Consider the following 57,671-nt stretch of genomic DNA (forward strand, 5'->3'; position numbering starts at 1 on the left):
TTATTTAATAAATAAAGGAGAGAAAATGTCATACACAGTAACATTATTTTTTGACAACATGGTAGACGAAACTCACTTTTTTAAGAAAGAGGGAGACGCTGCCAAATGTAAGGCTCAGCTCGAGAGCAAGTATCGAGGAAATCGAATGTATAAGGTGAAACTTAAGGAGCAGGAAGAATGAAGAAACAAGAATTAATTAAACATATCGAGGATTTGCCTTACAAAGAGGGTCCTATCGTCGATAAAATTGACATCAGCAGAAAAGGGATTTTGGAACTAGTGAAACAACTAGACGAACCGCAGAAAGTCACAATCCCGCAGTATGTGGCGGATTGGATTGAGACAGCTAAAACTGTCTACTCTTTATCTGGTGGTATGACGTTTGGAGGTCCGGGAGTTAATAAGTGGCTAGCTATCGATGATAACCAAGGAACCTTCGCTCGAGCTTGGCTTGACGGCTACACAGTTGAAGAGGAGAAAAAATACAAAATTACACTTCTAAACCGAAACGACGGGGACTTATATCTCGTCAACCAAAATGCTGACTTAGCAGATAAATACGGACATTTTTCTCCCGTAGTGCTTCTTTTTACAAAAGGCACTAATTTTTCAAAAAAGTGCTACGAACTTACGAAGAAAGATGTAGTTTCGTATGATTTCGGCTGGGTGTTCGATTGCCCAGGGGTACAGATTGAGGAGGTGGAGTGATGAGAGTGTTCATGGAGTTCGTTGACGACGAAGAAAAGCTGGCGGTGGAGAAACTCAATGAATATATTGAAAAAGCCAAAATAGCAACAAGTGGCAAGGCGAAAATAAAAGTTATAGGTTATCAAGTCGCACGTTACGAACAATTAAACAAAGAAAGAACTTACATTCTTGCTGAGGAGGTCATAGATTGAAAAGATTCATTTCGGTTTGGATTGTATTGTCAGCTACTTTGAACATCTGGCAGATGGGCAGGATTCGGAATTTGGAAGAGAAGAAGCCAATGGTTATCTACAAGGCTGATAACGCAGGCGCTGAGATATTTGGTAAAGTCGTCGAGAAAGGACACCATGGCAAGCTATACACACTTACGATTCGTGATTACGGTGCGTTCGTGGTTACGAAGGACGTTTATGACAAGGTGAAAATTGGAGATGAGGTGAGGTTATGAGACCAAAAAAATATCCGTACACAGGGAGCAAAATAAATAAAGTAACTACAATAGGAATAGGAGCTCGAGAGCTTGTAGTTTTTCCTAACGTAGCTTTTAGAAAAGACTTACTCAAACACGTTTTCTCAGTTGTCAAACAACATGACAACGCTACAATCATTTACTTCAGAATTCCAAAAGTATTCGGATACGAGGAGGAAAGAGCAAAAGTACATCTAAGCTATGAAAAGACGATGAGGATACTCAATAGCTACTAAAACAAAAAAGCCAAGACACTCTCTGCCTCAGCTATAATTAACGCAACATTATTATATCACAAAGGAGATAGAGAGTGAAGGCTAAAGAGCTCTTGAAAGAGTTGCAGGATCTGGACATGGACATCCAAAGCCGTATAGACGAAATTAACGAGCTTGAGGCAGGCTTGCTCTCAAGCCCCAAGTGGACTGACGTCAAAGTCCAAGGCGGACAGACTAGAAAAGTTGATGATGTCTATACCCAGTTAGTAGTGATGAAAGAGGCTATAGAACAGGATACCAAAGAAGTTATCAACAGGAAACTTGAATTAGGTAGGATGATCAATAGGCTTAAAAATCCAAAACATAGAACTATTTTGAGAAAGACCTACATCAATAAGATGTACGTTGATGACATCTGTGACAGCATGGGGGGCATGAGTTCCCCTACTTACTATCGTTTGAAGAAACAAGCAGTAAAGGAACTTGATAGTATTCTTTCAGAATTGATAGTAAATGATAGTAACTGTACAGGCATGAAGTCTAAAATCTGTTAAAATGGTAGTATCAAGAATTAAAGCAAAGGCACCTTAGGAAACGACCTAGAAAAGCTTCTGAAAAACTGCTGGCTTGGGTTACCAGTGGCGATAGAGTAGGATGTTTTAATATCGCAAAAAAGACTACAAAAAATAAAAAAGAAAAAAGTAATTTCTAATTAACACCGCAAGTCTGTAGTCTGCTTGCACCAAGTCACTCTTTGAGTGGCTTTTTATTTTGTCGGAAAGGAGGTAGTCCGGTGAGTGGATAAATTAACCCCAAAACAAGAGCTATTTGTCCAAGGGATAATCTCCGGGCTATCTCAAAGACAAGCGTATAGACAGGCTTACAAAGCCGAAAAAATGAGCGATGCAGTAGTTGACAATAAAGCATCTGCTATTTTCAATAAGGGTGAGGTAAGGGTTAGGTACCGTGAGTTACTCAAACAGTTCTCGAACATGTCCTTATGGTCCAGAGAACAGGCTTTTAACGAGTATGAATGGCTAAAAAATAAAGCTAGGGCAAGCATCGAGAATGAAGGTATTAGACAAGCTAATTCTAACGCTTTTCTTTCGGCTTTGGATGGCATGAATAACATGGCTTGGAAAGACTTTGAATTGACAGACGATAAAATCAGACAAGAGATTGAATTGCTTAAGATCAAGATTGAAAGCAACCAAGGCTCCAAGTCTGATACTACTCTCATGGAAGCTCTGTTGAATGCCGTGAAGGGTGGTGATGAGGTTGAAGATTGATTTTTCAAACAAACAACTCAACATCATTCGTAGACCGTTCAACTATGAGCTTGAGGTCAACGAGGGCACGCCCCGAAGTGGTAAGACAACCGCTGGTCATTTTAGGTATGCAAGATACTTGATTGAGTCACCAGACGAGAACCATCTTATAGCTGCATACAATCAAGAGCAAGCCTACCGTCTATTTATTGACGGCGACGGCACAGGTCTAATGCACATCTTCGATGGCAATTGTAAAATCAAGCATGACGAGCACGGAGACCACCTCTTAATCGATACCCCCAGCGGAACTAAACGAGTTTACTACAAAGGCGGAGGTAAAGCTAATAGCGTAGGTGCTATCACTGGTATGTCGCTAGGCTCGGTAGTTTTTTGTGAAATTAACCTACTGAACATGGACTTTATCCAGGAGGCATTCAGACGGACGTGGGCCGCTAAACTACGCTATCATCTAGCTGACCTTAACCCTCCAGCTCCACAACATCCAGTTATTAAGGATGTATTTGATGTCCAGAACACACGCTGGACCCATTGGACGATGGACGACAATCCGATTCTGTCTGAAGAGCGTAAGCAGTCTATTATTCAATCGCTGAAGAAAAACCCTTATCTCTACAAGAGAGACGTACTTGGTCAGAGGGTGATGCCTCAGGGCGTCATATATGGCCTATTTGACCTCGATAAGAACATCAAGGATAACTTGGTAGGCGAACCTATAGAAATGTATTTCAATGGCGATGGTGGACAATCTGACGCCACCTCAATGTCTTGTAACATCGTTACTAAGCATAGAGAGGACAACAAGACTTTCTTTAGGCTCAATCGTGTAGCTCATTACTATCATAGTGGTGCTGAGACTGGCCAAGTAAAGGCTATGTCTACTTATGCGGTCGAGCTTCGAGCGTTCATTCAATGGTGCGTTAGCAAGTATCAAATGCGCTATACCGATGTCTGGATTGACCCAGCATGTAGATCCTTACGAGAGGAATTGCACAAGCTAGGGATTCAGACAAGAGGGGCTTTGAACAACGCCCATGACGTTAGCAGCAAGGCGAAGGGTATCGAGGTAGGGATTGAACGTGGCCAGAATATCATCTCTTCAGGTCAGTTCTTGCTTATCAATCACCAAGAAGAAGAGTACGACCATTACTATTTCTTGAAAGAGATTGGCCTTTACAGCCGGGATGATAACGGACGGCCAATTGACAAAGATAACCACGCAATGGACGAATTTAGATATAGTGTGAACGTATTCTATAAGCGTTACGCCAATTTTTAGCAACAAGGAGCCGATAAATGGGCATTATTCAATTTGTCAAAAATCTATTTAAGAGAGGACAGTATGCAATGACGACAGAAAGTCTAGCAAGTATCACAGACCATCCTAAAATTGCAGTGACAAGCGCAGAGTATCGTCGAATCAACGAGAATTTAAGATACTATCAGAGCAACGCTGACAAAATCACTTACATAAATACGGACGGCATCAAGAAACAAAGAGAAGCGACCCATTTGCCAATCGCTCGGACCGCTTCTAAGAAGATTGCCAGTCTGGTCTTTAACGAGCAGGCTTCGATTAAATTGGACGATAAAGAAGCAAACACATTCATTCAAGAAACCTTGAAGAATGACCGCTTTAACAAGAACTTTGAGCGCTATCTTGAGAGCTGTTTGGCCCTTGGAGGTCTTGCCATGAGGCCTTATGTGGATAATGGACGAGTGAGAGTGTCATTCATTCAAGCGCCAGTCTTTTTACCACTTCAATCTAACACGCAGGATATTTCAAGCGCTGCTATCGTGACTAAAACGATTAAAGCTTCAGGTCAGAAGAACATCTACTACACCTTGATTGAGTTTCACGAATGGGCGAAAGATGGGAAATACATCATTTCAAACGAGCTATACAGGTCTGAAAGCTCTGAGCAGGTCGGTGGACGTGTGCCTTTGGCCGAAGTCTATGAGGATTTAGAAGAACAAGTTGAACTAAACGGTCTAACAAGACCGCTTTTTTCTTATCTCAAACCTCCAGGGATGAATAACAAAGACATCAATTCACCTCTAGGCTTGTCTATCTTCGACAATGCCAAGAGCACGATTGATTTCATTAATACGACCTATGACGAGTTCAAGTGGGAAGTTAAGATGGGCCAACGCAGAGTGGCAGTTCCTGAGAACCTTACAGAAACTCGAATGGTCAACATTGACGGAGACGCCCAGCTTGTCAAGCGGTTTGATACAGAGCAGAATGTCTACTTGCGCTTATCTACTAGCGACATGGATGGTGGAAGCATCACAGACTTGACTACTGCAATCAGAGCAGATGATTACATCAAGACCATTAACGAAGGCTTGAGTCTATTTGAGATGCTTCTAGGTGTATCCGCTGGGATGTTTACATTTGACGGTCAGAGCTTGAAGACTGCGACCGAGGTCGTTTCTGAAAACTCTGATACTTACCAAATGAGAAACAGTATTGTCAGCTTGGTCGAGCAATCCTTGAAAGAGTTGATTATTTCAATCTGCGAGCTTGGTAGCCTTTATGGATTGTATAGCGGTCCAATTCCTCAAATGGAGAAGATTGCAATCAATCTCGACGATGGAGTCTTTACTGACAAGAACAATGAGCTTGATTATTGGACTAAGGCTTTGGCCAGTGGCATTGTCAGCAAGGCTCACGCTATTCAAAAGGCTTTCAATATGTCAGAGCTTGACGCTAAGAAGATGATTCAGGCAATCAATCAGGAAACGATGGACACGGCTAACAGTCAGCGAACACAAGAGGATATTGATATCTATGGAGAATGATTAAATGAACCTAATTCAACATCTAAGGTCGTTTATAGGACTTGAAAGCCCCTCACTAGGACGGAGAATACTAGCAAAAAAAATGGTAGAAGGAATAGAAGAGGCTATCCATGGTAAAAAAGAAGAGTCCACCAATCCAGTTCAATGACGAGCAACTGCTGCTTCAAGCAAGCAATGTCGCAGACATCTATCATCAGCTAGCCTTGGATTTATTTGACAACGTGGTTGAACGTGTGACGGAACGTGGCACTGTCTATCTTGATAAGCAACCGTATATCTGGCAACTTGAGAAGATGCAACAGATGCACATGCTGAACGAGGAGAACCTGAAGCTAATCTCTAAATACTCTGGAGTCGCTGAAGAGCAATTACGTCACATTGTCGAGAATGAAGGTCTGAAGCTATACACAGACACGAAGCAGCAGCTCATGGAAGACTTAGGCCGTGGATCTGCAGGAAATAGCAATCATATTCAAGAAATCCTTGCAGACTATGCAAGTCAAGCCGTCGGAGATATCCATAACCTAATCAATACGACGCTTCCTAAAGCCGTTATTGGGGCTTATCAAGGCATCATTGAACAATCTGTCGCTAGAGTGGTCACAGGCTTGTCAACGGCTGATAAGGCTATCTCTGACACGGTCATGAAGTGGCAAGAGAAAGGTTTTCAAGGTTTCAAAGATAGCGCTGGTCGTAACTGGAAGGTAGACAACTACGCACGGACGGTCATCAAGACGACAACCTATCGAACTTATCGAGAAATGCGAACGAGACCGGCTGAAGAGCTGGGCATTGATACCTTTTATTTTTCAAAAAAGGCGTCAGCTCGCAAGTCGTGTGCCCCTTTGCAACATGAGATAGTAACGACTGGCCGGGCTAGGATCGAACATGGCGAGAAGATTTTAGCTTTGTCAGATTATGGTTACGGTCGGCCTGAAGGGTGCCTTGGTATTAACTGCGGACATATGATCACACCATTCATTCCAGGAACCAATTACAAGCCTGATTTAGGCGAGGATGTGGCAGAGGTTAGTCCAGAGCAAGCAGAAGAAAATGCTAATGCAGAAGCAAAGCAGAGAGCTCTAGAACGGTCTATCAGGGCGAATAAGGAAAAGCTCCACGTCGCTGAGAAATTGGGCGATAAAGAACTGATAGACAAGTATAAGAGTAAGATAGGCACCCAAAACGCTGCTTTGAAAGATTACATCGATAAGCGCCCATTCTTGAAACGAGACGAGGCAAGAGAAAAATACTATGATAATCCTTATGAGCAGGCTAAAAAAGAGATAAAATCGAGAAAAGAAAGTAAATCAGTAGAGAAATTAAAATCTAGTAAATCTGAAGTTGTTAAGGAAACTAAGCCAGAAGTGGCTGACAAGGTTTTTGTAGCTGATAAACCAAATGAAATAGACGACTTCTTCAAGAAACAAAAGTCTTATCAAAAATGGTATAATGAGCTTACAGATGACGAAAGAAGCGTTATTTATTCTTATACAACAGAAAACTATCATAATTTCAACAATATAAAACGTTATGGACTCAATGAAGCGCTAAAAATCCGGGAAAAATTCTGGTTTGAAAACGACGGAGATGTAGCCGATTTACCTTTTGCTTTAGATATTGTAAAAGACACAGAATCGAATATTCCAATCTTAGAAAAAGCTATTTCAAAATTTGCTCCTGAAAAAAGCTTCAAAGCTTATCGTGGAAGTGGGTCTATATCTGCTTTAGGCAAAGATTTAGGCTATATGGATCTCGAAGTTGGCCAATCTCTCAGGTTGGATAAAGCTTTCACTTCGTTCAGTTTGGATAGAAATTATGCTAAAGAGTTTGCTTTCGATGGCGACGGCGCAAACGTACTATTTGAGGTTACTGTCAAGAAAGGTCAGAAGACGGGAGCTTATATTGCTGACTTAGCAGATTATAACCCTGAAAAAGAATATCTGATGAAGCCTAACTTGAAATATAACGTTGTTTCTAAAACAGAAAGTGAAGATGGTTTGCTAATTTATGGTTTGGAGGTGTTAGAAGATGGGACTTGATAAATCATTCATAGAAAAAGCCTTTTATCGACCTGAAGATAGAGTAAATAGAGCGATTTTTGTAAAACCTGAAGAGCTTATTGAAATGTCTGATGAAGATTTGAGTTATTTTGGCGAGGGTATCTTTTATTGTTTGCCTCGTAGTAAATTTGTAGAAAGTCATAAAGATGAAATTCGAGAGAAATACAATCTTTCTAACGAAATGCCAAAGATAAACGGCATCTATTTGGGTACTTTTGTAAAAATGAGAGCATGGGATAGAATTAGAAAAACTAAACCAACCTTAAAAGAAATTATCAACATGACAAAAAAAGAAAGCATTTAGAAATTCTAAGTGCTTTTTTCATGCAATAAATTGCTATAAACCACTATAAACCGTGTCGGATTCGATGCGGTTTTTTGCTTGACTTTATCCGCAGTCGGTAAAGAACGGAAGATAATACCTAATTTTAGGAGGACAAAAGAATGGCAGAAGACATTCAAACACAAGCTGACCAGTCAGCAAATACTGGAGAAAACACCGAGTCACAAACTCAAGAGCAACCTATCAAGACATTCACTCAGGAAGAAGTGACTGGCCTTGTCGCTAAGGAGTCCAAGAAAGCGCAAGAAAAAATCTTCAAAAGCCTAGGATTTGAGGACATCAAGAGCGCTAAAGAAGGGCTTCAACAACTCAAAGAGTGGAAAGACTCACAGAAGAGTGAGGCTGAGAAGCAGTCAGAAGCGCTTGCTGCTAAAGAGAAAGAGCTAGAACTTGCTTTGTCAGACAAGAAGAATCTGGAAGCGAAACTATCAGCTCTGACTTTGGGAGTAAATGCTGAGTCTGTTGACGATGTCATCACTCTATCTGCTCGCTTAGTGACCGATGAGGTGTCTATCGAAGACGCTATTGGCCAAGTATTGCAGAAATATCCTCAGTTCGGTCGCACAGAGCAATCTGAGGAGAAAAAACCACGTTTTTCTGCTGGAGGCAACCCTGACGCAAGTGGTCAAGGGGAAATTACAAAAGCAGAATTTGCAAGAATGGGCGTTCGTAGCCGTAATGAGCTATTTGAGCGAGATCCAGAACTTTATAATAAATTGAGAGGATAAATTTTATGACACAAGGAACAACAACAACAGCACAAGTAATCAATCCACAAGTAATGGCTGATATGGTTTCAGCTAAACTTCCTAAATTGATTAAATTCACTCCACTGGCTTATATCGAGCGTACACTAGTAGGTATTCCAGGAGACACATTAACGGTAGCTAAATGGACCTACTCTGGTGACGCTACTGAAATTACAGAAGGGCAAGCAATCCCTGTTGATCAGCTAGGAACAAGCAAGACCACAATGACCATCAAACAAGCTGGTAAAGCAGTAGAAATCACTGATAAGGCTGCATTAGTTGCGCACGGCGACATCTATAGCGAAGCTGCACGTCAAATTGCGTTAGCAATCGCAAACAAGGTCGACAACGACTTGGTGGCAGTGGCTAAAACTGCTACTCAGAACATCGCTGAAGCTCCAATCACGGTAGATAGCATTGACAAAGCTCTGCAGATTTTCGAAGACGAAGAAGATGCTAAATATGTAGCTTTAGTAAATCCAAAAGATGCGATCAAACTTCGTGCAGATGCTGGCAAGAATTGGCTTCGTGGGTCTGAACTTGGCGCAGATGTTATCGTAAGCGGTACTTTTGGAGAAATTTCAGGCGTTCAAGTAGTACGCTCTAAGAAAGTTGAAGAAGGAAAAGGATTCTTAGTTAAAATCTCTCCTGACACAACTGATGAAGAAGATGATGCGAAATATGGCGCATTCGTTATTAACTTGAAGCGTGATGTGATGGTTGAAAACGACCGTGACATTTTGAAAAAGACTACTGTGTATTCTGGTGACGAATACTACGGCGTATACCTTTATGATGATACTAAGGTTGTAAAATTTGGAGGTGCATAATGGGCATGCTAATGCGTCGCCACTATGATGAAACTACCGAAGTTGAAGAGGTAGCAAAGGAAGAAGTGGCTGAAACTACCGAAGTTGAAGAGGTAGCAGAAAAAACACTCAGTGAATTAACATTGGCAGAGTTGAAAGCTCTGGCGAAAGAAAAAGGGGTTGAAGGTTATTCGACCAAATCGAAAGACGAGCTATTGGAGGTGCTAAATGGCCAAATTTAAAGCAAAATTGAACGCTTATCTAGCTAAGTCTGACCGTCATTTTGACAAAGGGCAAGAATATGAGCTAGATCAAGACGAAGCTAATCGAATCAATGGCCTGTTTAATGAGGTGATTGGTGAAGATTGCTTTGAACTCGTTGAAGAGCCTAAGCAAGATCTAGTTGAGGTGGGGACATCCACCTTTTAAGGAGGTGATTAGATGGCTTACTTAACTAAAGAGGAGTTCGATAAGCTCGGATTTGAGGTCGAGGGAGACTTTGACAAGTTTTTGAAGCGAGCGGAACTCGCTATCGATGCTTATACTAGAGATTTCTATTCTCTAAATAGCTTTGATAGCGACAATACAGCTCGCAAGAAGGCAGTTAAACGAGCTACAGCCTTTCAGATTGCTTATTTGGACAGTTCGGGGGTCCTGACAGCGGAGGACAAGCAAACTATTGCTAGCATGTCAGTCGGACGGACATCTATAAGCTATCGCTCAGGCTCTCAGAATGGTTCGAGTTCGCTTTCTTTGGCGGAAATGCATAATTTATCGAGAGACGCTGAAAACTGGCTGAGGATGGCAGGATTTGGCTCAGCGAGGGTTGATTATGATAGATAAACGAATGCTAACTGATTCAGTGACTATCAAGAAGCCCGTTGGTGAGGACGATTGGGGGAAAGAGGCTTACTCTGAACCCCTTTTATTATCTCCTTGCAAGTTCGATAGATCCTTTTCTCATTCTGGCTCAGGCAATCATCGTAGCGAGTCCAATTCTTCGACTGTGATTGTCTATCACAAATACTGCCCTGTAAAACTCGACAAGAGTTTCGTTGGCGGCGTTGTAGAAGAGGACGGCGTCAGCTACGTTGTTAAGAACATCATCCCTCAATATCATCCATTGACGAGTAGGCTTTTAGCTTATGAAATTGAGGTGATTTGATGAGCGGTGTTAATGTAAAGATTGACCTATCAGGGATCGAGAAAAAAGTATCTCCAGAGAATTTCGCTAAAGGAAAGTTAGCTATTGCTAACCAGATGCTGATGGATATGGAGCGCTTCGTCCCAAAACGAAAGGGGGAATTGAGGTCTAGCGGACATGTTCGACAAGATTCGATTGTCTATGCGACGCCTTACGCTCGATTGATTTACTATGGCAAGAAGCGGAAAGGTTTCTTTTCAGAAAAACAAAGAAGGTTTTTCTTCGCGAATAAAGATAAGCTCCTGAGCCAAAAACCAACACCTGGAACAGGACCAAGGTGGGATAAAAAGGCCGCTGCCCTACACTCTAAGAAATGGGGCGATGTCGGATTGAAAGCGATGGGATTAAAATGAACCAAAACAATGACTTTGCAGAGATCTTGCTTGAATATATCAAGGGCATTCAAGACAAAATCCCGTCTAAACACGGCTATTTAGCTGAGAAAGAGGGGTTAGTGGTATTCCCTCTAGCTGGTGGAGAGGTTGTAGACGAGGACATGGCCGGCACTCAAACAGTCAGCTTGCCTTTTGAAATTGCTATCAAGTCACGAGATCAGGAATTAAACAATAATACATTGTGGCAGATTAACGCTGCCTTATCAAAAATGGACCTAGAATTGCCAAGTAAGAATGGCTCTTACGAGTTCTTAGGTCTGAAAGTCGACAAGCCTTACTTGAATGATTTAGACGAGCAAGGCTTTTACATTTACTTGCTGGACGTAACTGCCAGTCTTGAAATCGAAAGGAATGAATAATGGTTAAAAATAAAAACGTAAAACGTAAACACTACATCGGCCCTTACAAAGAAGCGACTCCGGACACTCCGCCAACTGCGACAGAGTACCTTTGGATTGCTAAAGGGATTAAGAAATCATCGCCAGAAAATAACGAGAAGACAGATGATTTCACTGACTTCTCTGGTGACGGGACACCTGAAGAACAAGTGATCACTAAAACACGAGGGCGCTCATTCGAGGGCGTTCGTGATACAGATGACAAAGCGCAGAATTTTGTGGCAGACAAAGAAGACGCAGTCGGTGACGAGCTTTTGGTTTGGTACAAGGAGATTGATGTGACTGAAAAAACTCAATATGAGGGACCAGCTCGTCTTTCTGGTATCGAAATCGGAGACGGTGAAGCGTCAGAGAATGAAAGTATTAAGTTTAAGGTCGTATGGACTCGTAAACCTAAGAAATCAACAGTAGTACCAGGATAATCTAAGGCGTGATAATTCACGCCTTTTTATTTTTGAAAAGAGGAGAAAAACAATGGTCGTAATTAAGAAACTAAGCAATATCATTCCTATTGATTTCGGAGACTTTCAGCTGGAATACATTGCAAATGACAAGGGCGTGAAGGAACTTGATAAGTTCCGTGAAGGCTTAGCAAAGAACTGGAAGAAAATTGAAAAACTTTCCGACGAGAAAATCGCAGAAAAAGCTAAAGAACTTATCGAAGATGGTTGGACTCAACTATTCGGAGCGGATGCATTTGAAAAAGTCTATAAATTCGCAGACGAAGATACAACTATCGCATTTAACTATCTGACGCAGACTATTCTTGGGATTCAGAAAGAATACCGAGAGCGCAACTCAGAAGACGCATTCAAGAAATATCTAGCGTGATGCCATGTTAGATATTTCTAGAAAGCTAGTTGATGAGCTTGTTCTAGAAATTGAAGGCAAAGAACAGATTTTCCCTCTGCTTTTATCGTTCGATAGAGTTTTGAAAGTCTTTGAATTATGGAAAGACGATGATATTCCTAAGTCCATGCGCCCATTTTTTGCGTTGCGGATCCTGACGGGTGTTTCTTTTGATTTTTTGAGTTTTGAGGAGGCTTTGGAAGTTGTTCAGGCAATTTTTGAAGAGCACATCCAGACAGGCGAGAAAGAAGACGATGTTGAGTATGACTTGGCAGGCAATGTCATAAAGTCCTCGACAACGTCAGAAACACCACAAAAAAGACTCTACAACATGAAGCATGACGGAGCTTATATCTTTGCTTCTTTCATGCAAGCTTACAGAATCGACTTAATCGAAGAAATTGGGAAGCTACACTGGAAGAAATTCAATGCTCTAATTGTTGGCTTGCCTGAGGGAACCAAATTTGTAGAAGTCGTGAAGATTCGCTCTTATGAACCGCAAAAAGGCGACAGTCAGGAGTACATTGATAAGATGCGAGAACTACAAAAAGAGTATCGTCTTCCAGATGATGATTGCGACGAAGAAGATGATGAATATGACTATTACGAGTAGAAAGGAGGCATAAATGGCAGATGGTAAAGTGGTCATCCAAGTTGATATGGATGGCAATAAGGCTCAATCAGGAGTGGCACGTCTAAAAGGGATGGTTGGCGGACTGACAGAAAGCGGGATGCAACTAGGTTCGGTCTTTAAGTCAGTTTTAGGAGCTAACATTGTCAGCGGTGCGCTTATTTCTGGGATTCAATCCCTTGGCAGTGCTATCAAGGGTGTATTTGCTACAGCTCTTGACGAAGGGGCGAAGCTCCAACAATCGTTTGGTGGTGTTGATACGCTCTATACGACTGCCGCTGAGTCTGTGAAGCAATATGCGAACGCTGCAGCTTCAGCTGGTATCTCTGCTAATACATACGCAGAGCAAGCTGTTTCTTTCGGTGCCAGCTTGAAGCAAGCGCTCGGTGGTGATGCTGTGAAGGCTGCACAAATGGCAGACAAGGCTATCATGGCCATGGCTGATAACTCAGCCAAGATGGGTACAGATATTGGTTCAATCCAGCAAACGTTTCAAGGCTTCGCTAAACAGAACTATACCATGCTAGATAACTTGAAACTTGGATATGGCGGTACCAAAGAAGAAATGCAACGACTTCTTAAAGACGCCAGCAAATTAGAAAAAGCAATGGGCAAGAAGTTTGATATCAACAACTTTGCGGATATCGTAGAAGCCATCGACCTAGTTCAACAAGAGTTGGGAGTCGCAGGAGTTGCAGCACAAGAAGCGCAGACTACATTCAGTGGTTCGTTTGCGGCAATGAAGGCTTCGGCATCCAACTTCTTGGCGAATTTGACGCTCGGAGAAGATATTGGACCGTCTTTAAAAGCGCTTATTTCTAGCACCTCAACGTTCCTTTTAGGCAATTTCTTGCCTATGGTTGGAAATATTATGAGACAACTTCCTCAAGCTATCGATACAGCCTTGGCAGAAGCTGGGCCAAGGATTGAACAAGGGTTCAAATCGTTGTTTGCTTCGCTCGGAGTTGACGAGGGTGTTTTTGACGTAATCAAGGACACTTTTCGAGATGTTGTTGTGACAATCCAGTCGCTCTTTGAAGAACTGACAAGCGAATCCAATGGGTTTGGTAATGTTATTCAAGGGGTTGGAAATGTCATTCAAACAGTTAACGTCATCATCCAGAATATGGCTATGGCCTTTCAGTTTGCACTAGAAGCCTTCTCTGAAACAGGAGCAATCAAGAACGCCTATCAAGCATTTAAAGATTTGACGGATGCAGCTTTAGATCTTGCTATTAAGTTAGGCGATGCTATTCCTTGGGATATCGTAGGCGCAGCCGCTGGGCACGTCGTGAACGCTATTTCAATGATTGTGAGCTGGATTTCAAAATTAACTCAATCAATTAGTGCAGATGTCTGGAGAGGATTGATTGCAGGGATTGGAGGAGCTCTAGTCGCTTTCAAGGCATTTAATTTCTTGAAGAGCTTTAATCCGTTTGGCTTATTTGCTAAAGGCGCCAAGGAAGGGGCAGACGAAGTTGTAAAAGGTGCAACGAGCTCGAAAAGCGCAATCGCTCAAATCTTCAAATCAATCTCAACTCTAATCAAAACAACAGGAACAGCAATCAAAACGGCTGCGACAGGAATTGGTGAAGGTATCAAAATTGCTCTTTCTGGATTGGCTCCGGTCATCCGAGCATTTGGATTGGCTTTGAGAACGGCTGGGATTGGGAATATCCTTGCTCTTGGCGGAGCGATTGGTATTGCAGCAGTCGGAATCGGTGCTGGAGTGGCTATTATTGCGGCAGGTTTAAGTCTCATTGCTAGTCAAGGCGAAGGAGTGGCTACAATCATTAACGCAGTTGGGCAGGCATTTGCTACTGTTGCTACTGCAATCATCAGCACATTTGCCCAGGCTATTGTTACAGTTTCAGGAGTTCTTCCAAATGTAACAAGCGCCTTAGCTCAACTCTCTCCTCTTGTCGTTGCATTTGGTGAAGCTATGGGAGCGGCAGCTCCGTTTATCACAGCTCTTGGTGAAGCTATTTCAGGAATTGCAACAGCAGTGACTCCAATCGTCGAGATTATAAGTGATGCGTTCGTTTCAGTAGCTCAAATAATTGCTGACGCTATCGTTCAAATTGTTGAAGCAATAGCTCCATTTGCTCCAGCCATAACTGAAATGGTGGTTGCGATTGCTCCGTCAATTGCAGATATTGTTTCGTCATTTAGCAGCATGTTTTCTCAGATTAGCCCTATCATTGATAGCTTGTCTAATCTTTTGAAAACATTTGGAGAACAAGTGAGCTCCATCTTGAAAAGTGCTGGTAGTGTAGTTGAGTCCTTTGGCTCTGCTATTCGTAATGTGCTTGACGGTGTAGCTGGGATCTTTGATAGTATCGGTAACGCCGCCTTAAACGCGGGCCTTGGAGTCAAATACATGGCTGAAGGGATTGCGATGCTCACCGAGCTAGGATTGCTAGACTTAGCTGGAACATTAGCGACAGTAGCAACAGGCTTGACTGCTATTGCCAATTCTGGAATTGCTTCAGCTGGACCAGGATTGCAACAAGCAGGGACAGGGTTGAGCTTGATAGCTATATCAGCTCAACTAGCAAGTGTAGCCTTGCAGTCACTACCCACAGCCTTATCATCACTAAGCACTAACCTCAGCACATTGCCAGAAACACTGACAAGCGCTGGAACTTCAATGAGCACGTTCGCTACATCGGTCATGGCTTCTTTTGCAAGTCTTTCTGGATCTGTGGCTGGTGTCATGATGCTACAAACAGGCTTGGTGGCTTTAGCTAACGCTATGATGATGGCTCAAAGTGGGGCTTCAGCGATGACATCTACTTTAACGATGATTAACGCTTCAGCTTCATCAGCTACATCTGCCATTTCTCAGCTCGCTTCAGGCATAGCTTCAGCGATGGCTCAGGCTGTGTCATCAGTTCAGTCAAACATGGCATTGATTGTGACTGTAATTTTGCAGTCGTCAGCTCAAATGACACAGGCTGGACAACAGGCAGGGCGTGGAGTTTCTGAAGGGATAACAAATGGTATCCAATCAGGAATCGGTTCAGCAACAGCAGCAATGTCATCCATGGTCAACTCTATCCAGTCTACAGGAATGAGAGGCGTCTCTACCATGCGCTATGTAGGTGACATGATTGGTCAAGGTTTAGCACAAGGTATGTACTCAGCGCTTGGAGCTGTCACGGCTGCAGCTAATGCTCTAGTCGCTCAAGCCGAGAGAGCTGCACAAGCTAAGGCTAAAATCCACAGTCCGTCACGTTTGTTTAGAGACAACGTTGGACGCTATATCTCTCAAGGGGTGGCAGTCGGTATCTTGGCAGATGCTCACAAGGTAGATGATGCCATGGGCGATGTATTCGACCAAATCAAAGCCTTTAACTTTGCCCCTGAAGACATTCTTGGAGTAGGTCAGGCTAGCCTTACGAAGACACTTCAGGTCAAGTCAGACCTAGATCGTCAAATTAAAGCGAGCGTTAAGGTCGTACAAGAAAAATCTAACCGACTTGTCGAGCAAGCCCTAGAAGTCGCTGAGAAGGCAGTCAAACGGCCAGTCAGTCTGATGATGGAAAGTGGAGCGCTTGTCGGTCAAATCGGCCAAAAGATGACCGATTACCAAAACGACCAACTCATGATCGATAACATGATGAGAGGGATTATTTAATGGACACAGTTATCTATAACAATCATGACCTCTCTGAGGTTATAAAAATCAACGAAGTAATTCGTCCGGTAGGAAACGAAAGGGACGTCACAACAAATGACGCCCCTTTTTTGGGCGTAAACGTCCAAGAAGTAAGAACCGGACCTAAAAAAATCAAAGTTAAATTTACCGTTCAGAAAAAAACGGCTAGGGATACCGAATTGGCCAAGCACACCTTAGCTACAATCCTAAACACCGACAAGCCAGTTCGTATTGATATTTCAGACGAGCCTGACAAGTACTATATGGGACTTGTCATTGGCTCTGTGGATGTCGATAACGTAGCTAGATGGCTTCAAAAGGGCGAGTTTGAGATTCTTGTTCCTGACGGTGTCGCACATGGCACGACTTATAGGCGCTTTGATAACGGACAAGAGCAACCTGACAAGGTTGTTTTTAATTTGGTCAATAATGGCAACGTTCCAGCTTTTCCTGTTATCACAGTCAAAAACAACGCTGAAAACGGCTATATTGGGATAGTTAATGCTAGCGGAGCTCTTGAGGTTGGTGACCGTGAAGAGGCTGATATAGGCGTAGTTAAGCGGTCAGAGGTATTGATTGATTTTAGAGAAGATAGAATTTTAAACGGTTTTGCAAGAGCTACTAAAAATAAGGCTGTGACTAACGATAATGGCGAGAATGTGGTAGGGATGTCTGAGCTAACTACATTGTGGAATAAGAAACACATTAGACTCAAAGATCAAACCACACCTGGCAAATATGGGAACTATGCTACATCTCTATCATGGGACGTCCCAATAGACAGCGCTGGAGCTGTTGGCTCGCTTGATGACTACATCACAGGTAAACAGATATTCGTATCTAATGCAGCTAATCAATATGGTTTTATCAAGATTACAGTATCAGACACAAATGGTCAGTTTTTGTATGGTTTTGAAACATTCAAGCGAACACAAGGACAGGATTGTGAGTTTAATGTGTTTGGTTCTGATGGAAATGGGAGCTATTACTTTCTTAAGTGCTGGAATTTCATAGGCACCTCTGGCAGTGATTTAAACCCCTTTTCATCAACCAAAGGTCAGTTTGAACTCAAGCGCAATGATGACAGGCTCCAGGTTTACTACAAAGGATCTCATTACAGCTTTATCATTCCTGAAATTAAAGGCCGAAAGTCAGCTAAAATCCACGTCATGCTTGGAGCGTATCATGACAAGCCTATCCTGGCTCACATGTATCTTGATGAACTCTTATACCGTAAGGATTTTGTCCCAACAATAGGAGATGTGCCTAACCGTTATCCAATCGGTTCAAATGTCGTGCTAAACAGCGAGAATGACACTGTCACTGTGGACGGTATTGAGAAGATTGTGGATGTAGTGGATGGCTCAAGTTTCTTGACTATTCCACCTGGAAACAGTCAGCTTGAGGTCTATTGCTCAAGTTGGGTCAAGACTAAACCCACTGTCAAAGTAGAATTTAAAGAAAGGTATCTATAACAATGTTATTGACAATACATGACTCAAATTTGAGAAAAGTGGCTTTTATCGACAATAACAAACAGGATACATTGAACTATTTCAATGACACCTGGACAAGATACCTGGAAACTGGTTCTAGTACCTTTGATTTTACAGTCTTTAAAAAGGCCATTATCTCAGATGTAGGTAAAAAGAGGGCTTATAACTCTCTCAATGAGAAAGCCTTTGTTTCATTCAGATACAAGGGCAGAACTTACCTGCATACAATCCGAAAAATTGAGGAAAATGAGAAAGTTATCAAGTGTTATAGTATCAACCTAAACCTTGAGCTGATCAATGAGTACTCTATCCCTTACAAATCGCCTAAGGCTATGAGCTTTAAGGAATTTTGTGAGGAGATGGACTTGCTCAACTATACTTTCTTAAAAATCGGTATCAATGAGGTCGCTAATAAGAAAATCTCTGCTGAGTGGGAGGGCACAGACACCAAACTCAACAGACTACTTAGTCTGGCTAAGAAATTTGGCGCAGAAATTGAGTTTGACACACGTCTCAACGCTGACAGCTCTATCAAGTCATTTACAGTCAATGTCTATCATGAGCATGATGACACCCATCAAGGAGTAGGTCAAATTAGCCCAAAAATCTTGAAGTATGGGAAAAATCTCAAGACAATCACTAGGACGATTGACAAAACTGGGATCTATAACACGGTTGTCCCAACAGGTAAGGATGACAAAGGTAACGTAGTTGACATTAGAGGCCTTGGAGCTTGGTCTGTCAATAATGCTAAGGGAGAACGTGAGTTTTACCAGTCAGGGGCTGCTTTGTATGCCCCTCTCTCTATGCAGATGTATCCGTCTACTTTTACTCACTCAACAGGTGACCGTGACCAGTGGACTCGTAAGGACATGACTGTAGAGAGTTCAAATCCTGAGGTCATCCGCTCAACAGCCTACCGTGAGCTCAAAAAGAACTGTTACCCAGCAGTAACTTACGAGGCTGAGGGTTTTGCGGATTTGGAGATAGGAGACACAGTAAAAGTCTATGATGACGGCTTTAACCCTACTCTCTTGCTTGAGATGAGGGTATCTGAGCAAGTCATCAGCTTTACCAATCCGAAGAATAACAAGACCACTTTCTCAAATGTCAAAGCGCTTGAAAATCGTCTATCTCATGGCATTCAGCAACAGCTAGACAGGATGATAGAGGACGCTAAGCCTTATACTATCAAGCTAGCCACTGACAACGGTGTAGCCTTTAAGAACGGCCAAGGTCAGACGATTGTGACTCCTACTTTGATGAAAGGTAACAAGGTCATCAATAGCGGATGGCGCTGGGTGGTGGATGGCGAAATCAAAGCCACAAGCTCTAGTTACATTGTCAAGGCTGCCGACATCAATCAGAAAATGGTATTGACGGTTTCGGCTTGGATTGATAACAAAGAGGTAGCGTCTGAGCAACTGACTCTTATCAATACGTCTGACGGAACGGCAGGAAAAACTCAGTACTTGCATAGAGCTTGGGCCAATTCAGAGAACGGACGTGATGGGTTCAGTACGTCATCAAGCGCCAACAAGCGCTATTTTGGGACGTACACAGATTTTACAGAGGCGGACAGTCAGGATCCTACAAGCTACAACTGGACAGCTCTCTTTGATAATGTGAGGGTTGGGGCTCGTAACTTTGCACTAGGAACTGCTAGAGCAACTATAGGAAATCAAGGGAAAATCTATACACTAGCACAATCAGCTCAGAATTGGGCAACGGTTCAACCACTTTATTTAACGTTTGATTATGTGGCCTCTGAAACCATCAAAGGTTTTAGGCTTAATCGTGTAATTAAATATAGAAACGGTTCGCCAGAACAGTGGGATTTTACTACTGATGATAAAGCCTTAGGAATACAACACATAGATACTACATCTGTTAAATCTGGCACGTATTCTCAACCTTGGCTGTGGAAACCATACTCAGACGGTAGGACAAGCGATCTAATTGAAGAGATTGCCTTGTATCTAAATTTTGAGAAAGGTTCAGATGGAACGGTCATCATCTCAAATCTAAGAGTGAATACAGGGACAGTCCCTATTGATTGGATACCAGCTCCTGAGGATATTGAGGATAGCCTTAATTCTAAAGCCGATCAAGGGCTAACTCAGGAGCAACTGAACGCTCTAAATGAGAAAGCTGGAATTATCCAGGCTGAGCTTGAGGCTAAAGCTAGCGCTGACACGCTTGATAATTGGATAAAGGCTTACAAAGACTTTGTCCAATCTAACGAGATAGCGAGGGTACAAGCTGAGAAAGATTTGATTTCAGCTAGTCAGCGTGTTTCAAATATTGCCAAAGATTTGGGAGAACTCTCTGACCGTTGGAATTTCATTGATACTTACATGAGTTCCTCAAATGAGGGCCTTGTAATTGGTAAGAATGACGGTAGCTCTAGCATGATGTTCAACCCTAACGGACGAATTTCAATGTTTAGCGCTGGTGTAGAGGTTATGTATATCAGTCAAGGGGTCATCCACATTGAAAATGGTATTTTTTCTAAGACTATCCAAATAGGACGATTTAGAGAAGAGCAGTATCATATCAATCCTGACATGAACGTCATCCGCTACGTTGGATAGAAAGGAGTAAAATGGCTAAATTTAGTAATTCAAGTGGGAGCTTGTATCTCAATGTCTATGTAGAGCAGGGATCTCAGAGTATCACGGCTAACACCTCAACCGTCAACTGGCGGATGACAGTTAGCCGTACAGGCGCCTACTATACTCATAACCATCAAGGAGATAGTACGCTGTCTCTTAATCTGGATGGCAGTAACGTGCATTACAGCTATCCGACGTGGGAGACATCAGGCGAGGAGTACACGCTTGCTAGTGGGTCAAGTACAATCAGCCACAATGCAGATGGGACTAAGACCTTACCTATATCATGCACGTTCAATCCGAATAATGGCCTGCATGGTACTATCACAGTATCAGCAAGCCTTAGCCTGACGACTATCCCACGCTCTAGCTCTGTAAGCGTGAGCGCTGGTGTTATTGGTAGTTCGGTTACGATCAACATCAACCGTCAAAGCTCCAGTTTTAAGCATACGGTACGGTATGCATGGGCTGGCAAGTCAGGAACGATTGCAACGAATGTAGACACATCTACAACTTGGACGATCCCTCTTGACTTTGCAAACGACATTCCAAACTCAGCGAGTGGGACAGGGACTGTCTACGTAGATACCTATTCAGGCTCTACTAAGACAGGAACACAGTCCACTACATTCACTGCAAGCGTACCAGCAAATGTCAAGCCCACTTTTACAGGGGTCTCATTGTCAGACTTGAATGGTGCTGCTCAAAATCTCATCCCAAGCGGAAACACGTTCATTCAAGTAATCTCTAATATTAAGGTCGGATTTAATGGCGCAGTCGGCTCTTACGGCTCCTCCATCACTGGATACTATGCCGAAATCGTCGGCAAAAACCAGTCTACAAGCTCAAACGGTGGGAGCCTAGGCATTATGAACTATCACGGTACCATCAAAATCAGAGCGAGTGTCTCAGATAGTCGTGGCCGTTGGTCAGACACTAGAGAGGTTTCCGTAACCGTTCTTGAATATTTTGCTCCAGCATTGAGTTTTAGCATAGCCAGAACGGGCTCAACCTCTAGCACATTAACAGTTACACGGAATGCCAAGATAGCGCCTTTGACCGTCTCAGGAAGTCAAAAAAACTCAATGAGATTGACATTCAAGGTTGCAAGGCTTGGGACTACTAACTTTCAAGTGGATACAGGGCCAGCCACTGGATCATGGACAAGTATCTCAAATCTAGTCAATTCTCAAGCTAATCTTGCAGGCAATTATCTAGCTAATCAGTCGTGGGTTGTAATCGGCACGCTCGAGGACAAATTCACACGGTCTGATTTCATGGTCAACGTGGCCACAGAGAGCGTAGTTTTGTCTTACGACCGCTCAGGAGTTGGGGTCAACAAAATCAGAGAGCGTGGCGCTTTTGATGTCAAAGGAGACATCTTTGCTAACGACCAGCCTATTCAGCAGTATCAACTGACGAATAACAATGGAGGCCCTCTGTGGTTTGATGGCAGGCCTAACGTGACCAATGTCAATCTACTAGATCGGCCTGGTCAGTATTACATTGATAGAACAGCCAGAGGAAATCCAAATGGGCAGTGGGGCCATCTTTTTCATTACAGTAACTACGGAAAAAATGATGGCGACTATAAAGAGGCCATTCAGTTATTCTATGGGAATAATGGACAGGTCTATTTTAGACATCATAGATGGTCTAAGACGGTTGATGACTGGGAGAATTGGATAGAATACGTATCTAAAAATGATATGCAAAAATACACTCAAGGAACACCTTGGCAAAATGCCAATTTACAAAATGGGTGGAGCCATCATAGAGATTATGGAAATGTTCAATTTTCAAAAACATTTGACGGTATTGTTTATTTAAAAGGTACTTGTAAAGGCGGAAAGACTACCCGTGAGTCAATTATCTTTACTTTACCTGAAAATTTCAGACCATCCACAACGCTATTTAAGACCGCTTTAAACAATGACTATGGCCCTGCCGTTGTCGGGATTTATCCAGGAGGTAACGTAGTTGTCAAGGGGAACGTTGACGCCACTTGGCTCAACTTTGATAATGTTTCATTCAAAATTTAAGGAGGAACTATGAAATTAGAGTACGGGACAAAGTCCCAAGAATTTGATGCAAGTGGAAAAGCATCTGCTACAAAGGTCACACTTGTTAATTCAGATGGTGCTATCGTACCTATCTTGTTACCAGCTGATAAAATCAGCTTGTCTAATACAGAGCTGTTTGAAATTGCTCTGGAGGCTCTCTACCAAGAGAATTTCCCAAACCGAGCAGAAACCGAAAAGTTCAACAAAGTAGATGAGCAAATTCAGAAAAACAAAGAGATGACAGCTAAGATGGAGCAGGCTACTACTGAAAACAAGGAAAACCTTGACACGGTATCAGCTATCACAGAGGTCTTGATTGCCTTGGCAGTATCTCAAAATGGAGGGATGCCTACCCATGCTTATGGCAAGGTGGCTGCATTTGTTAAGCCACTAGTCAAGAGTACACGCTACTCAAACGGAGACATCATTGCCATGCCTTATCCATTCGATACGAATCCGAAATGGCCAAAAGGTACGCTAACTATCTTTAAGTTCCAGATGCAAGCAACAGAGGGCTATACTTACAAAGACCAGTCACTCTCTGATATGCTGCAGCAAGGTGTACTTACTGTGGTCATGCCACGGATTGATTAAAAGGAGGTTGTATGCCGATTGAAGAAGCTGAAAAAATCGCTCAAAGTCAGGTAGCTTGGGCGATTTTGTTTATCTTACTTTTCTTTATTATAATTCGATATCTCATCAAGACTTCGGACAAGCGAGAGAAGAAGATTATGGATTTGCACGAGCAATCAAAGGCCGACTCTAACAGACGAGAAGAGCGTTTGATGACTCACCTAGAAAAGACCACTACAGAATTAACCACAATCACTCACACGGTCGGAGACATTCAAAAAGAAATGGTCCGCATGAACGACCGCATGGAAGAAATCGAAAAAGGAGAATAACACATGCAACAAATCACTGAAATCATCACAAACGGAGCAATCAGTATCCTTGTTATTTTAGCAGGGGTAGCAGTCAAGGCAGTCAAGGACTACCTTATCAAAAAAGGTGGTGAACAGACTGTCAAAATCGTTGAAATCCTTGCCAAAAATGCAGTCAATGCAGTGGAGCAGGTGTCTGCTGAAACTGGTTATAAAGGTGAAGAAAAGCTGGAGCAGGCACGAACTAAAATCCGTGCCGAGCTTACCAAATACAATATCAGCATGACCGACCGTGACCTCGATACATTCGTTGAGTCAGCGGTCAAGAGGATGAACGACTCTTGGAAAGGGGAATGATTATGGCAGTAAACATTGAAACAGCTATCGCTTGGATGCGTGCGCGACAAGGTCAAGTATCCTACAGCATGGACGATCGTAACGGCCCCGACTCTTACGATTGCTCAAGTTCGATCTACTACGCTTTGATGAGCGCTGGAGCCGCGTCCGCTGGTTGGGCGGTCAATACTGAGTATGAACATGACTGGCTCAAAAAGAACGGATATGAACTCATCACAGAAAACCAGTCGTGGGACGCTCAACGTGGAGATATCTTTATCTGGGGTCGCCGTGGCTATTCTAGCGGAGCAGGTGGCCATACTGGTATTTTTGTGGATAGTGATAACATTATCCACTGTAACTATCGTTTTGACGGCATCACAGTGAATGATCATGACGATATTTGGCTTTATGCTGGACGACCTTACTATTATGTGTATCGTTTGACTAATCCATCTGCAGCTGCTGAAGAAGTAAAAACTGGTTGGCAGAAAGACGACACAGGTTACTGGTTCGTTCGTGCTAATGGTACATATCCAAAAGATCAGTTCGAGTATGTCGAAGAGAACAAATCATGGTTCTACTTCGACAGTCGTGGATACATGTATTCTGAACGCTGGCTGAAGCACACTGATGGTAAATGGTACTGGTTTGACAAGGATGGCTATATGGCCACATCTTGGAAGAAAATCGGTGGGAAATGGTATTACTTCAATCGTGATGGCTCTATGCAGACAGGCTGGGTTAAATACTATGAAAAATGGTATTACTTGGATGCCATCAACGGCGATATGAAATCGAACACATTTGTGCCTTACAATGGCGGATACTACATGCTGCTTCCTGATGGTCGCATGGCCGATAAAGAAGCCTTTAACATCGAGCCAGATGGGCTCATCACTACAAAATAAAAATAGAAAGAATTTCAAATTAGATTACACTAACCGCAGGCATTTGCTTGCGGTTTTTTTGTTTGTCTGAAAGTACTTTCTGAATTAAAAAAGTAATGATTTTTTCTCTGTTTTTATTCTTTTTACGAATAGATAAGTAAGGAGGAAGAACAAATGAAAATCTTAAATATTGAATTAGCAAGCGTAGAGCAGACGGACTTAGGTTTTGAGCATTGGGTAGATGTAACTTATCAAGCACCAGTTTTAAAAAATGAGTACACGGTTAAATTGTTGCTCTTGATGGAATGCAAGATAGAGGACCAAGAGGTTATTGAGTATCTGGTCAGCACTTGGAAGTATCGCGACCTGGTTTTGCATTCGGTAAGAATGTACGAGATGGAACGAAGTGATCGCACATAATGCCTTGCCCCAAACTCGCCCCAAAAGTTTTTCGAAGTTATCCGTATTTATCTGAAGAAAAATAAAAAAAGCCCGATTTTACGGGCTTTTCATTCGGTTAATTCCTGTTAATTCAGGTACTGAAAGGCGGTAGACGGATTTGAACCGACGATCAAGCTTTTGCAGAGCCGTGCCTTACCACTTGGCTATACCGCCTCAACGTTTATTATTATACCTTGAAAATCATTTCCCGTCAATAGTTTCTTATTCTAAAATCCAATTTAGAAGATTGCCCTTTCTGACTGGGTAGAAAATGGAGAAAGGAAACCTGAAAATCAGGCTTTATGAACATTAAGTTTGCTTTATGACTCGATAGATAGCAAACAAAGAATAAAGAAATTTGACAAATGAAAGTTTTTTATGGATGCACGCCTAAATATTCTGAAAATTCGTTTACTTTTTAGAAGATATATGTTATAATCTTCAATAAGCCTAAATTTTTCAAGAGGAGTTAAAAACATGAAAAAAAGTAGAGTATTGGTTGCAGCAGGAGTTGCTTTATTAGCAACTGGAGTACTAGCTGCTTGCGGTTCTAAATCATCTGATTCAACGGCGCCAAAAAATTATGGTTATATCTATTCAGCTGACCCAGAAACGTTGGATTACCTCATTTCAGGTAAACAAAGTACTAAGATTGCCACTTCAAATGGTATTGATGGTCTCTTCACAAATGACAAATATGGGAATTTGACTCCCGCAGTGGCAGAAGATTGGTCAGTCTCAAAAGATGGTTTGACTTATACCTACAAAATCCGTAAAGGTGTTAAATGGATGACATCTGATGGAGAAGAGTACGCTGAAGTAACAGCTAAAGATTTCGTAAATGGTTTGAAACACGCAGCAGATAAGAAATCCGAAGCCCTATATTTAGCAGAAACTTCTGTTAAAGGATTGTCTGATTATTTGTCTGGAAATTCAAAAGACTTTTCTACGGTAGGTGTGAAGGCAGTTGATGATTATACTCTTGAGTATACCTTGAACCAACCAGAACCATACTGGAACTCTAAGATGGCTTATTCAATCTTCTGGCCATTGAACGAAGATTTTGAAAAATCAAAAGGATCAGATTTTGCCAAAGCAACAGATCCTACGTCCTTGCTTTATAATGGTCCGTTCTTGCTAAAAGGTTTGACTACTAAATCTTCTATCGAATTTGCTAAGAATGAGCAGTACTGGGATAAGGATAATGTTCACCTTGATAAAGTTACCCTTGCTTTCTATGATGGGTCAGACCAAGAGTCCATTGAACGTAACTTTACAAGTGGAGCATACAGCTATGCTCGCCTTTTCCCAACAAGTTCAAACTACTCTAAGGTAGAAGAAACATACAAAGACAATATCTTCTACACTCCATCAGGACCTGGTATTGCTGGTTTGGGTGTGAATATTGACCGTCAAGGTTACAAATACACTTCTAAGACAACTGACGAAGAGAAGACTTCTACTAAGAAAGCCCTTCTTAACAAAGACTTCCGTCAGGCCTTGAACTTTGCCTTTGACCGTACTTCTTACTCAGCACAAATCAATGGTAAAGAAGGTGCTCCTCTTGCAGTTCGTAACCTCTTTGTGAAACCAGGTTTTGTCTCTGCAGGTGAAAAAACTTTCGGTGACTTGGTAACTGAAAAGATGGCTACTTATGGTGATGAGTGGAAGAATGTAAACTTTGCGGATGGTCAAGATGGACTCTTCAACGCCGATAAAGCCAAAGCCGAATTTGCCAAAGCTAAAACTGCATTGGAAGCAGAAGGTGTGAAATTCCCTATCCACTTGGATATTCCAGTAGACCAAACATCTAAAAACTATATCGCACGTATCCAATCTTTCAAACAATCCGTTGAAACAGTACTTGGTGAAGGCAATGTAGTCATTGATATCCAACAAGTTTCTAAAGATGAGTTGAACAATATCACTTACTATGCTGCAAGCGCTGCGGCAGAAGATTGGGATCTCTCAGGAGCAGTTGGGTGGAACCCAGACTATGAAGATCCGTCAACTTACCTTGATATCTTGAAAACAACGAATGCTGAACAAACAAAAACATACATGGGTTACGAAGGTGCAGATAACGCTGCGGCTGCTCAAGTTGGTTTGAAAGAATACGATAAGTTAGTTGATGAAGCTGCTAAAGAAACAAGCGATTTGAATGTTCGTTATGAAAAATACGCGGCTGCCCAAGCTTGGTTGACAGATAGCTCACTCTTCTTGCCAGCTATGTCATCAAGTGGTGCTGCACCATTCATTTCTCGTGTTGTACCATTCACAGCATCATACAGCCAGTCTGGAGATAAGAGCTCAGATGTATACTTCAAGTATATTCAGTTGCAAGATAAGGTTGTAACGAAAGCTGATTACGAACAAGCTCGTGAGAAATGGCTCAAAGAGAAAAAAGAATCAAACGAAAAAGTTCAAAAAGAATTGACGAATCACGTTAAATAAATAACTCTCAAGAGAACTTTCTCTCCATGAGGAGAAGGTTCTTTTGGGATTTTAAAAGGAAACGATATGAAAAAATATATTTTTATGCGTGTCTTGCGCTCATTGTTGTCTATTTTCTTGGTGACAACCTTGACCTACACGATTATCTATACGATGGTTCCTCGGAAACTGATTTTCAAGCAGGATACCAACTACAACAAGATTGCAACGACTCCAGATAAGCGGGATAATTATGAGAATACCGTTTATGAACGTATGGGCTATATCGAGTACTACGATACTAAGGAGTTGCAAGAAAAAGCTAGCTCAATGGACTCATCTGTAACAGTAGATGCCAATGATACCAATAAGGCAATCTACGAAAAATACATCAACCAACTCGGTAATGGTTGGACGTTAGGTGTCTTTTCAGAGAGTGGTCAGTTCTATGCTACGCGTGAAATTCCAATTTTTGAACGTGTTTTCAAATTCTACTCGAACTTACTTGATATTGATCATACAAACAAGATTCAAGACCCTGAGAATCCAAACTTGGAACGTTATCTTCGTTTTGAAAATGACCCTGCTATCGGTTGGTCATTGGTTGGTTCAGGTACCAAACATAAATACCTTTTGTATTTCAACAATCAATTCCCGTTTGTACACCAAAACTTTGTGAACATTAACTTGGGTGACTCTTACCCAACTTATGCGAACACGCCAGTGCTTCAAGTTATCACACAAGGCCAAGGACAAACCAAGACATCAGAAGTTCAATTCCCTACGGGTAAAAAGACTTCGTCTGTAGATATTTACTCTCGTACCTACAAATCTCCAAGTCAAGCAGATGCGCGTGAAATAGCTAACTATGGTAAGGACGATCCATATACAGCTACAGAAAGTAACTACCAATATCCATCTATGATTGCAAGCTCAGCTGTTGCTGGTTTGATTGGTTTGGTTATTTCGTATGCTATTGCGATTCCTCTTGGATCTGCTATGGCTCGCCACAAGAATACTTGGATTGATAGCTTCTCAACAGGTGCTCTAACCTTCTTGCTTGCACTTCCAACGATTGCTTTGGTTTATATCGTTCGCTTGATTGGATCATCTATTGGTCTTCCAGACTCATTCCCTATCCTAGGTGCTGGAGATTGGCGTTCCTATGTCTTGCCAGCAGTCATTCTAGGTTTGCTGGGAGCACCAAGTACAGCAATCTGGATTCGTCGTTATATGATTGATTTGCAATCTCAAGACTTCGTCCGTTTTGCTCGCGCCAAAGGTTTATCTGAAAAAGAAATTTCAAATAAACACGTCTTTAAAAATGCCATGGTTCCTTTGGTTTCAGGTATTCCAGGTGCCGTAATCGGGGTTATTGGTGGTGCAACATTGACAGAAACAGTCTTCGCCTTCCCAGGTATGGGTAAAATGTTGATTGACTCTGTTAAGGCATCAAACAACTCAATGGTAGTTGGTCTCGTCTTCATCTTTACATGTATTTCTATCTTCTCACTCTTTGTAGGAGATATCTGGATGACCATGCTTGATCCACGTATTAAATTGACAGAGAAAGGAGGCAAATAATGTCAACAATCGGAAAAGAAAAATTTCAGTTCGTAAAACGTGACGATTTTGCCTCTGAAACAATTGACGCTCCTGCCTATTCATACTGGGGTTCTGTATTTAGACAATTTCTAAAGAAAAAATCAACAGTCATTATGTTGGGGATTTTGGTAGCCATTATCCTGATGAGCTTTATTTACCCAATGTTCTCGAAGTTTGACTTTAACGATGTGAGCAAGGTCAATGACTTTTCTGCTCGTTTTATCAAACCAAATGCCGAACATTGGTTTGGTACAGACAGCAATGGTAAATCCTTGTTTGACGGGGTTTGGTTTGGGGCGCGTAACTCTATCCTCATCTCTGTCATTGCCACTTTTATCAACCTTGTGATAGGGGTTATTGTTGGTGGAATTTGGGGGATTTCAAAATCCGTTGACCGTGTCATGATGGAAGTTTATAACATTATTTCAAACATTCCATCTCTCTTGATTGTCATTGTCTTGACTTACTCAATTGGTGCTGGTTTCTGGAATTTGATTTTTGCCATGAGTGTGACAACTTGGATTGGGATTGCCTATATGATTCGTATCCAAATCATGCGTTACCGTGACTTGGAATACAACCTTGCTTCTCAAACACTTGGAACACCAACCTTTAAAATCATTGTTAAAAACATCATGCCACAATTGGTATCTGTTATTGTTTCTACGATGACCTTGATGTTGCCAAGCTTTATCTCTTATGAAGCCTTCCTTTCCTTCTTTGGATTGGGATTGCCTGTAACAGTGCCAAGTTTGGGACGTTTGATCTCAGATTACTCACAAAACGTTACGACCAACGCTTACTTATTCTGGATTCCCTTGACAACCTTAATCTTGGTATCCCTATCTCTTTTCGTTGTTGGTCAAAACCTAGCGGATGCTAGTGATCCACGTACACATAGATAGGAGTAGACATGATAAAAGGAAAAGATGTAATTTTGACTGCTCGTGATATTGTCGTGGAATTTGACGTTCGTGACAAAGTTCTAACGGCTATCCGAGGAGTTTCTCTAGACTTGATTGAAGGAGAAGTTCTTGCCTTGGTAGGTGAGTCTGGTTCTGGTAAATCTGTTTTAACAAAAACCTTTACAGGGATGTTAGAAGACAATGGACGTATTGCCCAAGGAAGCATCGACTATCGTGGACAAGACTTGACTGCTCTTACTTCTAACAAGGAATGGGAGAAGATTCGTGGTGCTAAAATTGCGACCATCTTCCAAGACCCTATGACAAGTTTGGACCCAATCAATACAATCGGTAGCCAAATCACTGAAGTTATCGTTAAACACCAAGGGAAAACAGCTAAGGAAGCCAAAGAGATGGCAATCGACTATATGAACAAGGTCGGAATTCCAGATGCTGAAAAACGTTTTGAAGAGTATCCTTTCCAATATTCTGGAGGGATGCGCCAACGTATCGTTATTGCGATTGCCCTTGCGTGTCGTCCAGATATCTTGATCTGTGACGAGCCAACAACGGCCCTTGATGTAACCATTCAAGCGCAAATCATTGATTTGCTTAAAACCTTGCAAAATGAGTACCACTTTACCATTATCTTTATCACCCATGACCTTGGTGTGGTAGCAAGTATTGCGGATAAGGTAGCGGTTATGTATGCTGGGGAAATTGTAGAATACGGTACTGTTGAGGAAGTCTTCTACGATCCACGTCATCCATATACTTGGAGTCTCTTGTCTAGCTTGCCACAGCTTGCTGATGATAAGGGGGAATTGTACTCTATCCCAGGAACACCACCGTCTCTTTATACTGAGTTGAAAGGTGATGCCTTTGCCCTTCGTTCAGATTATGCTATGCAAATTGACTTTGAACAGAAAGCACCTCAGTTTTCAGTCACTGATACTCACTGGGCTAAGACTTGGTTGCTCCATGAGAATGCTCCTAAAGTTGAAAAACCTGGGGTTATTGCAGATTTGCATGACAAGATTCGTGATAAAATGGGCTTTGCTCATCTAGAAGACTAGGAGGAAGGAAATGTCTGAAAAATTAGTAGAAATTAAAGATTTAGAAATTTCCTTCGGTGAAGGAAGTAAGAAGTTTGTGGCGGTTAAAAACGCCAACTTCTTTATCAACAAGGGAGAAACTTTCTCTCTTGTAGGTGAGTCTGGTAGTGGGAAAACAACGATTGGTCGTGCCATTATTGGTTTAAATAATACCAGTAAAGGAGAGATTATCTTTGATGGCCAGAAAATTAATGGGAAAAAATCTCATAAGGAATCCTCAGACTTGATTCGTCGTATCCAGATGATTTTCCAGGACCCTGCAGCAAGCTTGAATGAACGTGCGACGGTTGACTATATCATCTCTGAAGGTCTTTACAACTACCACTTGTTTAAAGACGAAGAAGAACGAAAAGAAAAAGTTCAAAAGATGATTCATGAAGTTGGACTTTTGAAAGAACACTTGACTCGTTACCCGCACGAGTTTTCTGGTGGTCAACGTCAGCGTATCGGGATTGCACGTGCCCTTGTGATGGAACCTGATTTCGTTATTGCGGATGAGCCAATCTCTGCCTTGGACGTATCTGTTCGTGCGCAAGTTTTGAACTTGCTCAAGAAGTTCCAAAAAGAGTTGGGCTTGACTTATCTCTTTATCGCGCATGACTTGTCAGTTGTTCGCTTTATCTCAGATCGTATCGCAGTTATCTATAAGGGAGTTATCGTCGAAGTGGCGGAGACAGAGGAGTTGTTTAACAATCCTGTCCACCCATATACTCAGGCGCTTCTATCTGCTGTACCGATTCCAGATCCAATCTTGGAACGCAAGAAAGTCTTGAAAGTTTACGACCCTGACCAACATGACTATGAGACAGACAAGCCATCTATGGTGGAAATTCGTCCAGGTCACTATGTTTGGGCTAACCAAGCAGAAGTTGCTCGTTACAAAGAAGCTCTTAAAAAATAAATTGATTAGGAGAGGACCGAATGGTCTTCTCATTTTTAATAGAAAAATTCCCCTTTTACGAGCTTGTAAAAGGGGATTGTATTGTAATTAACGTTTAGACCAAGTGCGTTTCATAAAGAGTAGTAAAATTGGGTAAATCTCTAAGCGACCTGCAATCATTGCAAAGGAGAGGAGGATTTTAGAGATGGGACTAAAGATGGCAAAGCTCGATGTTGTACCTAGAATAGGTCCGATATTGTTAAAACAGCTGAAGACCGCACTGGTCACGACTAGAAAATCATTACTATCAAGACTGACGATAAAGATGAGAGAGAGAATGATCATCATATAGATAGCAAAATATTTAAGAATCTTGTGCTGGGTATCCTTATCAATCACAGTTTTATTGACGTGTAGAGTCAAAACACGGTGAGGAGATAAGGTGGACAAAATCTGATTTTTTGCGATTTTAGAGAGGATAAGTCCTCTGATCACCTTAAGACCACCTGCAGTTGAGCCAGCCGATCCACCGATTCCCATGAGGAAGAGGAGGATAAATTGGGAGAAGAGGGGCCAGTTGGTAATATCTCCGTAACCAAAACCTGTTGTCGTGATGATATTGGAAACCTGGAAGAAGGCCATTTCAACACTTTTAGAGACACCTTGATAGAGGTGGAGCGTATTAAGCGTAATCAAGCCGGTAGAAACTAGGACAATGATTATATATGCTCGTAGTTCTTCATCTCCAAAAAAAGCCTTAATCCGACGGAGCATGAGGTAGTAGTAGAGATTGAAGTTAACCCCAAAAACCAACACTCCGATACTAACTAGATAGGTGATGAGTGAGCTACCGTAGTGGGCAATTCCGTCGTTATAGACGGTAAAGCCCCCAGTTCCTGCTGTTCCCATAGCGATGACAAAACTATCATAGAGAGGCATGCCTGCTAGATAGTAGATAACCACAAAAAGGGAGAAGAGAGCCAGATAAAGCAGATAGAGAATCTGGGCAGTGTTTTTTAGTTTGGATACGACCTTGCCAAAGACAGGTCCAGGGACCTCAGCCTTCATCACCTCCAAGTGACTATTCTTGGCATTGTCCATAATGGCAAGTGCAAAGACGAGTACCCCCATCCCTCCGATCAAGTGGGTGAAACTTCGCCAGAAGAGGAGGGAACGAGTGAGAACGGAAACATCGTTCAGGATAGTTGCTCCTGTAGTCGTAAATCCAGAGCTGATTTCAAAGAAGGCATCAATGACACTTGGGATCTGTCCTGAAAAGACAAAGGGAAGCGCTCCAAAGAAAGACCATAGAATCCAGCAGAGGGCAACAATTAAGACCCCTTCCTTGGCATAAATCCGTTGATTTTTCGGTTTCCGTAAAATTCCCAAGCTACCAAGAAGTATTAAAATTCCAATTGTTGTAAAGAGAGCTGTAAATACTTGGCTGGATTCTTGATAATAGGTTGCTACGCTAACGGGCACTAGGAGGAGAACCGCCTCAATCAAGAGAAGTTTTGAGAGGAGGTAACGAATCATACTTTTATTCATCTTTTACCTCTCAATCAGATCATAAATCTTGGTGATATTTGGTAATAAGGTCGTCACGAGTAACTGATCTCCTACCTCAAGCCTATCCTCTCCAGTAGGGAAGATTGTTTTTCCTTTTCGGATAATGGCTGCGATGAGAACCCCTTTCTTCAATTTCAGATGTGAAAGAGGTTTGGCAGTCATTTTATTAGCTTCCTTGATTTGGAATTGAAGAGTTTCAATTTGACCGTTTGCGAGATGGTGCATGGCTTGAAGGTCTGAGTACTGAGCGTTCACTCGACCACGGATAAAGTGCATAATGGTATCCACTGCGATGCTTTTGGGTGTGATGATACTTGAAAAATCAGGTGCATGGATAATCTCTAAAAGGCTAGTTCGATTCACCTTAGTGATATTCTTATGGACACCAACACGGTCTAAGAACATAGAGGTAATGATGTTTTCCTCATCAACCCCAGTCAAAGTTGCAACTGCATCATAGTTGGGAGCACTTTCCTCAAGCAAGATATCTTTGGCAGTTCCATCTCCCTGCACAATATAGAGATTTGGAAATTTTTCACTGAAGAGACGAGCTCTCTCAGGATTAATCTCGATAACTTTAGTGTCAATACGGCTATCTTTTAAAATGCCAAGTAGGTAATAAGCAATTTTTCCAGCACCAACGATGAGCAAGCTTTTCACTGCACGTGATTTGAAATAGTTATGGAAGAGCATCATATCCACACGATTCCCAGTAACAAAAATTCTATCTCTATCCTGAATCGTGATATCACCGCTCGGAATCATAAGTTGATGATCTCGTTCCATAGCGCAGACAATGATATTGCCAAATTTTTTACGAAAATCTGAGATTGGCATTTGACAGAGACCACTGGAATCTTTGACAACAAACTCCATCAGGTTGACCCGTCCCCCTGAGAACCGCTCAACTGAGAGTGCATTCGGGAAATCAATGATATTTGAGATAGCACGGGCGGCTAGGAGTTCTGGGTTAACGATAAGTGAGAATCCAAGAATATTTTTCTCTTTGAAATAGGTATTGGAGTATTCAGGATTTCGCACTCGAACGATAGTCTCTTTAGCGCCCATTTTTTTAGCAAGTACTGCTGAAATCATATTCACTTCATCGTGTTCCGTTAGAGCGATAAAGATATCACACTCTTGAACGCCGGCTTGCTCTAAGATAGCAAAGTCTGCTCCATTTCCAAGGAGTCCCATGATATCAAAGCGACTGACAATATGATTGAGAACAGCCTCATCTTGTTCGATGAGGACAACGTCGTGTTTTTCTGCAACCAGTGAACGACAGAGGGCGAAACCGACTTTCCCTCCACCAACAAGGACAATTTTCATATAAAAACCCTACTTTTTCATGATGTAACTATCATACCCTTTTTTCGCAAAAAATGCACTTGCCAAGCCATTTCAGAGGATAAGAAAAGCTTTTTTTAAGTTTTCAAAGATAAAATCGGTCACCTTTCATAGAAATGTCTATTATATGAAATGATTTCGCTCATTTAATATCCTTTCTCAGAAAAAGAATGACTAAGTATGGAAATATTATCAAAAAAAGTAAAAAAATCAAGTCATTTCTATTGACAATGGTTCTGAAAGTGTTATACTAAGAAAGTAGTTTCGCTGATTTACTTCAAACCTGTTGTGAGGTAAGTTAACGACGCCTTAACCACGCTGTTTGCTGAGCTTGACTCCGGGCAGTGTGGCTATTTTTTTGCAATGATAAAAGGAAGCCAATTATGACAAATCACATTGTTTTATTTGAACCTCAGATTCCACAAAATACTGGCAACATCGCGCGTACTTGTGCTGCGACCAATTCTCCCCTCCACATCATCAAACCAATGGGCTTTCCTATCGATGACCGCAAGATGAAGCGAGCAGGTTTGGATTACTGGGATAAGTTAGAGATTTATTTTTATGACAGTTTGGAAGATTTTATGTCTCAGATGAAGGGTAAACTCTATCTGATTTCGAAATTCGCGGAAAAGGTGTACTCTGAGGCAGATTTATCGACTGATGAAGCCCATTATTTTCTCTTCGGACGTGAAGACAAGGGCTTGCCTGAGGACTTTATGAGAGAACATCCTGAGAAAGCTCTCCGTATCCCGATGAATGATGAACATGTCCGCAGTCTCAATGTTTCCAATACGGTCTGCATGATTGTCTATGAGGCTCTTCGTCAGCAACATTTTGCTGGTTTAGAGCTCGTTCACACCTATGAAGCGGATAAATTGAAATAAACAAAATGCTTGCACTTGCAAGCGTTTTTTGTTATGATTAAAGGGTCTTCAGGGCTGGGTGTGATTCCCGACCGGCGGTGACTTTAACTAGCTATTTTGGCTTTCTCGTCCTTGTCTTGTCTCGATATACTTTAAGTATTATCTTCGACTGCGACGCCTAGATTACTCCAAGATATCTTAGTTAAAGAAGTCCGCGAGCGCAAGCTGATGTGGTGCGATTCCACAACCGACAGTATAGTCTGGATGGGAGAAGACGAAAGAATAGCCTTGTCTGTTCTGATGAGTTTATAGATAAATTGCAACCGCTTGCTCAAAAGAGTGAGGGGGGAACTTTTGGGATATAAAAAGTGAGAATAGATAGAGGGATCCTTTCCAACTTCTTCTGATTTTATAGAAAATTGGAGGAACCTGTTATGACAAACACACGTCGACTTTCGACCATTGCGATTTTATCAGCCATTTCATTTGTGCTGATGTACTTTGACTTTCCGCTCTTGCCAGCGGCGACCTTCCTCAAGATCGAGTTTAGTATCTTGCCAGTCCTTGTGGGCTTGGTGGTGATGGATTTGCCAGCTGCTCTAGGAATTCTCTTGCTGCGCTCACTCTTGAAGTTGCTTCTCAATAGCCAGGGAGTGAATACTTACATTGGCTTGCCAATGAATATCGTAGCCTTGGGAGTTTTTGTTATCGCTTTTGGTTTGATTTGGAAAAAGGAACGCAGCACCCTTCGTTTCCTACTGGCATCTCTAGCGGGAACTGTCGGCTTGACTGCGGCTATGTTGCTTCTCAACTATGTTTATGCGGTTCCTTTGTACGCGCAATTTGCCAACTTTGATATTGGAAAAATTTTGGGACTTTCCAACTACCTAATGACCATGGTTTTACCTTTTAACTTGATTGAGGGTATCATCTTTGCCGTTTCATTCTGGTTGTTGTATGTCCTCTTGAAACCAACCTTAAAACATTATGAGAGATAAACAAATATTTTTAATGAAGGGCAGTTTTGCCCTTTTACTTTTCGTCCTTCTTGGCTATATGGTTAAGTTCTATCCTGAAACGCTGGTCGGTTTTGATCAACCGATTCAGACTGCCCTTCGTGGGGACTTGCCAGATTATTTGACAGTTCTGTTCCGTGCCCTTACGCATTTGATTGATATCCCAGTGATTATCACTTGGGTTGCCATTGCAGCCTTTATCTTTTATCGTAGGCATTGGAAGATAGAAAGCTACTTCATGGCGGGTAATCTGGCCTTAGCCGGTCTTTTAATCGTGACTTTTAAAAATGTCTACCAGCGACCACGACCAGCTATCTTACATCTAGTCGAGGAGAAGGGATTTTCCTTCCCAAGTGGGCATTCTCTGGCTGTAACGTTGATGGTAGGGACTTTGATTATCATTCTCAGTCAACGGATTAAAGATCCAGTCTGGAGAAAAATCGTGCAAATCGTCCTTGGCTTCTACCTAGTCAGTGTGTTGCTATCTCGGGTCTATCTGGGAGTTCACTACCCATCAGATGTTCTTGCCAGTTTCTGTGTGGGCTTGGGAGTCTTGTTTATCGAATTTCCTTTCTATGACAAGCTTCGCTTCCAATGGCGATTTAAAGGCAAGCAGAAGTGAGTATCAAATTTCCTTGAGGAGAAAGAAATGAAAGTCAACATAAAAGCTCTCCATCCGACTCAACTATACTTATCAGAAAAGAAACTAGAAGGTATCCAGACACTTTATCAGTCGGCAGAAATAATCAATGTTGCTCCAATCAGTATTCTTGCGTTCGGAGATTGCTTGTTTATTACAGATGGCCATCACAGGGCTTATCAGGCTTTATTGGCGGGTAGGAATATGATTTCTGCTGAGTGGGATAGAGATGGTGGCGATGAACTATATCATCTCTATGCGCAAGCTTGCGAGGAAAGAAAGATTTACTCTGTTTTGGATTTAAAAGACTGTATCTTAGCTCAAGATGAGTATGAAGCAAAATGGTATAACTGGTGCGATGGTTTTAATCAAGCAGCAACTCTTTTATTGAAAAGGAAAGCGGATGAAACAGATCTTACAAATAGGTAGTGCATTGCGTCTTGTTCCTTTTTATATTGAAATTAGTCTGGTCTAACTTGTTTTTTAACTAAAAATCTGATAAACTATGTAGTAATCGAATAGAAATCCGCAAGACTAGTAACTCAAGGGAAGTATATCAGGGAGGAGAGCCGTGACTGCAAGCTCTCTATATGAAAGCTGGGTGAATTCACTTGCGCATGGATTTAGAAATGAAGGTCTGACTTATCAGATGAAACGGATGGTACCGCGTGTCAACGCTCCGAGTGGAGTTTTTGGCATGTGGTTTTCTTTTTATCTACGAGAGACTGATGGAGGAATTATGTCAACTATTGAAGAACAATTAAAAGCGCTTCGTGAAGAAACGCTGGCTAGCTTGAAGCAGATTTCTGCTGAAAATGAAAAAGAGATGCAGGATTTGCGTGTCTCTGTCCTAGGTAAAAAAGGTTCGCTTACTGAAATCCTCAAAGGGATGAAAGATGTGTCGGCTGAGATGCGCCCAATCATCGGGAAACACGTCAACGAGGCTCGTGATGTTTTGACGGCCGCTTTTGAAGAAACGGCTAAGCTCTTGGAAGAAAAGAAAGTCGCAGCTCAACTGACTAGTGAGAGTATCGATGTAACACTTCCAGGTCGTCCAGTTGCGACTGGTCACCGTCATGTTCTTACACAAACCAGTGAAGAAATCGAAGATATTTTCATCGGGATGGGGTACCAAGTCGTGGATGGTTTTGAAGTGGAGCAAGACTACTATAACTTCGAGCGTATGAACCTTCCAAAAGATCACCCAGCTCGTGATATGCAGGATACTTTCTACATCACAGAAGAAATCTTGCTTCGTACTCACACGTCTCCAGTTCAAGCGCGTGCCATGGACGCCCATGATTTTTCAAAAGGTCCTTTGAAAATGATCTCACCAGGGCGTGTGTTCCGTCGTGATACGGACGATGCGACCCACAGTCACCAGTTCCACCAAATCGAAGGATTGGTTGTTGGGAAAAACATCTCCATGGCAGATCTTCAAGGAACCCTTCAGTTGATTGTCCAAAAGATGTTTGGTGAAGAGCGTCAAATTCGTCTGCGCCCATCTTATTTCCCATTCACAGAGCCATCTGTTGAGGTGGATGTTTCTTGCTTCAAGTGTGGTGGAGAAGGCTGTAACGTATGTAAGAAAACAGGTTGGATTGAGATTATGGGAGCCGGTATGGTTCACCCACGTGTCCTTGAAATGAGTGGAATCGATGCGACTGTTTACTCTGGATTTGCCTTTGGTCTTGGACAAGAGCGTGTAGCTATGCTCCGTTACGGAATCAACGATATCCGTGGATTCTACCAAGGAGATGTCCGCTTCTCAGAACAGTTTAAATAATGATTAGAAAAGTAGAAATGGCAGATGTTGAGATGTTGGCTAAAATTGCCAAACAAACCTTTCGTGAAACATTTGCGCATGATAATACGGAAGAGCAGTTACAGGAATACTTTGAAGAGGCATATAGTCTGAGAACTTTGTCAACTGAGTTGGAAAATCCTGACTCCGAAACTTATTTCATTATGCATGAAGAGGAGATAGCCGGTTTTCTCAAAGTCAACTGGGGAAATGCTCAAACTGAGAGGGAATTAGAGAACGCTTTTGAAATTCAACGCCTCTATGTGCTACAAACATATCAAGGATTTGGACTTGGTAAGCAACTGTTTGAATTCGCTCTGGAACTTGCCGAAAAAAATGGTTTTTCCTGGGCTTGGCTAGGTGTTTGGGAACATAATACAAAAGCTCAAGCATTTTATAATCGATATGGTTTTGAAAAATTTAGCCAACATCATTTTATGGTTGGTCAAAAAGTAGATACGGATTGGTTACTGAAAAAGAAATTAAGGTAAGAAGAGGATTCTTCTATTGAAATGATAGGAAAGGAAAAAACTAGAGTGACAACTGTCATTCTGGAAAACTAAATTATGCTTGTATCTTATAAATGGTTAAAAGAATTGGTGGACATTGATGTGCCATCACAAGAGTTGGCTGAAAAAATGTCAACCACAGGGATCGAGGTAGAAGGTGTCGAATCACCGGCTGCCGGTCTCTCAAAAATTGTCGTCGGTGAGGTCTTGTCTTGCGAAGATGTGCCAGAAACTCACCTTCATGTTTGTCAGGTTAACGTTGGCGAAGAAGAAGCCCGTCAAATCGTTTGTGGTGCACCGAATGTGCGTGCTGGTATCAAGGTTATGGTGGCTCTTCCAGGTGCTCGCATCGCTGACAACTACAAGATTAAAAAAGGAAAAATCCGTGGTTTGGAGTCACTTGGAATGATCTGTTCACTTGGTGAATTGGGAATTTCTGACTCAGTTGTACCAAAGGAATTCGCAGATGGCATCCAAATCTTGCCAGAAGATGCTGTTCCTGGGGATGAAGTCTTTTCTTACCTAGACTTGGATGATGAGATCATCGAACTTTCTATCACACCAAATCGTGCAGATGCTCTATCTATGCGTGGAGTAGCGCACGAAGTGTCAGCCATCTATGACAAGGCAGTTAGCTTTAAAGAATTTACCTTAACAGAAACAAATGAATCTGCAGCAGATGCTCTTTCTGTCAACATTGACACAGACAAGGCGCCTTACTATGCAGCCCGTATCTTGGACAATGTGACCATCGCACCAAGTCCACAATGGTTGCAAAATATCCTCATGAATGAAGGCATCCGTCCGATTAACAATGTGGTCGACGTGACCAACTATATTCTACTCTACTTTGGTCAGCCTATGCATGCCTTTGACTTGGATACCTTTGAAGGCAATGACATCCGTGTGCGTGAAGCGCGTGCTGGTGAAAAGTTGGTGACCTTGGACGGTGAAGAACGTGAGTTGGAAACAAATGATTTAGTGATTACTGTCGCTGACAAACCAGTCGCCCTTGCAGGTGTCATGGGTGGAGAGGCTACAGAAATCTCTGAAAAATCTAGTCGTGTTGTGTTAGAAGCTGCTGTTTTCAATGGCACATCCATTCGTAAGACTAGCGGACGCCTTAACCTTCGTTCGGAATCATCTTCTCGTTTTGAAAAAGGGATCAATGTGGCAACAATCAATGAGGCCTTGGATGCTGCAGCTAGCATGATTGCAGAACTTGCAGGTGCGACGGTGCGTAAGGGCATCGTTTCAGCGGGTGAGCTTGACACTTCAGATGTAGAAGTATCTTCAACTCTTGCCGATGTCAACCGTGTCCTTGGAACAGAACTTTCATACGCTGATGTCGAAGATGTCTTCCGTCGTCTTGGCTTTGGTCTTTCTGGAAATGAAGACAGCTTTACCGTTAGCGTTCCACGTCGTCGTTGGGATATCGCCATCGAAGCGGACCTCTTTGAAGAAATCGCTCGTATCTATGGTTATGACCGTTTGCCAACCAGTCTTCCAAAAGATGATGGTACAGCAGGTGAACTGACTGCAACACAAAAATTGCGTCGCCAAGTCCGTACGATTGCTGAAGGGGCAGGCTTGACAGAAATCATTACCTACGCTCTAACAACTCCTGAAAAAGCAGTTGAGTTCACAGCTCAACCAAGTAACCTTACAGAACTTATGTGGCCAATGACAGTGGATCGCTCCGTTCTTCGTCAAAATATGGTCTCAGGTATCCTTGATACGGTTGCCTACAATGTGGCTCGTAAGAACAAAAACTTGGCTCTTTACGAGATTGGAAAAGTCTTTGAACAAACAGGCAATCCAAAAGAAGACCTACCAAACGAAATCAACAGCTTTGCCTTTGCCTTGACAGGCTTGGTTGCTGAAAAAGACTTCCAAACGGCAGCAGTTCCAGTTGATTTCTTCTATGCTAAGGGAATCCTTGAAGCGCTTTTTGCTCGCTTGGGGCTTGAAGTGACTTATACAGCAACAGCTGAGATGGCAAGCCTCCATCCAGGACGGACAGCCGTGATTTCACTCGGTGACCAAGTTCTTGGTTTCCTTGGGCAAGTGCATCCAGTTACTGCGAAGGCCTACGATATCCCAGAAACTTATGTAGCTGAACTTAACCTTTCAGCCATCGAAGCTGCCCTCCAACCGGCTGCTCCATTTGTGGAAATTACCAAATTCCCAGCTGTTAGTCGTGATATTGCTCTACTTCTCAAGGCAGAAGTCACTCACCAAGAAGTTGTAGATGCTATCCAAGCTGCCGGCGTGAAACGTTTGACAGATATCAAACTCTTTGACGTCTTCTCAGGTGAAAAATTAGGACTTGGTATGAAGTCAATGGCCTATAGCTTGACCTTCCAAAATCCAGAAGACAGCTTGACAGACGAAGAAGTCGCACGCTACATGGAAAAAATCCAAGCATCACTCGAAGAAAAAGTCAATGCAGAAGTGCGTTAACTCATCAATCCATCCTTAGGGGTGGATTTTTAGTTTTAAGAGAACGGTTCAGAAGAGAAAAGCGACAGTTGAGGAGAAAGACACCCTATCCAATTTTTAATGAGCTATACTAAACCTATTACTAGAGCGCTTAAAAACCTTGGATTTGGTAGATTTTTACTATAAATAATATCGATAAAAATGGACATAAAGCGTTGTAAAGGCTATCAAAAAGGAGTATAATAAGTGCAACATATCTCGGAGGTGGAAGATGCTAGAAGTAAGAAATCTAGAGAAAAGTTTCGGTCCCAAGCAAGTCTTGTTTGGTGTCGATTTTCAGGCAAGTCCAGGAAGGATTCTGGGCTTGGTCGGGAAGAATGGTGCTGGGAAAACAACGATTTTCCACAGTATGTTGAAATTTTTAGAGTATCAAGGAGAGATCAGTCTGGATGGGCAGGAGATTCGTCAGGAAACCTACGCTCGGATTGGCTATTTGCCTGAGGAACGCAGTCTCATGCCCAAGCTGACAGTCCTTGAACAAGTTCGCTACTTGGCGACTCTAAAAGGTATGGATGCTAAGGAAGTCAAGGAAAAACTCCCTCAATGGATGGAGAAATTGGAAGTGAAGGGGAAATTGACCGACAAAATCAAGAGCCTCTCCAAAGGAAATCAGCAGAAAATTCAGCTCATTATCACCCTAATCCATGAGCCAGACTTGATTATCTTGGATGAGCCTTTTAGTGGTTTGGATCCAGTCAATACCGAGTTGCTCAAACAAGTCATCTTGAAAGAGAAAGAGCGTGGTGCAATCATTATCTTTTCTGACCATGTCATGACCAATGTCGAGGAGCTTTGCGATGATATTCTGATGATTCGTGATGGGCGTGTGGTCTTGCATGGACCTGTTCAGGATGTTCGCAATCAATACGGGAAAACACGTCTCTTTGTTTCAAGTGAACGAAGCAAGGAAGAACTGGAAAGTCTTCCTCATGTCAAACAGGTGAGCTTGACCAAGCAAGGTAGTTGGAAATTGATCCTAGATGATGAGAGCGCTGGAAGGGAACTCTTCCCCATCCTCACTCAAGGTCAATACATCGCGACCTTTGACCAACAAGCTCCAACAATCGATGAAATCTTTAAACTAGAATCAGGGGTGGAAGTATGAGAAATATGTGGGTTGTAATGAAGGAAACCTATCTTCGACATGTCAAGTCGTGGAGTTTCTTCTTTATGGTGATTTCGCCGTTCCTCTTTTTAGGATTATCTGTAGGAATCGGCTATCTCCAAAATTCTTCGATGGCTAAAAATAGCAAGGTAGCAGTAGTAACAACAGTGCCATCTGTAGCTGAGGGACTCAAGGGTACCAATGGTATCAACTTTGATTATAAGGATGAAGCCAGTGCTCAAGCTGCTATCAAGGATGAGAAAATCAAGGGTTACCTAACCATTGACCAAGAGGACAGCGTTCTCAAGGCTGTCTATCATGGTGAAACCTCTCTTGAAAGTGGCATTAAGTTAGCAGTAACCAATAAGTTAAATGAACTGCAATATCAACTCAATCGTTCGGCAGCCAATTTGTCTCAAGAACAGGAAAAACGCCTGAGTCAAACCGTTGACTTTACTGAGAAGATTGATGAATCTAAGGAAAACAAAAAAATTGTTCAAACCATTGCGGCCGCTGGGCTTGGTTTCTTCCTTTATATGATTTTGATTACCTATGCTAGTGTTACTGCTCAGGAAGTAGCTAGCGAGAAAGGAACCAAAATCATGGAAGTGGTCTTCTCTAGTATTCAAGCTAGCCATTATTTCTACGCTCGTATGCTGGCTCTGCTCCTTGTGATTTTGACTCATATTGGCATTTACGTCGTGGGTGGACTTGCTGCCATTCTGCTCTTTAAAGACCTACCAATCTTGGCTCAATCTGGTATTTTAAATCATCTAGGAGATGCCTTCTCGCTCAATACCTTATTGTTTGTCTTGGTTAGCCTCTTTATGTACGTTGTTTTAGCAGCCTTTCTAGGTTCTATGGTTTCTCGTCCTGAGGATTCAGGGAAAGCCTTGTCACCATTGATGATCTTGATTATCGCAGGATTCGTTGGAGTGACTGCTCTAGGTGCTGCTGGTGACAATTTAGTTCTGAAAATTGGTTCCTATATTCCTTTCATCTCGACCTTCTTTATGCCATTTAGAGCTATAAATGGGTATGCAAGTGGTCTAGAAGCTTGGATTTCGCTTGCCATAACGGTTGTTTTTGCAGTCATTGCAACAGCCTTTATCGGACGCATGTATGCTAGTCTAGTCCTTCAAACGGATGATTTGGGAATCTGGAAAACCTTTAAACGTGCCTTAGCTTACAAATAGGAGAGCCTCGCGAAAGCGAGGTTTTTCTAGATATTAAACAGCGAAATCAGTAAAAATATTTTTCATATCTATTGACTTTTAGTAGTAAAATTTGGTATGATAGTAGACGGTATTGTTTACCCCATTTGTAAGGCCCCGGAACCTTTCAAATACCCCGCGGACCGGAACATCCGCCCAGTAAACAAAAACGATATTCATATAGGAGAAATCATGAACAAAACTACATTCATGGCTAAACCAGGCCAAGTAGAACGCAAATGGTACGTTGTTGACGCAACTGATGTACCTCTTGGACGCCTTTCAGCAGTTGTTGCTAGTGTACTTCGCGGAAAAAACAAACCAACATTCACACCACACACTGATACAGGTGACTTCGTAATCGTTATCAATGCTGAAAAAGTTAAATTGACTGGTAAAAAAGCAACTGATAAGATCTATTACACTCACTCAAACCACCCAGGTGGATTGAAACAAATCTCTGCTGGTGAACTTCGTTCTAAAAATGCAGTACGTTTGATCGAAAAATCAGTTAAAGGTATGCTTCCACACAATACTCTTGGCCGCGCTCAAGGTATGAAATTGAAAGTATTCGTTGGAGCTGAGCACACTCACGCTGCACAACAACCAGAAGTTCTTGATATTTCAGGACTTATCTAAGGAAAGGAACAATAAAGTATGTCACAAGCACAATATGCAGGTACTGGACGTCGTAAAAACGCTGTTGCACGCGTTCGCCTTGTTCCAGGAACTGGTAAAATCACTGTTAACAAAAAAGATGTTGAAGAGTACATCCCACACGCTGACCTTCGTCTCGTTATCAACCAACCATTCGCAGTTACTTCAACTGTAGGTTCATACGACGTTTTCGTTAACGTTGTAGGTGGTGGATACGCTGGTCAAGCAGGAGCTATCCGTCACGGTATCGCTCGTGCCCTTCTTCAAGTAGACCCAGATTTCCGCGATTCATTGAAACGCGCAGGACTTCTTACTCGTGACTCACGTAAAGTTGAACGTAAGAAACCAGGTCTTAAGAAAGCTCGTAAAGCTAGCCAGTTCTCTAAACGTTAAGAACCAGCTACAATACAGCATTTACAACACTTCATGGTTCACACCATGGGGTGTTTTTTTGATGATTTTTAGCAAAATTCACACCATTTTTCACACCAAATTCACACCATTACTTTTTAAGATTGCGATAAGCAATCTCTCCAACAGCCATTGGAATGACATTTGAAGTATTTACATAAGTCTTAGTTGTAAGGGTATCGCTATGAGTAAGAGCCTCTGAAATAGCTTCAAGTGAAGTTCCTGCTTGTTTAGCTAGAGTTGCACCTGTATGGCGTAATTTGTGAGGTGTAGCGTGTGTCAGCTCCTTATGACGGTGTTTGACAGATTTCATTTTATTGTTAAGATAGTCAGAGTGCAGGGGGCTATTAACATTACCCTTCATATCGATATAAGTAAAGACATATTGTTCATCAGATTGAATAATACCAAATTTTGCCAGCTCAGTTTTTTGTTGCTTTTTCCAAGATTGGAGCAATTCAGTTAGTTCAATAGGGATTTGAAAAGTTGTTTTCTTGTTCCCTTTTGTAGATTTTACATTTTTATATTTATCTAAGGCTTGAACCAATTGAATTTCCTGTTTCTTGATGTTAATGTGCTTCCATTGCAAGCCATAGCTTTCGGATTTTCTATCTCCTAAGAAAAAGGTAGTATAGAATAGCACATAATCTTTGAATGAGAGCTTCCCGTTTTCTAAATCATCTTCAAAAGCTGTAAACCATGCTTGAAGTTCTTCTTGAGATAGGTATAAATCTTCATCTTTTTTAGATTCTTGCAACTTGATTTTCTTAGTGGCTTTGATACGACTTATTGTTTTAGATAGGCGGTTTGTTTCGATATATTCTAATTCTTCCGCCCAGTCAAAGATAGAGTTAACGTAGCTCCTGATAACTTTGAAATTTGCATATTCTTCAGCCTTTTGAGTTAATAGATTTAAAACAACTTGTTTATTTTGATTAAGAAACTCAATAGAGTAGTTGCCAAGCATAGGTAAGATATGTTTTCTAAAGGCAATTTCTGTACCAGTTATAGTAGCTTGAGAAGGTGGCTTAGTCGTAGAAGTGGTTTGTCCTGCTTTGTAGGATTCCCACCAAACGTTTTTATAGAAGTCAGAAAAGAGTATAGAACCATTATTTTCTAGTAAGGCTGATTCTCTACTAAGAATTTTGTCAATCTTGTTTTGAAGTTCTAGTTCGTATTTTTTTGCTTCACTCCTTGTTTTGAACCGTTTTTCAATCACTTTCTTATCGACACCTAGTGAAGACTTAACTTCCTCAGGAATGTAGATTCGTAAGCGATAAGTTCCATTTTTAGTTTTTGTAATTGACATAGTATTCTCCTTTTTAATTGAGCTAGAAAAATACCGTGATTTCATTATAACAAACCACGGTAGAAATTCTACTGATTTTGTAACCAGCGATTGATTTCTGCTTTATCAAAGCGAATAGTTTTTCCAACTCTAATGTAAGGTAATCCTTTTTTAATCCAACTGTCTAGAGTATTGTTTGAGATGCCTAGATAGTGGCAAGCCTGTTGTTTATTTAAAAACGGACTATCAAGGTTACTATTGTTCAATCTATTTTCAATTTCTTTTTTGATAAGTTCAGCAAGTAGGAGCTGAATTTGTCGAACTTGTTCATCTGGTAGAATTACTTGCATCTGTTCCTCCAATGTATGTTATAATAGAGGTATCAAGAGATACCCTATTTACTTTTCTTGATTATCTGCAACCTCGTCCTCGCTCGTCACAGTTTTGGACGGGGTTTTTGATTTGTCGTACTCCCATAAATCCCATTGATTGTTGAGTCCAACCTTTGAAACTAGCATGGATAGAAGCTCTTCTTTACTTTTCATTTCGTTATCAGGTGTAAAATCGTAAGATAAGTAAGTATCATATCCAATCTCTGGGATTCGTCTCAGATTATTCAATGTTCTTGTAGGGTGAGATTCATAAAAAATAGGTTCATCCCCCACACCTTTTAACGTTGCTAGATGTTCAATTCTTCGAACATATTGTGATAAATCCTCACGATTATTCCCTTTAGTATGATAGAAGAAGGTCAAAGGATGTTTAGAACTTGTGATAATAATGACCTTAGCAGCGCCTATTTTATTTTGATAACGAGCTGAGATAGGACTAATATTATATGGATCTAAAACTTTTAACCAGTCTGAAGCGGTTAAGCTATCTCCTCGGACATCATCGAGTAGTAGTATCTCTTCCCCGTTTACCTCATCAAACATATTTGTACCTGCGGTCAGGACTGATTGCCATTTTTTATTATTCAGCTTTGCTAACTGAATAAGACTTTTTGCTATCTCTTTTGCAAATGTTGACTTGCCAAGTCCAGATGCACCGTGTATGAATAGGATTGTCTTTTTGAACTCTCCGTTTTCCAGTTCATCTTTTGTTCTGGCACACTTAATTTCTCCAATGCTTTTAATTGCGTCGTTTACTCTAACTTTATGAACTGTATAAAGAGTATGATATTGCTTATTAAGTAGTATTTCTTTTTTTGTAATATTCTCGTTCAGAATGTTATCTATTAATAAGTCGATATCCTCATAACTCTGCTGTACTTCTTTTTTTGCTTTTCCTTTAAGCCAGCTTCCTTGTCTTTCGTGATAAACTTTTAAGTAGTCTTTACCTGTTAGAGAAATTACTTCATCAGGGCTGTATTGATACTTATCTTTATCTTTGGCATGAATTAAGTAAGCTAACAAGTTATCGTAGCCATACCTTCCAGACTTCGCTTTTTCTAGATATTCAGGTTTTAGTCCGATTTGTACAGCTAAATCAGTTAGTGTTGCACCTTTCTCAAACTTGAGTAAAGCGTGAATATGTGGCTTTTTTAGCTTGGTAGTTGTTGTTCTAGTTACACTGTCAAAACCGATGGACGTGTCCTTGTCGTGTTTTATGGCGTAAGCCTCGGAAACAGTTGCTATTTCACTAACTCTTCTGACAATTTCCTCAAGAATTTTTTCGATATTTTCAGATTTAATGAGTTCTTCATCCCAACCATTTTTCCAATATTTCGTCTCAAAGTATTGTGTAATTGCTACAGAAGTCAAAAGTGCTTCTTTTTTCTTTGTTGCCATGTATAATTAACCTTTCTTTTTTAACTATTCTTTAATTATTCTTTTAACTATTCTAGTGTTAGACCGTTGACAAGCCCAGTCTAACATGTGCGTAGAATAATTAAAAATTAAATTGTAGTAATTCTTGGGGCTTTGCCCCAAACCCCAGCCTCTCCTGCCCGATGATAAATCATCGACCTGAGAACGCTTGCCAGCTAACAAGGGACGGGTAGTATTTTTCTTCGCTTCACTCCTTGCCTTCGGCATCGTTACGCTTGAAAAATCTCCCCCCTCTAGCCCTTGCAAGCAGTCATTTTTCTGCTGGCAATGTCGTGCCGACACTAAACCGATGATGAAACTTCAAAATAAGCTTACTGTCGTACCTAACAAGTGTAGCAGAAAAAGCGCTAGCTATATCTTGAAAATAGCTCTTGTATCCGCTGATTTAACCGTTCGTCGTCTCTTACTTGAATAGTGCGAAACATCTTAACAGGTTCCCCTTCTAGCTGGAAATAGCCATATCCTCTAGGTTTTACTGAAACTTCATCCTTTTCCATATCAGGAAAAAGGAGTTGTCTGTTGTTTGTTGCTAGCAGAAAGCTAGTTGATAAGGATATGACACAATTAAAATTGTAGCGCCCTGGCAAATCAGACATTAAGAAACGTTGACTAGATAAAATGATTCGTAAACCTAAACTTCTGCCCATACTGTTGAGCATTAATATTTTTGATAAAACATCTTTATGTTTCTTCTTATCTGTTTGTTCTAGATAAGCAAGGAAAGCTTGCCACTCATCAAAAATCAAGTAAAGATTATGAGAGTTTTCTTCTTGTTTATTAAGTCTATTTTCAAAGCGTTGGTAGACTGTTTCAAAAAGTTCTAGACAGTTAAAACCTCTTGCCACATGGTCACCAGACATTGAAAACATTTCCTCATCTGCTTTAAAATCCAGAAAGTAAGCTTCAGCATCTGTATCATGAAATGAAATGAGGCCTAGAAGTCTTCTCAAAAAAGTAGATTTTCCCGAACCAGACGGGCCTGCGATTATCCATGCAAAAAATCGGTTAATGTCAACAGTGACAGGGGAGGGTTGTCCCCTGACGTTGACGTCGAAAACGTTTTTTATCATGCTAGAAATCCTCTTCTCTTTGAGGTTTTTGCATTAGAATCATGTCATTAGTTGACACTAAACGAACTTTGATTGCAAGAAAGGGATCACGCTTATAGCGACTTACAACGCAATCTGTAGAATCGTTTGACATAGTTTTTACAACTTGTCTTGCTTTTGTTGCAAAGTCTTCAAGAAGAAGATCGGAGATTTCTTGGTTAATGTGAACAAAGTAGATACCTTGTTCTGCTACCTCTACTCCCTGGACGAAAGTCAATGAAGAAATTGGTAGTTCTGTTACACCGACTTCTGTTAACCAGTTATAGAAGCTATCAAATAAAGGATTAATAGCAGTTTGACCTCTTTGTTTGTATCGATGCCAAGCTAGAGAGAAAATTTCTCCATCTGTCACAAGCCACAGAAACAACAAAGAACCTAATATAAATGGAACTATCCATAGCAGAAACTTAAGAAGTAGTGCTATTAAAACAAAGGTAATTGACGCTATGAAAATCTGATAGTACCACTCTAGCTCTTTTAGTTTTTTTAAGATTTTCTTCATAAGCCACCTCTTTCTATTTGAGCGAAATGTCGGCAAGTTCAGTGACTAGAGCCAAGCCGATTGGCTGCTTGAGTTTGTCAAGTACAAATGATAACTCATACTTGCTAATTACGATGTCAGCGTTAATCAAACCATCTAAATTCTCGTTTTGATAGTTCTTTAACTTGACTTTGAAGGTTGGACAGTAAGATTCTTGAGCAATACTAGCAAACTGTTCGTAGATTTTTTTATCTACGCATGTTAAAGATGCCCAAAAAAGTTGATTTTCTCGACCTTCGTTTATGATCCCGCTGTTTGTATCGACTACTTTAATATCAGATGGGACATCAACATAAGTTGATAAATCATCTAAAAATGCTTTTGAGTTGTTGCGGTTACCCACAGTTAGTTTTTTTTCTTTTGGCATGTGGATGCCTCCTTTTTTTAAAGTGTGCTTGGTCAGACTTTCTAGAACGCTGACGAGTGAAAGAATTCTTTTGTTAACAAAAACATGATACACCATTTTTGAGACTAACTCAAGCAAATTTTTACGATTTCCATCAAATACAGGTATCATAATTTAGTTTATTTTTTGAGCCTGGCAGAGCTTTTATTTTAATGTTTTAATTATTTTTTGTTTATTTTTTGAGCCCATTTAATTGTTGTATGTTGTAATTTATTATTAGATGTGTTATAGTATTTTTGAGCCTATTTAGAAGGAGTAAAATCATGGTTTCTTTTAATGAACTAAACAAAAAAGCGCAAATAGATTTCATCTTAAAATATTATCCGCTGATTTTTAAAAGGCAACAACAGAAGGACAAACTTTCTGCAGATGCTTTTTTACGTAAGTATCTTATGATAAAGAACGATAAAAGAACTGAACTGAACGGGAAAAAACTTGTATCTTTAGCTTCATATAAACGTTATTTATCTCAAATTAAAACTATCTATCGAGATGATTTATCATATGTTGAACTTGTTTCTGCATATTCAAAATTAAAAATCCCTAAGCTTCATCAAACAAAATTTGGCAAAAACCTACTTGATGTTATATTAGAAAGCTTTGATAGTGATGTATTTGAATATGTATTTACAAAAATTAGTTTAAGTGAACACATGCAAGCTTTTGGAGAAGATTATTTAAAAAAATTCTTTGAGAACAAGGAAGACGATGTTAGAAAAATTACTCTGTCACTAGATAAATTAGGTTTATTTGATACAGTATTAAACACACTTGAACGACTTTTTAAAGATAATTCAAAAGTTATCACAAATTTTTCAGATTTAATTGATGAAGTACATAAAGCCAAAGGTCATGTCAACTCAAATTATTTAAATATTGAGGAGTTACAAATAAATGCGGAAGCTTTTATAGAGCTATTTAAGGAAGAGGTAAATAAACAATCTTTAATGAAAATGAATGAAAAAAGACAAAAAGAGATTGAGGGTGTACTTGAATCATATCTTTCTTATGAAACTATTGTTGAAACAGGAGGTAGTTATGTTTTCAATAGAAAAAGTGGCAGTATCAAACTTGATACTTCTCAAAAGAATCGTAGTGAAAAACAATTAGATAAGTATAAATCAAAAAAATACTATTTAGCTAGTTCAGACTCAAATTGAACTTTTTCCATTAATTCAAGTAGCTATTAGTGAGTAACTAAAAAAGAGAAATTTATTAAAATAAGCAAGACTGTAAAATAAAACCCAACCAAAATTTATTTTGGCTGGGTTTATTTGATATTCTTTACAATCTCATTAAATGAAGATATAATTTTTCCTTGCTTATCTTTGGGTAATTTTGTTAAGTTTTCAAAAAGTATTTCTGGAGAATCTTCTCGATCTGATTCAAATGATGGTAGGTTGAAGAACTCCTCGACCGTTAGATTTAGGGCTTTGATTACGGATTCAAGAGTTTTTATCTTAAAATCATACTTCATGTTTTCTATATTTTGAATCGCTTTGACACCTAGCCCAGCGATTTCAGATAATTTTTCTTGACTTAATCCCTGTGCTTTTCTGCACTCACGTATGCGAAATGCGATATGCTTTTGTAATTTATTGTATTCCATGTTATCTACCATTTTACTATCTGTTTTCTCTAAAAATAAGTATAATGAACTATCCAAAAAACAAAAAAGTATGGTAAAATAGTACTATAATTTAATAAAATGCATAGGGCATTGTACAAAGGAGTTTATAGATGTCAAAAACTATGGAAAATAGTCATAGTACTACTAAAAAATTGTATACAGGTGCAGTTATTTCAGCCATCGCAGCCACTGGTCTTGTCGGCACAGTCGGAACGGCTCATGCAGATACGACTGAAACACACATCCCTACAACTGCTAAAAACGAACCCGCTTTGGTAGAGAAAGAAGCGCCTAAGAAAGTAGAAGTGAAAACTCCTACTAAGGAAGACGTTGCTGAACTTGGTGCTACTGCTAAACAAACCCAAGAAGCATCTGACAAGGCAAAAGAAGTCTTGGATCAAGCGAATGAAAAGTCTGATAAGGCAGAAAAGAAAGTCGCTGACTTGAAACAAGCACAAGCAGATGCTCAAAAGGTTGCGGACAAAGCAACTCCAGAAGTTGTTCAAGGTGCAGAGAAGAAAGTGGAAACTGCAAAAGCAAGTGTTCCTACTAAAGAACAAGCGGTATCAACTGCGCAAACTGAAAAAGACGATGCAGACCGAAATGTCGCTATTCAAGGCAAAACTGTTGGTACAAAACAAGCAGAAGTGACTCAAGCTGAAACTGGTGTAGCGGATGCTAAAGCTGAAGTTAAAAACGCTGAGGATGCTTTGAAAGGTGAAGGTCTTGCAGAAGCTAAAGAAGCGCAAGATAAAGCAATCAAGGAAGAGAGCGAGAGCAAACAAGCTCAAGCAGATGCCCAAAAGGTTCTGGATGAAGCTAAAGCACAAAACCAAGACCATGCTACACAAGTAAAACAAGCAGAGCAAGCGGTTAAAACTGCTCAAGCAAACCTTGAAAGCAAATCTCAAGAAAAAGAAACTGCAAAAACAAATGCAGATAAAGCAACTGCTGATTACAACCAAGCGGTATCCACTCTCAATGAACTTCAAAAGGATACTAAAGCAACTATTACTCTTGCCCCAGACTTTATCAAGGCTGTGAAAGAGAATATGGCTTATACTGAAGAGTTGCGCAATGGAACTACTCTCACATCCGAAGAGCAAAGTGCTAAGACATTGGAACTCTACAACAAAATCGTAGACTCTCAACTCCAAAACCGCACCCTCAACAAGTACACACCATCCGCCAAAGACCAAGCAGACGAAACTCGCTATGACATCAACAATCTTCCAAAAGAAGTCACAGATGAACTTAACTACTTCGTAGCTGACCTCATCAACCAAATGCGCCACCAACTTGGACTTCCAGACGTTGTTCTTTCAAAATCAAGCCTTGAATTTGCCAACAAAATCGCTAAAGAGTATGTAAAAGCGAACTTCTCTAAAGCGATGAAAGATGAATATCGTGCTAAAGGTGGCGCAGGTCACTACGCTAAAGGTGTTTACAAGGTTGCTAAAGAGTACGGTTTGAATAGCACCTACACAGAAGAAGAAAACCAAGAGAACGCTGAAAAAGGTTTGCAACCTTATGAGAATGCAGTTACAACTTATGTTTACCACGACTTTGATGATGAAGATGGTGTATTCCGTAAAACTATTGGAGAAATGAAAGAGAAATTGTACGATGACCTCATTGAACTTGTTTCTCACAAGAACGACTATCTCCACACTCAGGGTATCCTCCAATTCGATTACGCAAATGAAACAGTTTACTTTGGTGGCGTAGCACAAAGTAAAACGGACGAGTTTTACACAACTCACTTCCTCACAAGTATCCGTACCACTAACGTAGACGGCTCAAAATGGGATAAAACTCCTATTGTGAACCCACTTAGCAACACGAACAAAGAGCAAGAACTTGCCAAAGCTCGTCAAACTCTAGCTGATGCTATGACTGCTCGCAAAGACGCTCAAGCTCAACTTGAAGCAACAAGCAAAGTGGTATCAGATGCCCAAACTGCTCTTACAAACGCACAAGCTAACTTGTCTGCTTTGAACAATGGGGAAAACCCACTTGCAAATGCACAAAAGGCTTTTGACGAAGCGAAAGCTCGTCATGATCAAGCGGTGGTTACACTTGCCAACGCAAATGCCCTTGTCAACAACTTGACTGCTTCAAAAGCTACAAAAGAGGAAACTCTTACAAATGCGCAAGCAAAATTGAAAGACGCTGAACAAGTTCTTAAAACTGCACAAGACGCTCTTAAAGCAGAAGAAACTAAGATGGCAAATCTTGAAGCAATCGCTTCAAACAAAGCCCAAGCGGTATCTACTGCTAAGAAAGCTCTCAAAGACGCTCAAGATACTGTTAAACAAGCAGAAAAAGAGCTTGCAGACCTTAAAGGTGCGAAAGCTCGCTTGGTAGAAGCGAAAGCAGAACTTGAAAAGGCTGAAGTAGAGCTTAAAGAAGTTTATAAGGCACAAAATAAAGCCAAAGTAGACTACGAAGTTAAGAGCCTTGCAGCAGATCAAGCGAAGTTCGCTTATGAAACTGCCAAAGCCAAATATGAAGAAGCAGAAACAAAACGCTTGGTAGCTCTTGCAGATGCTAAACGTAAAGAGCTTGAAAAAGCGGGTTATAAACCAGTACCAGTTGTGGATGCTAAAGGGAATGTTGTGGATTACAAAGCAGAGAAAGTAACGGTAGGAACTAAAGACGATAAAACATATCAAGCGCCTGCACAAGCTACAAATGCAAAAGCAGAATCTAAAAAACAACTTCCAAATACAGGAACAAAAGAATCGAATCTCCTCGCATTGCTTGGAGCAAGTGTTGGACTGCTAGCTTTGGTAGGAAAACGAAAATATAATAGATAAAAAGAAAGAGAGCGGTGACTCTCTTTTCTCTATTACAGTTTAGTTATATATAAATTTTATATGGTGTGAACTTTTTGGTAAAATCTAGCTCAATTCGTGTATTTTTAGGGTAAAATTCACACCATTCAACTGAAATTTATTCAAATTAGATGAAATTCTGTTTTCTGAAAAAGTGGGAAAACATTGATTTTAAGCATTTACTGAAGGTTATTCAAATCATAGTTTTTCCAACCAGGTCTTAAGAAAGCTCGTAAAGCATCACAATTCTCAAAACGTTAATCAATACGATTATATCAACGTTTCAAAGCACTTTGCAAAGATTTTGCAAAGTGCTTTTTTGTCGATTTTTGAGCTAGAATAGCTTTGTGATAACCTTCTGATAACCTCTTCAAAATTTTAAAAATCATAATTCTATTTTGCTTTATTGAGATAATCTGCAAATTTGTCAATAGAGTTTTTCTCACCAGTTTTTGTGGTGTGAGTATAGACATCTAATGTCATCTGACTGCTTGCATGACCGAGACGTTTTGATGTATTAGAAGGATCGATTCCAATTTCAGACATAAGTGTTGCATGTGTATGTCTAAACCCATGTGGGCTAATTGGTTTTAATTTATGCTTTTTAATAATTCGATTCAGTACGTTATTAATGTAATCAGCATGCAAAGGTTCAATTTTGTCATTACTTGATATGTAAGAGAACATATATTCGTTACTAATATTCAGCTTTGTAAGAGGAAAGTGAGATTGTTCTTTCAGATAGAAATTTCTCCATTGCTTAATAATATCGATTGTCTCATCATCAAGATAGATTGTACGAACTGAAGATTCATTCTTTGTGCTCTTTTCAATCGCTTTACCGTCAATTCTTCCTAGACTTTTATCTATGTTCAATAGATTGCTGTCAAAGTTAATATCAGCCCATTTTAAAGCATATAACTCCCCTTTTCGTAGTCCACTAAATGCAAGCAGTCTAAATAAAGCAAAATGTTTAAATGGCTCAGTTTCTTTCACTATATCAAGGAAATGATGTAATTCCTCCAGAGACCAAAAATTATCTAATCTAGTTTTTTTGATTTTAGGCATGATAACATTCTTCATTGGATTTCGATCAATGTAGTTCATGTTGATTGCAAAATCAAAAATTTTTGAGGTATAGGATTTTATCTGTTTGATATTTTTGAAAGTCTGAGATTTTTGTGTAATAAAGTTTTGACAGTCTAAAGGACTGATTTGGTCAATAAATTTATCGCCAAATATTGGTAGAATATGTATTCGATAGATATTCTTAGTTTGGGAAGAAGTTGTTTCTTCAACGGTACCAACATAGGCCTTAAACCATTCTTGATAAAGTTCTTTATAAGTGACTTTGGGGTTAGGTTTGTCGGTATTTACTGTGGGGGCAACGACACCAGCTTCTAAACGAGCTTCGTACAATTTTGCCTCTTTTTTGGTTTTGAACCCTCTCTTTAAGTGCCTTTTTTTCTTTCCATAAGCATCTAAGCCAATGTAAAAGCTGACATAGTATAGGATTCCTTTTTTTGTTTTGTATTTGTGTATAGACATTTTTTCTCCGTATCTAAGTTTTCGGAGCTTATGTAGTTGAGAAATGAGTGTCTATCTATTTTTTCTATCTTCTTGGCGGATAGCGTATTCGTCTGTTTTAATCCAGCTCTGCCAAACTTTAGAATCTTTATTTTGGTGATTCATATAGTCTATAAACTCAGACATAAAACGTTTATTTTTCTCAGCTAGGTATTCTGAGAATATATGACGAAATTCATCTGAAAAACTATCATCAAGTGGTAGTGTTAATGCCCTTTCGCCAAATTCGATACTTTTCTTTAACTTCTCCATATCGCTTTTAAAAGGTGTCACAGAACCAATTTTAGATGTTTTGAAACTATCTGTAACAATTTTAAGATTTGATGGAGCGTGTGGGTTGCTATCAAGTCCCATAATGTAAGCGACGGAAACATTAAAGTATTTTGCCAATTTTTCAGCATTATCTTTTTTAGGTTTGCGGATTCCTTGATTGTATCCAGAAAGTGTAGGATAGGCTATATTTGTAGCTTCGCTAATTTCTGTCAATTTTTTTCCGCTATTTTCTATCAGTTTAGTAATATGATTCGTCATAAGAACCTCCTTTTTATCA

At 40.8% G+C, this 57,671-nt stretch carries 59 protein-coding genes, 1 tRNA gene and 1 riboswitch; of the genes, 48 read left to right on the top strand and 12 right to left on the bottom strand.

Annotation, left to right across the window (positions count from 1 at the left end):
* Positions 1-25: 25 nt before the first annotated feature.
* From ATE34_RS11130 to ATE34_RS08800, 30 genes are all read left to right on the top strand, one after another.
* Positions 26-181, top strand: a complete 156-nt coding sequence (locus tag ATE34_RS11130) for a DUF7204 family protein (protein ID WP_180382694.1) — start codon at positions 26-28, stop codon at positions 179-181.
* Entirely contained in the window at positions 178-708 is a 531-nt protein-coding gene (locus tag ATE34_RS08655; RefSeq protein ID WP_084911674.1) for a DUF1642 domain-containing protein, read from the top strand. The genes ATE34_RS11130 and ATE34_RS08655 overlap by 4 nt, the downstream gene beginning before the upstream one ends.
* Positions 708-899 carry a hypothetical protein gene (locus ATE34_RS08660; protein WP_084911675.1) on the top strand — a complete coding sequence of 64 codons (192 nt, stop codon included), beginning with the start codon at positions 708-710 and terminating at the stop codon, positions 897-899. Before ATE34_RS08655 ends, ATE34_RS08660 begins: the two co-directional genes overlap by 1 nt.
* Positions 896-1,156: a DUF1372 family protein gene (locus ATE34_RS08665; RefSeq protein ID WP_084911677.1), complete on the top strand. Its 261-nt coding sequence runs from the start codon at positions 896-898 to the stop codon at positions 1,154-1,156. Before ATE34_RS08660 ends, ATE34_RS08665 begins: the two co-directional genes overlap by 4 nt.
* A 373-nt stretch (positions 1,157-1,529) precedes the next feature.
* Positions 1,530-1,946: a DUF1492 domain-containing protein gene (locus ATE34_RS08675; protein ID WP_084911775.1), complete on the top strand. Its 417-nt coding sequence runs from the start codon at positions 1,530-1,532 to the stop codon at positions 1,944-1,946.
* Positions 1,947-2,189: 243 nt separating this feature from the next.
* Positions 2,190-2,681: a terminase small subunit gene (locus ATE34_RS08680; RefSeq protein WP_084911681.1), complete on the top strand. Its 492-nt coding sequence runs from the start codon at positions 2,190-2,192 to the stop codon at positions 2,679-2,681.
* Entirely contained in the window at positions 2,665-3,960 is a 1,296-nt protein-coding gene (locus tag ATE34_RS08685; protein ID WP_142357490.1) for a PBSX family phage terminase large subunit, read from the top strand. Before ATE34_RS08680 ends, ATE34_RS08685 begins: the two co-directional genes overlap by 17 nt.
* Positions 3,961-3,977: 17 nt before the next feature.
* Positions 3,978-5,486, top strand: coding sequence for a phage portal protein (locus ATE34_RS08690; RefSeq protein ID WP_142357491.1), 1,509 nt, complete (start codon positions 3,978-3,980; stop codon positions 5,484-5,486).
* Positions 5,487-5,596: 110 nt separating this feature from the next.
* Positions 5,597-7,528 (top strand): phage minor capsid protein, encoded by a 1,932-nt coding sequence (locus ATE34_RS08695; RefSeq protein WP_084911684.1) that lies wholly within the window; start codon positions 5,597-5,599, stop codon positions 7,526-7,528.
* Positions 7,518-7,853, top strand: a complete 336-nt coding sequence (locus tag ATE34_RS08700; RefSeq protein WP_084911686.1) for a hypothetical protein — start codon at positions 7,518-7,520, stop codon at positions 7,851-7,853. Before ATE34_RS08695 ends, ATE34_RS08700 begins: the two co-directional genes overlap by 11 nt.
* 140 nt (positions 7,854-7,993) lie before the next feature.
* A complete protein-coding gene (locus ATE34_RS08705; RefSeq protein ID WP_084911688.1) occupies positions 7,994-8,620 on the top strand; it encodes a hypothetical protein in 627 nt (208 codons plus the stop codon).
* Positions 8,621-8,625: 5 nt separating this feature from the next.
* Complete coding sequence (locus ATE34_RS08710) at positions 8,626-9,471, top strand: N4-gp56 family major capsid protein (RefSeq protein ID WP_084911690.1); 846 nt, start codon at positions 8,626-8,628, stop codon at positions 9,469-9,471.
* Complete coding sequence (locus ATE34_RS08715) at positions 9,471-9,692, top strand: Rho termination factor N-terminal domain-containing protein (protein WP_084911692.1); 222 nt, start codon at positions 9,471-9,473, stop codon at positions 9,690-9,692. The genes ATE34_RS08710 and ATE34_RS08715 overlap by 1 nt, the downstream gene beginning before the upstream one ends.
* Positions 9,679-9,879, top strand: a complete 201-nt coding sequence (locus ATE34_RS08720) for a hypothetical protein (RefSeq protein ID WP_084911694.1) — start codon at positions 9,679-9,681, stop codon at positions 9,877-9,879. Before ATE34_RS08715 ends, ATE34_RS08720 begins: the two co-directional genes overlap by 14 nt.
* A gap of 12 nt (positions 9,880-9,891) precedes the next feature.
* Complete coding sequence (locus tag ATE34_RS08725) at positions 9,892-10,293, top strand: head-tail connector protein (RefSeq protein WP_084911696.1); 402 nt, start codon at positions 9,892-9,894, stop codon at positions 10,291-10,293.
* The gene (locus ATE34_RS08730; RefSeq protein ID WP_084911698.1) at positions 10,283-10,615 is read left to right on the top strand and encodes a putative minor capsid protein; all 333 of its coding nucleotides are present in this window, start codon (positions 10,283-10,285) and stop codon (positions 10,613-10,615) included. Before ATE34_RS08725 ends, ATE34_RS08730 begins: the two co-directional genes overlap by 11 nt.
* Positions 10,615-11,007, top strand: a complete 393-nt coding sequence (locus ATE34_RS08735; protein ID WP_335340808.1) for a minor capsid protein — start codon at positions 10,615-10,617, stop codon at positions 11,005-11,007. The genes ATE34_RS08730 and ATE34_RS08735 overlap by 1 nt, the downstream gene beginning before the upstream one ends.
* Positions 11,004-11,408 carry a minor capsid protein gene (locus ATE34_RS08740; RefSeq protein WP_084911702.1) on the top strand — a complete coding sequence of 135 codons (405 nt, stop codon included), beginning with the start codon at positions 11,004-11,006 and terminating at the stop codon, positions 11,406-11,408. The genes ATE34_RS08735 and ATE34_RS08740 overlap by 4 nt, the downstream gene beginning before the upstream one ends.
* Positions 11,408-11,869, top strand: coding sequence for a phage tail tube protein (locus ATE34_RS08745; RefSeq protein ID WP_084911704.1), 462 nt, complete (start codon positions 11,408-11,410; stop codon positions 11,867-11,869). The genes ATE34_RS08740 and ATE34_RS08745 overlap by 1 nt, the downstream gene beginning before the upstream one ends.
* Positions 11,870-11,921: 52 nt before the next feature.
* Positions 11,922-12,278: a 4a-hydroxytetrahydrobiopterin dehydratase family protein gene (locus tag ATE34_RS08750; protein ID WP_084911706.1), complete on the top strand. Its 357-nt coding sequence runs from the start codon at positions 11,922-11,924 to the stop codon at positions 12,276-12,278.
* A gap of 4 nt (positions 12,279-12,282) precedes the next feature.
* On the top strand, positions 12,283-12,909 hold the full coding sequence (locus ATE34_RS08755; protein ID WP_084911707.1) for a Gp15 family bacteriophage protein: 627 nt from the start codon (positions 12,283-12,285) through the stop codon (positions 12,907-12,909).
* Between the two features lie 13 nt (positions 12,910-12,922).
* The gene (locus ATE34_RS08760; RefSeq protein ID WP_084911709.1) at positions 12,923-16,567 is read left to right on the top strand and encodes a phage tail family protein; all 3,645 of its coding nucleotides are present in this window, start codon (positions 12,923-12,925) and stop codon (positions 16,565-16,567) included.
* Complete coding sequence (locus ATE34_RS08765) at positions 16,567-18,063, top strand: distal tail protein Dit (RefSeq protein ID WP_084911711.1); 1,497 nt, start codon at positions 16,567-16,569, stop codon at positions 18,061-18,063. Before ATE34_RS08760 ends, ATE34_RS08765 begins: the two co-directional genes overlap by 1 nt.
* 2 nt (positions 18,064-18,065) lie before the next feature.
* Complete coding sequence (locus ATE34_RS08770) at positions 18,066-20,678, top strand: phage tail spike protein (RefSeq protein ID WP_084911713.1); 2,613 nt, start codon at positions 18,066-18,068, stop codon at positions 20,676-20,678.
* 11 nt (positions 20,679-20,689) lie between these two features.
* On the top strand, positions 20,690-22,741 hold the full coding sequence (locus ATE34_RS08775; protein WP_084911715.1) for a DUF859 domain-containing protein: 2,052 nt from the start codon (positions 20,690-20,692) through the stop codon (positions 22,739-22,741).
* Between the two features lie 9 nt (positions 22,742-22,750).
* Entirely contained in the window at positions 22,751-23,356 is a 606-nt protein-coding gene (locus tag ATE34_RS08780) for a DUF1366 domain-containing protein (RefSeq protein ID WP_084911717.1), read from the top strand.
* Between the two features lie 11 nt (positions 23,357-23,367).
* A complete protein-coding gene (locus ATE34_RS08785; protein ID WP_001811580.1) occupies positions 23,368-23,667 on the top strand; it encodes a hypothetical protein in 300 nt (99 codons plus the stop codon).
* Between the two features lie 3 nt (positions 23,668-23,670).
* Positions 23,671-24,003 carry a phage holin gene (locus ATE34_RS08790; RefSeq protein WP_084911719.1) on the top strand — a complete coding sequence of 111 codons (333 nt, stop codon included), beginning with the start codon at positions 23,671-23,673 and terminating at the stop codon, positions 24,001-24,003.
* Between the two features lie 2 nt (positions 24,004-24,005).
* A complete protein-coding gene (locus tag ATE34_RS08795; RefSeq protein ID WP_084911779.1) occupies positions 24,006-24,893 on the top strand; it encodes a peptidoglycan amidohydrolase family protein in 888 nt (295 codons plus the stop codon).
* A 153-nt stretch (positions 24,894-25,046) separates the two neighbouring features.
* Positions 25,047-25,292, top strand: coding sequence for a DUF7720 family protein (locus ATE34_RS08800; RefSeq protein ID WP_084911721.1), 246 nt, complete (start codon positions 25,047-25,049; stop codon positions 25,290-25,292).
* A gap of 124 nt (positions 25,293-25,416) precedes the next feature.
* Here ATE34_RS08800 and ATE34_RS08805 read toward each other — a convergent pair.
* Positions 25,417-25,487 (bottom strand) — tRNA-Cys (locus ATE34_RS08805).
* Between the two features lie 303 nt (positions 25,488-25,790).
* Here ATE34_RS08805 and ATE34_RS08810 point away from each other — a divergent pair.
* The 5 genes from ATE34_RS08810 (at position 25,791) to ATE34_RS08830 (ending at position 32,272) form a co-directional block, all read left to right on the top strand.
* Entirely contained in the window at positions 25,791-27,767 is a 1,977-nt protein-coding gene (locus ATE34_RS08810) for a peptide ABC transporter substrate-binding protein (protein WP_084911723.1), read from the top strand.
* A 66-nt stretch (positions 27,768-27,833) separates the two neighbouring features.
* Positions 27,834-29,330 carry an ABC transporter permease gene (locus tag ATE34_RS08815; RefSeq protein ID WP_084911725.1) on the top strand — a complete coding sequence of 499 codons (1,497 nt, stop codon included), beginning with the start codon at positions 27,834-27,836 and terminating at the stop codon, positions 29,328-29,330.
* The gene (gene oppC, locus ATE34_RS08820) at positions 29,330-30,256 is read left to right on the top strand and encodes an oligopeptide ABC transporter permease OppC (protein WP_084911727.1); all 927 of its coding nucleotides are present in this window, start codon (positions 29,330-29,332) and stop codon (positions 30,254-30,256) included. Before ATE34_RS08815 ends, oppC begins: the two co-directional genes overlap by 1 nt.
* Before the next feature lie 8 nt (positions 30,257-30,264).
* Positions 30,265-31,332 (top strand): ABC transporter ATP-binding protein, encoded by a 1,068-nt coding sequence (locus tag ATE34_RS08825; protein ID WP_070656926.1) that lies wholly within the window; start codon positions 30,265-30,267, stop codon positions 31,330-31,332.
* A gap of 10 nt (positions 31,333-31,342) precedes the next feature.
* A complete protein-coding gene (locus tag ATE34_RS08830; RefSeq protein WP_084911729.1) occupies positions 31,343-32,272 on the top strand; it encodes an ATP-binding cassette domain-containing protein in 930 nt (309 codons plus the stop codon).
* An 87-nt stretch (positions 32,273-32,359) separates the two neighbouring features.
* On the opposite strand, the gene ATE34_RS08835 is transcribed toward ATE34_RS08830, so the two are convergent.
* Together ATE34_RS08835 and trkA are read right to left on the bottom strand one after the other, a co-directional pair.
* Positions 32,360-33,799 carry a TrkH family potassium uptake protein gene (locus ATE34_RS08835; protein WP_084911731.1) on the bottom strand — a complete coding sequence of 480 codons (1,440 nt, stop codon included), beginning with the start codon at positions 33,797-33,799 and terminating at the stop codon, positions 32,360-32,362.
* 3 nt (positions 33,800-33,802) lie between these two features.
* Entirely contained in the window at positions 33,803-35,152 is a 1,350-nt protein-coding gene (gene trkA, locus ATE34_RS08840; RefSeq protein WP_084911733.1) for a Trk system potassium transporter TrkA, read from the bottom strand.
* Between the two features lie 401 nt (positions 35,153-35,553).
* On the opposite strand from trkA, the gene ATE34_RS08850 reads away from it, so the two are divergent.
* From ATE34_RS08850 to rpsI, 11 genes are all read left to right on the top strand, one after another.
* On the top strand, positions 35,554-36,057 hold the full coding sequence (locus ATE34_RS08850; protein ID WP_000181366.1) for a tRNA (cytidine(34)-2'-O)-methyltransferase: 504 nt from the start codon (positions 35,554-35,556) through the stop codon (positions 36,055-36,057).
* A gap of 40 nt (positions 36,058-36,097) precedes the next feature.
* Positions 36,098-36,316, top strand: a riboswitch (FMN riboswitch).
* A 154-nt stretch (positions 36,317-36,470) separates the two neighbouring features.
* The gene (locus ATE34_RS08855) at positions 36,471-37,034 is read left to right on the top strand and encodes an ECF transporter S component (protein WP_084911735.1); all 564 of its coding nucleotides are present in this window, start codon (positions 36,471-36,473) and stop codon (positions 37,032-37,034) included.
* The gene (locus ATE34_RS08860; protein WP_084911737.1) at positions 37,024-37,674 is read left to right on the top strand and encodes a phosphatase PAP2 family protein; all 651 of its coding nucleotides are present in this window, start codon (positions 37,024-37,026) and stop codon (positions 37,672-37,674) included. The genes ATE34_RS08855 and ATE34_RS08860 overlap by 11 nt, the downstream gene beginning before the upstream one ends.
* Positions 37,675-37,701: 27 nt before the next feature.
* Positions 37,702-38,121: a chromosome partitioning protein ParB gene (locus ATE34_RS08865; RefSeq protein ID WP_084911739.1), complete on the top strand. Its 420-nt coding sequence runs from the start codon at positions 37,702-37,704 to the stop codon at positions 38,119-38,121.
* Between the two features lie 310 nt (positions 38,122-38,431).
* The gene (gene pheS, locus ATE34_RS08870) at positions 38,432-39,478 is read left to right on the top strand and encodes a phenylalanine--tRNA ligase subunit alpha (protein WP_084911780.1); all 1,047 of its coding nucleotides are present in this window, start codon (positions 38,432-38,434) and stop codon (positions 39,476-39,478) included.
* The gene (locus tag ATE34_RS08875) at positions 39,478-39,987 is read left to right on the top strand and encodes a GNAT family N-acetyltransferase (RefSeq protein ID WP_009730670.1); all 510 of its coding nucleotides are present in this window, start codon (positions 39,478-39,480) and stop codon (positions 39,985-39,987) included. Before pheS ends, ATE34_RS08875 begins: the two co-directional genes overlap by 1 nt.
* A gap of 75 nt (positions 39,988-40,062) precedes the next feature.
* Complete coding sequence (gene pheT / locus ATE34_RS08880) at positions 40,063-42,468, top strand: phenylalanine--tRNA ligase subunit beta (protein WP_084911741.1); 2,406 nt, start codon at positions 40,063-40,065, stop codon at positions 42,466-42,468.
* Positions 42,469-42,718: 250 nt separating this feature from the next.
* Positions 42,719-43,612 (top strand): ABC transporter ATP-binding protein, encoded by an 894-nt coding sequence (locus tag ATE34_RS08885; RefSeq protein ID WP_084911743.1) that lies wholly within the window; start codon positions 42,719-42,721, stop codon positions 43,610-43,612.
* The gene (locus ATE34_RS08890; RefSeq protein ID WP_084911745.1) at positions 43,609-44,808 is read left to right on the top strand and encodes an ABC transporter permease; all 1,200 of its coding nucleotides are present in this window, start codon (positions 43,609-43,611) and stop codon (positions 44,806-44,808) included. Before ATE34_RS08885 ends, ATE34_RS08890 begins: the two co-directional genes overlap by 4 nt.
* 210 nt (positions 44,809-45,018) lie before the next feature.
* Positions 45,019-45,465, top strand: coding sequence for a 50S ribosomal protein L13 (rplM, locus tag ATE34_RS08895; protein ID WP_001044624.1), 447 nt, complete (start codon positions 45,019-45,021; stop codon positions 45,463-45,465).
* An 18-nt stretch (positions 45,466-45,483) separates the two neighbouring features.
* Positions 45,484-45,876, top strand: a complete 393-nt coding sequence (gene rpsI / locus ATE34_RS08900) for a 30S ribosomal protein S9 (protein WP_000075969.1) — start codon at positions 45,484-45,486, stop codon at positions 45,874-45,876.
* A 109-nt stretch (positions 45,877-45,985) separates the two neighbouring features.
* Here rpsI and ATE34_RS11135 read toward each other — a convergent pair whose 3' ends face one another.
* The 6 genes from ATE34_RS11135 to ATE34_RS08930 form a co-directional block, all read right to left on the bottom strand.
* Positions 45,986-47,203: a tyrosine-type recombinase/integrase gene (locus ATE34_RS11135; protein ID WP_180382695.1), complete on the bottom strand. Its 1,218-nt coding sequence runs from the start codon at positions 47,201-47,203 to the stop codon at positions 45,986-45,988.
* A 68-nt stretch (positions 47,204-47,271) separates the two neighbouring features.
* Positions 47,272-47,532 (bottom strand): helix-turn-helix domain-containing protein, encoded by a 261-nt coding sequence (locus tag ATE34_RS08910; RefSeq protein ID WP_084911747.1) that lies wholly within the window; start codon positions 47,530-47,532, stop codon positions 47,272-47,274.
* A gap of 48 nt (positions 47,533-47,580) precedes the next feature.
* Positions 47,581-48,972, bottom strand: coding sequence for a Rep family protein (locus tag ATE34_RS08915; RefSeq protein WP_084911749.1), 1,392 nt, complete (start codon positions 48,970-48,972; stop codon positions 47,581-47,583).
* Between the two features lie 386 nt (positions 48,973-49,358).
* Entirely contained in the window at positions 49,359-50,081 is a 723-nt protein-coding gene (locus ATE34_RS08920; protein ID WP_084911752.1) for a P-loop NTPase family protein, read from the bottom strand.
* 1 nt (position 50,082) lies between these two features.
* Positions 50,083-50,622 carry a hypothetical protein gene (locus ATE34_RS08925; protein WP_084911754.1) on the bottom strand — a complete coding sequence of 180 codons (540 nt, stop codon included), beginning with the start codon at positions 50,620-50,622 and terminating at the stop codon, positions 50,083-50,085.
* Between the two features lie 13 nt (positions 50,623-50,635).
* On the bottom strand, positions 50,636-51,028 hold the full coding sequence (locus ATE34_RS08930; RefSeq protein ID WP_084911755.1) for a hypothetical protein: 393 nt from the start codon (positions 51,026-51,028) through the stop codon (positions 50,636-50,638).
* Between the two features lie 302 nt (positions 51,029-51,330).
* On the opposite strand from ATE34_RS08930, the gene ATE34_RS08935 reads away from it, so the two are divergent.
* Positions 51,331-52,227, top strand: a complete 897-nt coding sequence (locus ATE34_RS08935) for a hypothetical protein (protein ID WP_084911757.1) — start codon at positions 51,331-51,333, stop codon at positions 52,225-52,227.
* Positions 52,228-52,337: 110 nt separating this feature from the next.
* Here ATE34_RS08935 and ATE34_RS08940 read toward each other — a convergent pair whose 3' ends face one another.
* Entirely contained in the window at positions 52,338-52,676 is a 339-nt protein-coding gene (locus tag ATE34_RS08940; RefSeq protein WP_084911783.1) for a helix-turn-helix domain-containing protein, read from the bottom strand.
* Between the two features lie 131 nt (positions 52,677-52,807).
* On the opposite strand from ATE34_RS08940, the gene ATE34_RS08945 reads away from it, so the two are divergent.
* On the top strand, positions 52,808-55,516 hold the full coding sequence (locus tag ATE34_RS08945) for an SEC10/PgrA surface exclusion domain-containing protein (RefSeq protein ID WP_084911759.1): 2,709 nt from the start codon (positions 52,808-52,810) through the stop codon (positions 55,514-55,516).
* Positions 55,517-55,927: 411 nt separating this feature from the next.
* Here the strand turns inward: ATE34_RS08945 and ATE34_RS08950 are convergent, their stop codons facing one another.
* Together ATE34_RS08950 and ATE34_RS08955 are read right to left on the bottom strand one after the other, a co-directional pair.
* Positions 55,928-57,082 (bottom strand): site-specific integrase, encoded by a 1,155-nt coding sequence (locus ATE34_RS08950; protein WP_084911761.1) that lies wholly within the window; start codon positions 57,080-57,082, stop codon positions 55,928-55,930.
* Between the two features lie 51 nt (positions 57,083-57,133).
* On the bottom strand, positions 57,134-57,652 hold the full coding sequence (locus ATE34_RS08955; protein WP_000181350.1) for a helix-turn-helix domain-containing protein: 519 nt from the start codon (positions 57,650-57,652) through the stop codon (positions 57,134-57,136).
* Between the last annotated feature and the right edge of the window lie 19 nt (positions 57,653-57,671).

The sequence above is a fragment of the Streptococcus oralis subsp. tigurinus genome (assembly GCF_002093545.1).
Lineage (GTDB): Bacteria > Bacillota > Bacilli > Lactobacillales > Streptococcaceae > Streptococcus > Streptococcus oralis_C.

Excerpts from the sequence above, each read along its gene's own strand:
- ATE34_RS08795 (WP_084911779.1), top strand. The coding sequence starts at position 24,006 with ATGGCAGTAAACATTGAAACAGCTATCGCTTGGATGCGTGCGCGACAA.
- ATE34_RS08660 (WP_084911675.1), top strand. The coding sequence starts at position 708 with ATGAGAGTGTTCATGGAGTTCGTTGACGACGAAGAAAAGCTGGCGGTG.
- ATE34_RS08910 (WP_084911747.1), bottom strand. The coding sequence starts at position 47,532 with ATGCAAGTAATTCTACCAGATGAACAAGTTCGACAAATTCAGCTCCTA.
- ATE34_RS08950 (WP_084911761.1), bottom strand. The coding sequence starts at position 57,082 with ATGTCTATACACAAATACAAAACAAAAAAAGGAATCCTATACTATGTC.
- ATE34_RS08730 (WP_084911698.1), top strand. The coding sequence starts at position 10,283 with ATGATAGATAAACGAATGCTAACTGATTCAGTGACTATCAAGAAGCCC.
- ATE34_RS08945 (WP_084911759.1), top strand. The coding sequence starts at position 52,808 with ATGTCAAAAACTATGGAAAATAGTCATAGTACTACTAAAAAATTGTAT.
- ATE34_RS08920 (WP_084911752.1), bottom strand. The coding sequence starts at position 50,081 with ATGATAAAAAACGTTTTCGACGTCAACGTCAGGGGACAACCCTCCCCT.
- ATE34_RS08715 (WP_084911692.1), top strand. The coding sequence starts at position 9,471 with ATGGGCATGCTAATGCGTCGCCACTATGATGAAACTACCGAAGTTGAA.
- ATE34_RS08745 (WP_084911704.1), top strand. The coding sequence starts at position 11,408 with ATGGTTAAAAATAAAAACGTAAAACGTAAACACTACATCGGCCCTTAC.
- ATE34_RS08800 (WP_084911721.1), top strand. The coding sequence starts at position 25,047 with ATGAAAATCTTAAATATTGAATTAGCAAGCGTAGAGCAGACGGACTTA.
- ATE34_RS08725 (WP_084911696.1), top strand. The coding sequence starts at position 9,892 with ATGGCTTACTTAACTAAAGAGGAGTTCGATAAGCTCGGATTTGAGGTC.
- ATE34_RS08815 (WP_084911725.1), top strand. The coding sequence starts at position 27,834 with ATGAAAAAATATATTTTTATGCGTGTCTTGCGCTCATTGTTGTCTATT.
- ATE34_RS08935 (WP_084911757.1), top strand. The coding sequence starts at position 51,331 with ATGGTTTCTTTTAATGAACTAAACAAAAAAGCGCAAATAGATTTCATC.
- ATE34_RS08755 (WP_084911707.1), top strand. The coding sequence starts at position 12,283 with ATGTTAGATATTTCTAGAAAGCTAGTTGATGAGCTTGTTCTAGAAATT.
- ATE34_RS08930 (WP_084911755.1), bottom strand. The coding sequence starts at position 51,028 with ATGCCAAAAGAAAAAAAACTAACTGTGGGTAACCGCAACAACTCAAAA.
- ATE34_RS08785 (WP_001811580.1), top strand. The coding sequence starts at position 23,368 with ATGCCGATTGAAGAAGCTGAAAAAATCGCTCAAAGTCAGGTAGCTTGG.
- ATE34_RS08780 (WP_084911717.1), top strand. The coding sequence starts at position 22,751 with ATGAAATTAGAGTACGGGACAAAGTCCCAAGAATTTGATGCAAGTGGA.
- ATE34_RS08740 (WP_084911702.1), top strand. The coding sequence starts at position 11,004 with ATGAACCAAAACAATGACTTTGCAGAGATCTTGCTTGAATATATCAAG.
- ATE34_RS08685 (WP_142357490.1), top strand. The coding sequence starts at position 2,665 with ATGAGGTTGAAGATTGATTTTTCAAACAAACAACTCAACATCATTCGT.
- trkA (WP_084911733.1), bottom strand. The coding sequence starts at position 35,152 with ATGAAAATTGTCCTTGTTGGTGGAGGGAAAGTCGGTTTCGCCCTCTGT.
- ATE34_RS08865 (WP_084911739.1), top strand. The coding sequence starts at position 37,702 with ATGAAAGTCAACATAAAAGCTCTCCATCCGACTCAACTATACTTATCA.
- ATE34_RS08890 (WP_084911745.1), top strand. The coding sequence starts at position 43,609 with ATGAGAAATATGTGGGTTGTAATGAAGGAAACCTATCTTCGACATGTC.
- ATE34_RS08925 (WP_084911754.1), bottom strand. The coding sequence starts at position 50,622 with ATGAAGAAAATCTTAAAAAAACTAAAAGAGCTAGAGTGGTACTATCAG.
- ATE34_RS11135 (WP_180382695.1), bottom strand. The coding sequence starts at position 47,203 with ATGTCAATTACAAAAACTAAAAATGGAACTTATCGCTTACGAATCTAC.
- ATE34_RS08735 (WP_335340808.1), top strand. The coding sequence starts at position 10,615 with ATGAGCGGTGTTAATGTAAAGATTGACCTATCAGGGATCGAGAAAAAA.
- ATE34_RS08875 (WP_009730670.1), top strand. The coding sequence starts at position 39,478 with ATGATTAGAAAAGTAGAAATGGCAGATGTTGAGATGTTGGCTAAAATT.
- ATE34_RS08885 (WP_084911743.1), top strand. The coding sequence starts at position 42,719 with ATGCTAGAAGTAAGAAATCTAGAGAAAAGTTTCGGTCCCAAGCAAGTC.
- ATE34_RS08750 (WP_084911706.1), top strand. The coding sequence starts at position 11,922 with ATGGTCGTAATTAAGAAACTAAGCAATATCATTCCTATTGATTTCGGA.
- pheT (WP_084911741.1), top strand. The coding sequence starts at position 40,063 with ATGCTTGTATCTTATAAATGGTTAAAAGAATTGGTGGACATTGATGTG.
- ATE34_RS08760 (WP_084911709.1), top strand. The coding sequence starts at position 12,923 with ATGGCAGATGGTAAAGTGGTCATCCAAGTTGATATGGATGGCAATAAG.
- ATE34_RS08810 (WP_084911723.1), top strand. The coding sequence starts at position 25,791 with ATGAAAAAAAGTAGAGTATTGGTTGCAGCAGGAGTTGCTTTATTAGCA.
- ATE34_RS08675 (WP_084911775.1), top strand. The coding sequence starts at position 1,530 with ATGGACATCCAAAGCCGTATAGACGAAATTAACGAGCTTGAGGCAGGC.
- ATE34_RS08765 (WP_084911711.1), top strand. The coding sequence starts at position 16,567 with ATGGACACAGTTATCTATAACAATCATGACCTCTCTGAGGTTATAAAA.
- ATE34_RS08695 (WP_084911684.1), top strand. The coding sequence starts at position 5,597 with ATGGTAAAAAAGAAGAGTCCACCAATCCAGTTCAATGACGAGCAACTG.
- ATE34_RS08830 (WP_084911729.1), top strand. The coding sequence starts at position 31,343 with ATGTCTGAAAAATTAGTAGAAATTAAAGATTTAGAAATTTCCTTCGGT.
- ATE34_RS08690 (WP_142357491.1), top strand. The coding sequence starts at position 3,978 with ATGGGCATTATTCAATTTGTCAAAAATCTATTTAAGAGAGGACAGTAT.
- ATE34_RS08940 (WP_084911783.1), bottom strand. The coding sequence starts at position 52,676 with ATGGAATACAATAAATTACAAAAGCATATCGCATTTCGCATACGTGAG.
- pheS (WP_084911780.1), top strand. The coding sequence starts at position 38,432 with ATGTCAACTATTGAAGAACAATTAAAAGCGCTTCGTGAAGAAACGCTG.
- ATE34_RS08850 (WP_000181366.1), top strand. The coding sequence starts at position 35,554 with ATGACAAATCACATTGTTTTATTTGAACCTCAGATTCCACAAAATACT.
- ATE34_RS08955 (WP_000181350.1), bottom strand. The coding sequence starts at position 57,652 with ATGACGAATCATATTACTAAACTGATAGAAAATAGCGGAAAAAAATTG.
- ATE34_RS08770 (WP_084911713.1), top strand. The coding sequence starts at position 18,066 with ATGTTATTGACAATACATGACTCAAATTTGAGAAAAGTGGCTTTTATC.
- ATE34_RS08705 (WP_084911688.1), top strand. The coding sequence starts at position 7,994 with ATGGCAGAAGACATTCAAACACAAGCTGACCAGTCAGCAAATACTGGA.
- ATE34_RS08655 (WP_084911674.1), top strand. The coding sequence starts at position 178 with ATGAAGAAACAAGAATTAATTAAACATATCGAGGATTTGCCTTACAAA.
- ATE34_RS11130 (WP_180382694.1), top strand. The coding sequence starts at position 26 with ATGTCATACACAGTAACATTATTTTTTGACAACATGGTAGACGAAACT.
- ATE34_RS08775 (WP_084911715.1), top strand. The coding sequence starts at position 20,690 with ATGGCTAAATTTAGTAATTCAAGTGGGAGCTTGTATCTCAATGTCTAT.
- ATE34_RS08825 (WP_070656926.1), top strand. The coding sequence starts at position 30,265 with ATGATAAAAGGAAAAGATGTAATTTTGACTGCTCGTGATATTGTCGTG.
- ATE34_RS08790 (WP_084911719.1), top strand. The coding sequence starts at position 23,671 with ATGCAACAAATCACTGAAATCATCACAAACGGAGCAATCAGTATCCTT.
- oppC (WP_084911727.1), top strand. The coding sequence starts at position 29,330 with ATGTCAACAATCGGAAAAGAAAAATTTCAGTTCGTAAAACGTGACGAT.
- rplM (WP_001044624.1), top strand. The coding sequence starts at position 45,019 with ATGAACAAAACTACATTCATGGCTAAACCAGGCCAAGTAGAACGCAAA.
- ATE34_RS08700 (WP_084911686.1), top strand. The coding sequence starts at position 7,518 with ATGGGACTTGATAAATCATTCATAGAAAAAGCCTTTTATCGACCTGAA.
- ATE34_RS08855 (WP_084911735.1), top strand. The coding sequence starts at position 36,471 with ATGACAAACACACGTCGACTTTCGACCATTGCGATTTTATCAGCCATT.
- ATE34_RS08835 (WP_084911731.1), bottom strand. The coding sequence starts at position 33,799 with ATGAATAAAAGTATGATTCGTTACCTCCTCTCAAAACTTCTCTTGATT.
- ATE34_RS08860 (WP_084911737.1), top strand. The coding sequence starts at position 37,024 with ATGAGAGATAAACAAATATTTTTAATGAAGGGCAGTTTTGCCCTTTTA.
- ATE34_RS08710 (WP_084911690.1), top strand. The coding sequence starts at position 8,626 with ATGACACAAGGAACAACAACAACAGCACAAGTAATCAATCCACAAGTA.
- ATE34_RS08720 (WP_084911694.1), top strand. The coding sequence starts at position 9,679 with ATGGCCAAATTTAAAGCAAAATTGAACGCTTATCTAGCTAAGTCTGAC.
- rpsI (WP_000075969.1), top strand. The coding sequence starts at position 45,484 with ATGTCACAAGCACAATATGCAGGTACTGGACGTCGTAAAAACGCTGTT.
- ATE34_RS08915 (WP_084911749.1), bottom strand. The coding sequence starts at position 48,972 with ATGGCAACAAAGAAAAAAGAAGCACTTTTGACTTCTGTAGCAATTACA.